Annotated in this window: 46 protein-coding genes, 2 tRNA genes, 3 pseudogenes, 1 riboswitch and 1 other annotated feature (1 of these 53 running past the window's edge); of the genes and pseudogenes, 15 read left to right on the plus strand and 36 right to left on the minus strand. The window is 33.6% G+C overall.

What is annotated here, in order from left to right:
• Window positions 1-885 (minus strand): nucleotidyltransferase domain-containing protein (locus tag CD128_RS09090; RefSeq protein WP_103329645.1); only part of this gene is annotated, 885 nt, incomplete at its 3' end.
• Between the two features lie 184 nt (window positions 886-1,069).
• Between CD128_RS09090 and CD128_RS09095 the strand changes: the two genes are divergently transcribed.
• The 3 genes from CD128_RS09095 to CD128_RS09105 are packed head-to-tail and all read left to right on the plus strand — an operon-like array spanning window position 1,070 to window position 6,879.
• On the plus strand, window positions 1,070-2,584 hold the full coding sequence (locus CD128_RS09095) for a class I SAM-dependent DNA methyltransferase (protein ID WP_083553771.1): 1,515 nt from the start codon (window positions 1,070-1,072) through the stop codon (window positions 2,582-2,584).
• The gene (locus tag CD128_RS09100) at window positions 2,574-3,776 is read left to right on the plus strand and encodes a restriction endonuclease subunit S (RefSeq protein ID WP_083553770.1); all 1,203 of its coding nucleotides are present in this window, start codon (window positions 2,574-2,576) and stop codon (window positions 3,774-3,776) included. The genes CD128_RS09095 and CD128_RS09100 overlap by 11 nt, the downstream gene beginning before the upstream one ends.
• Window positions 3,760-6,879: a type I restriction endonuclease subunit R gene (locus tag CD128_RS09105; RefSeq protein WP_103329646.1), complete on the plus strand. Its 3,120-nt coding sequence runs from the start codon at window positions 3,760-3,762 to the stop codon at window positions 6,877-6,879. Before CD128_RS09100 ends, CD128_RS09105 begins: the two co-directional genes overlap by 17 nt.
• A gap of 76 nt (window positions 6,880-6,955) precedes the next feature.
• Here the strand turns inward: CD128_RS09105 and CD128_RS09110 are convergent, their stop codons facing one another.
• The 12 genes from CD128_RS09110 to CD128_RS09170 all read right to left on the minus strand — a co-directional run bounded on the left by CD128_RS09110 (window position 6,956) and on the right by CD128_RS09170 (window position 18,298).
• The gene (locus CD128_RS09110; protein WP_031796885.1) at window positions 6,956-7,522 is read right to left on the minus strand and encodes a peptidase; all 567 of its coding nucleotides are present in this window, start codon (window positions 7,520-7,522) and stop codon (window positions 6,956-6,958) included.
• Window positions 7,523-7,704: 182 nt separating this feature from the next.
• Entirely contained in the window at window positions 7,705-7,926 is a 222-nt protein-coding gene (locus CD128_RS09115; RefSeq protein WP_002437519.1) for a hypothetical protein, read from the minus strand.
• A gap of 13 nt (window positions 7,927-7,939) precedes the next feature.
• On the minus strand, window positions 7,940-8,443 hold the full coding sequence (locus tag CD128_RS09120; RefSeq protein WP_002437518.1) for a DUF1643 domain-containing protein: 504 nt from the start codon (window positions 8,441-8,443) through the stop codon (window positions 7,940-7,942).
• 15 nt (window positions 8,444-8,458) lie between these two features.
• A complete protein-coding gene (locus CD128_RS09125; protein WP_032604337.1) occupies window positions 8,459-8,770 on the minus strand; it encodes a DUF960 family protein in 312 nt (103 codons plus the stop codon).
• A gap of 93 nt (window positions 8,771-8,863) precedes the next feature.
• A complete protein-coding gene (locus CD128_RS09135; protein WP_032604336.1) occupies window positions 8,864-9,202 on the minus strand; it encodes an SAUGI family uracil-DNA glycosylase inhibitor in 339 nt (112 codons plus the stop codon).
• 88 nt (window positions 9,203-9,290) lie between these two features.
• Entirely contained in the window at window positions 9,291-10,970 is a 1,680-nt protein-coding gene (ccrC, locus tag CD128_RS09140) for a cassette chromosome recombinase CcrC (protein ID WP_103329647.1), read from the minus strand.
• Window positions 10,971-11,195: 225 nt separating this feature from the next.
• Entirely contained in the window at window positions 11,196-12,815 is a 1,620-nt protein-coding gene (locus CD128_RS09145; protein ID WP_103329648.1) for a DUF5906 domain-containing protein, read from the minus strand.
• Complete coding sequence (locus CD128_RS09150; RefSeq protein WP_053038352.1) at window positions 12,815-13,183, minus strand: hypothetical protein; 369 nt, start codon at window positions 13,181-13,183, stop codon at window positions 12,815-12,817. The genes CD128_RS09145 and CD128_RS09150 overlap by 1 nt, the downstream gene beginning before the upstream one ends.
• Complete coding sequence (locus CD128_RS09155; RefSeq protein ID WP_053038353.1) at window positions 13,176-14,276, minus strand: DNA polymerase; 1,101 nt, start codon at window positions 14,274-14,276, stop codon at window positions 13,176-13,178. Before CD128_RS09155 ends, CD128_RS09150 begins: the two co-directional genes overlap by 8 nt.
• A gap of 225 nt (window positions 14,277-14,501) precedes the next feature.
• Window positions 14,502-15,977 carry a DUF6038 family protein gene (locus CD128_RS09160; protein WP_031864393.1) on the minus strand — a complete coding sequence of 492 codons (1,476 nt, stop codon included), beginning with the start codon at window positions 15,975-15,977 and terminating at the stop codon, window positions 14,502-14,504.
• A gap of 265 nt (window positions 15,978-16,242) precedes the next feature.
• On the minus strand, window positions 16,243-16,872 hold the full coding sequence (locus CD128_RS09165) for a hypothetical protein (RefSeq protein ID WP_031864392.1): 630 nt from the start codon (window positions 16,870-16,872) through the stop codon (window positions 16,243-16,245).
• A gap of 133 nt (window positions 16,873-17,005) precedes the next feature.
• On the minus strand, window positions 17,006-18,298 hold the full coding sequence (locus tag CD128_RS09170; protein WP_049394539.1) for an NtaA/DmoA family FMN-dependent monooxygenase: 1,293 nt from the start codon (window positions 18,296-18,298) through the stop codon (window positions 17,006-17,008).
• 254 nt (window positions 18,299-18,552) lie between these two features.
• Between CD128_RS09170 and ccrA the strand changes: the two are divergent.
• From ccrA to CD128_RS09230, 11 genes and pseudogenes are all read left to right on the plus strand, one after another.
• Window positions 18,553-19,914, plus strand: a pseudogene (gene ccrA / locus CD128_RS09175) (cassette chromosome recombinase CcrA).
• Window positions 19,911-21,599, plus strand: a complete 1,689-nt coding sequence (ccrB, locus tag CD128_RS09180) for a cassette chromosome recombinase CcrB (protein WP_075108308.1) — start codon at window positions 19,911-19,913, stop codon at window positions 21,597-21,599. The pseudogene ccrA and the gene ccrB overlap by 4 nt, the downstream one beginning before the upstream one ends.
• Before the next feature lie 229 nt (window positions 21,600-21,828).
• Window positions 21,829-22,938 (plus strand): carbohydrate kinase, encoded by a 1,110-nt coding sequence (locus CD128_RS09185; protein ID WP_048667849.1) that lies wholly within the window; start codon window positions 21,829-21,831, stop codon window positions 22,936-22,938.
• Window positions 22,922-23,833: a pseudouridine-5'-phosphate glycosidase gene (locus CD128_RS09190; RefSeq protein WP_049395052.1), complete on the plus strand. Its 912-nt coding sequence runs from the start codon at window positions 22,922-22,924 to the stop codon at window positions 23,831-23,833. Before CD128_RS09185 ends, CD128_RS09190 begins: the two co-directional genes overlap by 17 nt.
• A 10-nt stretch (window positions 23,834-23,843) precedes the next feature.
• Window positions 23,844-25,025, plus strand: coding sequence for a NupC/NupG family nucleoside CNT transporter (locus CD128_RS09195; RefSeq protein ID WP_048667851.1), 1,182 nt, complete (start codon window positions 23,844-23,846; stop codon window positions 25,023-25,025).
• Between the two features lie 560 nt (window positions 25,026-25,585).
• The gene (locus CD128_RS09200; RefSeq protein WP_049426125.1) at window positions 25,586-25,936 is read left to right on the plus strand and encodes an SAUGI family uracil-DNA glycosylase inhibitor; all 351 of its coding nucleotides are present in this window, start codon (window positions 25,586-25,588) and stop codon (window positions 25,934-25,936) included.
• An 86-nt stretch (window positions 25,937-26,022) separates the two neighbouring features.
• Window positions 26,023-26,334, plus strand: coding sequence for a DUF960 domain-containing protein (locus CD128_RS09210; protein WP_049426126.1), 312 nt, complete (start codon window positions 26,023-26,025; stop codon window positions 26,332-26,334).
• A gap of 14 nt (window positions 26,335-26,348) precedes the next feature.
• On the plus strand, window positions 26,349-26,852 hold the full coding sequence (locus CD128_RS09215) for a DUF1643 domain-containing protein (protein WP_049395114.1): 504 nt from the start codon (window positions 26,349-26,351) through the stop codon (window positions 26,850-26,852).
• A gap of 15 nt (window positions 26,853-26,867) precedes the next feature.
• Window positions 26,868-27,059, plus strand: coding sequence for a hypothetical protein (locus CD128_RS09220; RefSeq protein WP_049395113.1), 192 nt, complete (start codon window positions 26,868-26,870; stop codon window positions 27,057-27,059).
• Between the two features lie 325 nt (window positions 27,060-27,384).
• A complete protein-coding gene (locus CD128_RS09225) occupies window positions 27,385-27,882 on the plus strand; it encodes a GNAT family N-acetyltransferase (protein WP_049426128.1) in 498 nt (165 codons plus the stop codon).
• A 57-nt stretch (window positions 27,883-27,939) separates the two neighbouring features.
• Window positions 27,940-28,157: pseudogene (locus CD128_RS09230) on the plus strand (IS5/IS1182 family transposase); the annotation flags it as partial.
• A 98-nt stretch (window positions 28,158-28,255) separates the two neighbouring features.
• Here CD128_RS09230 and CD128_RS09235 read toward each other — a convergent pair.
• The 22 genes and pseudogenes from CD128_RS09235 to serS all read right to left on the minus strand — a co-directional run.
• Window positions 28,256-28,440: pseudogene (locus CD128_RS09235) on the minus strand (SDR family oxidoreductase); the annotation flags it as partial.
• Window positions 28,441-28,503: 63 nt separating this feature from the next.
• On the minus strand, window positions 28,504-29,880 hold the full coding sequence (locus tag CD128_RS09240) for an MFS transporter (RefSeq protein ID WP_103329678.1): 1,377 nt from the start codon (window positions 29,878-29,880) through the stop codon (window positions 28,504-28,506).
• Window positions 29,881-29,908: 28 nt separating this feature from the next.
• Window positions 29,909-32,926, minus strand: a complete 3,018-nt coding sequence (locus CD128_RS09245) for an NADH-dependent flavin oxidoreductase (protein WP_049394883.1) — start codon at window positions 32,924-32,926, stop codon at window positions 29,909-29,911.
• An 82-nt stretch (window positions 32,927-33,008) separates the two neighbouring features.
• A complete protein-coding gene (locus tag CD128_RS09250; RefSeq protein WP_049394886.1) occupies window positions 33,009-33,914 on the minus strand; it encodes an FAD:protein FMN transferase in 906 nt (301 codons plus the stop codon).
• A gap of 273 nt (window positions 33,915-34,187) precedes the next feature.
• The gene (locus tag CD128_RS11885; RefSeq protein ID WP_154393804.1) at window positions 34,188-34,415 is read right to left on the minus strand and encodes a hypothetical protein; all 228 of its coding nucleotides are present in this window, start codon (window positions 34,413-34,415) and stop codon (window positions 34,188-34,190) included.
• Window positions 34,416-34,591: 176 nt separating this feature from the next.
• Window positions 34,592-35,071, minus strand: a complete 480-nt coding sequence (gene rlmH, locus CD128_RS09260; protein ID WP_103329650.1) for a 23S rRNA (pseudouridine(1915)-N(3))-methyltransferase RlmH — start codon at window positions 35,069-35,071, stop codon at window positions 34,592-34,594.
• A 403-nt stretch (window positions 35,072-35,474) separates the two neighbouring features.
• On the minus strand, window positions 35,475-36,275 hold the full coding sequence (locus CD128_RS09265) for an MBL fold metallo-hydrolase (RefSeq protein WP_103297267.1): 801 nt from the start codon (window positions 36,273-36,275) through the stop codon (window positions 35,475-35,477).
• 689 nt (window positions 36,276-36,964) lie between these two features.
• The gene (locus tag CD128_RS09270; RefSeq protein ID WP_103329651.1) at window positions 36,965-37,756 is read right to left on the minus strand and encodes a two-component system regulatory protein YycI; all 792 of its coding nucleotides are present in this window, start codon (window positions 37,754-37,756) and stop codon (window positions 36,965-36,967) included.
• Window positions 37,757-39,088 (minus strand): YycH family regulatory protein, encoded by a 1,332-nt coding sequence (locus tag CD128_RS09275; RefSeq protein WP_103329652.1) that lies wholly within the window; start codon window positions 39,086-39,088, stop codon window positions 37,757-37,759.
• Entirely contained in the window at window positions 39,078-40,904 is a 1,827-nt protein-coding gene (walK, locus tag CD128_RS09280; protein WP_103329653.1) for a cell wall metabolism sensor histidine kinase WalK, read from the minus strand. Before walK ends, CD128_RS09275 begins: the two co-directional genes overlap by 11 nt.
• A 12-nt stretch (window positions 40,905-40,916) precedes the next feature.
• Entirely contained in the window at window positions 40,917-41,618 is a 702-nt protein-coding gene (yycF, locus tag CD128_RS09285; RefSeq protein WP_103297271.1) for a response regulator YycF, read from the minus strand.
• A gap of 529 nt (window positions 41,619-42,147) precedes the next feature.
• A tRNA-Asp gene (locus tag CD128_RS09290) sits at window positions 42,148-42,220 on the minus strand.
• Between the two features lie 7 nt (window positions 42,221-42,227).
• Window positions 42,228-42,302: transfer RNA gene (locus CD128_RS09295), tRNA-Glu, on the minus strand.
• Between the two features lie 300 nt (window positions 42,303-42,602).
• Complete coding sequence (locus CD128_RS09300) at window positions 42,603-43,886, minus strand: adenylosuccinate synthase (protein ID WP_103329654.1); 1,284 nt, start codon at window positions 43,884-43,886, stop codon at window positions 42,603-42,605.
• A 281-nt stretch (window positions 43,887-44,167) separates the two neighbouring features.
• Window positions 44,168-45,568, minus strand: a complete 1,401-nt coding sequence (gene dnaB / locus CD128_RS09305; protein ID WP_103329655.1) for a replicative DNA helicase — start codon at window positions 45,566-45,568, stop codon at window positions 44,168-44,170.
• 737 nt (window positions 45,569-46,305) lie between these two features.
• Window positions 46,306-46,752 (minus strand): 50S ribosomal protein L9, encoded by a 447-nt coding sequence (rplI, locus tag CD128_RS09310; protein WP_103329656.1) that lies wholly within the window; start codon window positions 46,750-46,752, stop codon window positions 46,306-46,308.
• Window positions 46,749-48,716 (minus strand): DHH family phosphoesterase, encoded by a 1,968-nt coding sequence (locus CD128_RS09315; RefSeq protein WP_103329657.1) that lies wholly within the window; start codon window positions 48,714-48,716, stop codon window positions 46,749-46,751. The genes rplI and CD128_RS09315 overlap by 4 nt, the downstream gene beginning before the upstream one ends.
• Before the next feature lie 27 nt (window positions 48,717-48,743).
• Window positions 48,744-49,670, minus strand: a complete 927-nt coding sequence (locus CD128_RS09320) for a YybS family protein (RefSeq protein WP_197730761.1) — start codon at window positions 49,668-49,670, stop codon at window positions 48,744-48,746.
• Window positions 49,671-49,746: 76 nt separating this feature from the next.
• Window positions 49,747-50,715, minus strand: coding sequence for a homoserine O-acetyltransferase MetX (metX, locus tag CD128_RS09325; protein WP_103329659.1), 969 nt, complete (start codon window positions 50,713-50,715; stop codon window positions 49,747-49,749).
• A 72-nt stretch (window positions 50,716-50,787) separates the two neighbouring features.
• Window positions 50,788-50,891, minus strand: a riboswitch (SAM riboswitch).
• A gap of 98 nt (window positions 50,892-50,989) precedes the next feature.
• Window positions 50,990-51,319, minus strand: a complete 330-nt coding sequence (locus CD128_RS09330; RefSeq protein ID WP_103329660.1) for an AzlD domain-containing protein — start codon at window positions 51,317-51,319, stop codon at window positions 50,990-50,992.
• On the minus strand, window positions 51,316-52,011 hold the full coding sequence (locus tag CD128_RS09335; RefSeq protein WP_103329661.1) for an AzlC family ABC transporter permease: 696 nt from the start codon (window positions 52,009-52,011) through the stop codon (window positions 51,316-51,318). Before CD128_RS09335 ends, CD128_RS09330 begins: the two co-directional genes overlap by 4 nt.
• A 332-nt stretch (window positions 52,012-52,343) precedes the next feature.
• Window positions 52,344-53,630, minus strand: coding sequence for a serine--tRNA ligase (gene serS, locus CD128_RS09340; RefSeq protein ID WP_103329662.1), 1,287 nt, complete (start codon window positions 53,628-53,630; stop codon window positions 52,344-52,346).
• Between the two features lie 83 nt (window positions 53,631-53,713).
• Window positions 53,714-53,913, minus strand: a binding site (T-box leader).
• Window positions 53,914-54,220: 307 nt separating this feature from the next.
• Here serS and CD128_RS09345 point away from each other — a divergent pair.
• Complete coding sequence (locus tag CD128_RS09345; protein WP_103329663.1) at window positions 54,221-55,033, plus strand: NAD(P)H-hydrate dehydratase; 813 nt, start codon at window positions 54,221-54,223, stop codon at window positions 55,031-55,033.
• Window positions 55,034-55,712: 679 nt separating this feature from the next.
• Here the strand turns inward: CD128_RS09345 and gyrA are convergent.
• Window positions 55,713-57,671, minus strand: the 3' portion of a protein-coding gene (gyrA, locus tag CD128_RS09350) for a DNA gyrase subunit A (protein WP_103329664.1). 714 nt of this gene lie beyond the right edge of the window; the window shows 1,959 of its 2,673 coding nt (coding positions 715-2,673); its start codon lies off the right edge, out of view — the gene reads right to left on this strand; it ends in the stop codon at window positions 55,713-55,715.

The raw sequence follows: 57,671 nt of genomic DNA on the forward strand, positions 1-57,671 counted from the left end.
GCATAAATATAGAATGTCATTAGGTTCTTTAAATTCACTTAATTTATCTATATTATCTATTAAAAATGCAATTAATGCATTAAATGTATCACCTAACATTTCATCATTGCTATATTTATAATCCGGTATGTTCCAAAACAAACCTTCAACTCCAAATGAAGAAGTTTGTTCCGCGTTTCTATTTTTACTATCTATTAATTGATATCTTATTTCCTTTATTATTCTAACCATCTTTTTATATTTATAATTTGTATTGTTATTTTTTATAACACTATTATTTATATGCTGTTCCGGATAATTTATAATTCGTTCACCTTTATCTGAATAAATTGTGATTCCTCCAATGAAATTATTTGGATCATCCATATAATCATTACTATAATCTCTATATCTAAAACAAGGTACACAATCTGTTTCTTTACGGTAAGTATTGCCATTGATTCTAATTGCTTTATTACCTCTTCTTACCTCACTTCTTCCAAATCTCTCAATCAAAGCTTCTTCTACTTCATCTTTAAAATGATACGGAGGCTTATTACTAGAAATAAATTTATAATTTTCTCTAGTTTTACCTTCCCTATATTTATCAAAAAACTCACTTTCTTTTACCACTGCAATATCAACGTCACTATTTTGTCTTACATTGGTATTTGTTGCATACGAACCTTTCACAAATATACTTAGTTCATAATCTTTCGATGGATTAGTCATTTTAATTTGATATGATAGCGTATCTTCATTGTTTCTATGTATACCTTTTTTTATTTCATACCCTAATGATTCCAGAGATTCTTGGATAATTCTTATTGCATTTTCACACTTTTCTTTTTCAGATTCTGACAATGGTTTAGAATATAATTTTAATTGTTCTTCAGTAAATAACAAATTTGCTCCCCCATTCATACTCAGTTTAACTACATAATAATCAATACTTTTATAATTAGCTACTTAATATTAATTAAATAATATAACAAACAATATTTTTCACAAAGAAAATCACAAGAAAAGTCATATAAAGACTTAATATTTGCTATATTTGTATAAAGGATAATATAGAGGTGTAATATAAATGGCGACAATCGGATTTGAAGAAAAATTATGGCAAGCTGCCGATAAATTAAGAGGAAGCATGGATGCTGCTGAATATAAAAATGTAGCATTAGGTTTAATATTTTTAAAATATGTATCAGATTCTTTTGAAGAAAAGTATGAAGAATTGAAGCAAGATCCTTATGCTGACGAAGAGGATCAAGATGAATATTTAGCAGAAAATATTTTCTGGGTTCCAAAAGAAGCAAGATGGCAATATATCAATGATAATGCGAAAAAACCAGAAATTGGACAAATTATTGATAAAGCCATGATTGCAATTGAAAATGAAAATGAATCACTCAAAGGTGTATTACCTAAAGAATATGCAAGACCTGCATTAGATAAAGAAAAATTAGGCGATATTATTGATTTATTTACATTTAAGGTTGGCGATACTGAAAGTCGTAAGCAAGATGTATTAGGCCGAGTGTACGAATATTTTATTGCTAAATTTGCGAGTGCCGAAGGTAAAAATGCTGGAGAATTCTATACCCCATCATCAATTGTAAAATTATTAGTTGAGATGATTGAACCTTATAAAGGACGCATTTACGATCCATGTTGTGGTTCAGGAGGCATGTTTGTACAAAGTGAACGCTTCGTTGAGAAACATCAAGGTCGATTAGACGATATTGCGATTTACGGACAAGAATCTAACCCTACGACTTGGAAATTAGCAAAAATGAACTTAGCTATCCGTGGTATTGATAATGACTTAGGTGAACGAAATGCTGATACATTCCATAACGATTTACATAAAGGATTAAAAGCAGATTACATATTAGCCAATCCGCCTTTTAACGCAAGTGATTGGGGTCAAGAACAATTACTTGATGATTATCGTTGGCAATTTGGTATTCCGCCAAAAGGTAATGCCAACTATGCATGGATTGAACATATGATTTCAAAATTAGCACCTAACGGTACAGCAGGATTTGTATTAGCTAATGGATCTATGTCTACCAGTGGTAAAGACGAATTAGAAATTCGTAAAAATCTAATTGAACAAGACTTAGTGGAATGCATTGTTACCTTACCAGGCCAACTCTTTTATTCAACACAAATACCTGTCTGTCTTTGGTTCATTAGTAATAATAAAGGCCAAAATGGTAAAAAAGAACGACGAAATGAAATTTTATTTATCGATGCTCGTGAAATCGGGCATATGGTATCTAGAACATTAAAAGAATTTTCAGATGAAGATATTCAAAAAGTAGCACAAACGTATCATGCATGGAGAGGTACAAACGATAAATCATATGAAGATATAGCTGGATTTTGTAAAGTAGCTAAGTTGGAAGAAGTTAAAAATAACGAATATATTTTAACACCTGGACGTTATGTCGGTTTAGCCGATGTTGAAGAAGATAAAGAGCCATTTGAACAAAAAATGGAACGTATTACTTCTGAATTAAGTGAACAATTTGCTAAATCAAAAGAACTCGAGGACCAAATCCGTAAATCATTGGAGGGATTAGGTTATGGAATTTAAATTAAAAGATTTAGTTAATATTAAGTATGGAAAAAATCAAAAAAATGTAAAAAATCCACGTGGTAAATATCCAATTTTAGGGACTGGGGGAATAATGGATTACGCAGACGACTTTCTGTACGATAAACCAAGTGTTTTAATTGGTCGAAAAGGGAGTATCGGCAAGGTAAAGTATATAGAAGAACCTTTTTGGACTATTGATACATTATTTTACACTATTGTTAATGAAAATCTTGTGATACCTAAATATTTATACTATAAATTAAGTCAAATAGACTTTAATTATTATAATGAAGGAACTACAATCCCTAGTTTGAGAACAGAAACGTTGTATAAAATAGATATAGATTTGCCCAAAAAAAACATACAAAAAAAAGTAGTTAATCTATTAAATACTATTGATGAAAAAATAGAAAATAATCAAAAAATCATAGCAAACCTTGAAAAACTATCACAAACATTGTTTAAACATTGGTTTGTAGATTTTGAATTTCCAGATAAAAATGGTAATCCTTATAAATCTAGCGGTGGAGAAATGGTTGATAGTGAATTAGGCGAAATACCTAAAGGATGGAGGGTCGAAACTCTAGAAAAGTTAGGTTCAATAGTTGGTGGAGGAACACCCTCTAAAAAAAATAAGGAGTATTACACGAATAACGGTATTCCTTGGATTACCCCTAAAGATTTATCGAAAAATAGAAATATATACATATCCCATGGTGAAAATGATATTAGTGAATTAGGTTTAAATAAAAGTAGTGCAAAATTATTAGAAAAAAATTCGGTATTATTCAGTTCAAGAGCGCCCATAGGTTATATTGCAATAAATAATATACCTGTAACTACTAATCAAGGATTTAAGTCCATAGTACCTAATGAAGAAATGAACCCTTATTTTATTTATTTTATCCTTAAAAATATAACTCCTTTAATAGAACAAACTGCTAGTGGTTCAACTTTTAAAGAAATATCTGCTAAAGGTTTGAAATCTATTAAAATAGTATTTCCATCGATAGAACTAATAGAACATTATGGAAACATTGTTAAAAAATATTTTGAAGAAATTAATTTTTTAGAAAATCAAAATATAAAATTAATAGAACTTCGAGATACTCTACTCCCTAAACTAATGTCTGGTGAAATAGAAATACCTGATGATATTGAGGTGAATAACGATGAACTTTCAATTTAATGAAGATGATTTAGAACAAGTCGCATTAGAATGGCTACAATCACTAGGCTATGACTATAAAAAAGGAAATGAAATGAGTATTACAGGTCTAGCGCCAGAACGTAAAAGTGATAAAGATGTTGTCCTTCATGAACGTTTAGAGAAAGCATTAAGAAAGATCAACTCAGACATCCATCCTCGTTTTATTGAAAAAGCGATACATGAACTAACTTTAGAGAAGTCGCCCAATCTTTTAGAAAATAACCTTACCTTTCATGAAAATTTGATTAATGGTATTGAAATCGAAGACTATGATGACGAAGGACAATCGGTAGTAGAAATTGTTAAAATCGTTGATTTTGAACATCCACAAAACAATGATTTTTTAGCAGTCAATCAATTCACGGTCGTTAATGGAGACTATACAAAACGTCCCGATATTGTCCTCTTTATCAATGGCTTGCCTATCGTTGTGATTGAACTTAAAAATTCAACCAATGAAACCGTAGGCGTCGAAGACGGCTATCATCAATTAGAAACATATAAAATGCGTATTCCACAATTGTTTGCATTTAATGAAGTGCTTGTTACAAGTGATGGTATTAATACTAAAGCCGGTTCACTAACTGCGAACTATGATCGTTTTATGACTTGGCGTTCTAAAGATGGAGAAACGGAATCTTCGTCAAGTTTAGCTAGCTTAGACGTACTCATTCATGGGATGTTAAATCCTGAAACACTACTTGATTTAATTCGATATTTTGTCTTATTTCAAGATGATGGTAAAGGACATATCAGTAAAATTCTAGCAGCGTATCATCAATATTATGCCGTTAATAAAGCCGTTGACAGAGCTTTATTAGCTTCATCTGGACAAGGTGATGGTAAAGGCGGCGTTATTTGGCATACTCAGGGGTCTGGTAAAAGTTTAACCATGGTCTTTTTCTCTGGAAAATTAATTCAAATGCTGAATAATCCTACCTTAGTTATCGTAACAGATCGTAATGATTTAGATAACCAACTATACAGTACGTTTGTTAAATCAAAAGGTCGATCTGGTAAAGGATTATTAAGACAAACACCAAAACAAGCTGAAACACGTAAAGAATTAAAATCGTTATTATCTGTTGAGTCGGGTGGTATTGTATTTACAACAATGCAAAAATTTGAACCTGAACAAAATGAAACGACCATGGCTGCCCTAACAGAACGTAAAAATGTGATTGTCATGGCAGATGAAGCACATCGTACACAATATGGCTTTAATGCAAAGTATGATGATAAAGGTGAAGGCATTAAATATGGTTATGCTAAATATTTAAGAGATGCTTTACCGAATGCAACATTCGTAGGATTTACAGGCACACCCGTAGCTTCAGCAGATAAAAATACGCAAATGGTTTTCGGAAACTATATCGATGTTTATGATATGACACAAGCTGTAGCTGATGGAAGTACCGTTAAAATTTACTATGAAAGTCGTGTAATTCCATTAAATCTACCTCAAAGTTTAGATTTAGATGAAGCATATAATGACATTACTGAAGATCAAGAAGAGGATGTAAAACAGCGTTTAAAATCAAAATGGTCCCGTATTGAAGCTTTAGCAGGTGCAAAACCTCGTATCGAAGCCCTAGCCAAAGATATCATCCAACACTTTGAAACACGTCAACAAGCGATGAAAGGCAAAGGAATGATTGTAACGATGAGTCGTCGAATTGCTGTTGATTTATATGATGAAATCATTCGTCTAAAACCAGAATGGCATTCAGATGATGATGATAAAGGAGTCATTAAAGTGGTAATGACGGGCTCCTCTAGTGACCCAGCCTCTTTCCAAAGACATATTGGTCCTAAAAAACGTCGTAATTTATTAGAAAAACGTATGAAAGATGTGAATGATGAATTACAACTCGTGATTGTTCGAGATATGTGGCTGACAGGGTTTGATGTTCCTTCTATGCATACGATGTATATTGATAAACCAATGAAAGGTCATAATTTAATGCAAGCGATTGCTCGAGTTAATCGAGTGTTTAAAGATAAGCCGGGTGGATTAATTGTCGATTATGTGGGTATCGCCGAAAGCTTAAAAGAAGCTCTTAAAGAATATACAGAATCTGATCAAGCTCAAACGGCAATAGATACAGATAAAGCGGTTGAATTGATGTTATTGAAGTATGATGTGATTCAAGATATGTTATATAATCTTGATTATTCTAAATTTAATTCAGAGAAAAAATCGGAACGTTATTATACAATATCGAATACGATGGATTATGTGATTGGTTTAGGTGAAGATGAACGTCAACGTTTTATTAAAACGGTCACAGAGTTAGGTAAAGCCTTTGCGCTTTGTGCGACTGAACCTACAGCCCAAGAACTCAATGATGAAATTGCCTTCTTTAAAGCGGTTAAAGCAGGACTTGTTAAATTGTTACAACCGCCAAAAGAAGGAAAAACACGTAAAACACCTGCAGAAGTTGAAGCAGAGATTAATCAACTTGTGTCACAATCTGTTGTGACTGAAGATGTCATTGATGTTTATCAAACGCTAGGTCTTGAACAACCCGATTTATCAATCCTATCTGATGATTTCTTAAAAGATGTCGAAGGATTGAAACAAAAAAATGTTGCGGTAGAATTATTAAATCGATTACTCAAAGGGCAAGTTAAATCATTAATGAAAACGAATGCGACAGTATCTAAGCGCTTCTCTGAGATGTTAGGAAATTCGATTAATAAATATAATAGTCGTTCCATTGAAACATCAAAAGTGATTGAAGAACTCATTCAACTTGCCAAAGATATTAAACAAGAACAACAACGAGGAAATGAATTAGGCCTAAATTCGGATGAGATTGCGTTTTACGATGCTTTAGTTTCACATGAAACAGCGAAAAAAGCGATGGAAGACAAAGAACTACGTGCGATTGCTCACGAGCTAACTAAAACAGTGAAAGAAAACATGAGTGTTGATTGGTCTAAACGTGATAGCGCAAAAGCTAAAATGCGTGTAGCTGTTAGACGATTGCTTAAGAAATATGGCTATCCGCCAGATTTACAAAAAATGGCTGTAGAGCAGGTCGTAGAACAAGCAGAACTTATGGCGAGTAATCAATAAAAAATAAACTAAAAGAGCATCCCTCACCGCAAAGTGAAGGATGCTCTTATATTAAAGATGACAATTCATATATACTTCATTCATTTATTTTATGACTAAAATCTTTTCTGAAAGCATCGTATGGACCTTTATAAAGAGTACTTTCTTTAGCATGTTGGACATGACGCTCTTTATCTTCATCGCTTCTATCATCAATATAATCAATAAATTCTCCTGTTCGCTTATCAATAGTGACAGCAGCTTTCATAGGATAACCTTCTGCATCTTGAGAAGTAAATTTGATAGCGTACACATTATTATCAGTTCTAGTACTATCTATACGATAGTCATTTCCTGTTCGTATAGGTGGAAACTCATCTTTTATTTTTTGAATAGCTTCATTTTCTGTTATTAGTTGCAGATCTTGTTGTGAACTTGAATTATTCTCAGTTGGTTGATTTTGTTCTGTTTGATTTATAATATTTTCTTGAGATGATTGTTTAGAAGTATCTGATTCATTCGAACTTGTATTGTTTGAATCAGTATGAGGGTTTTCTTTCTGTTTATTTTTCTCACTATTTTCCTCATCGCGCTCAATATTAATTGTACAAGCAGATAGTAAAAAAGAAGTTAAAAGTACTAAACTAATTATATATTTTTTCATAAATTAAATGTCCCTCCATTATTTTAAATTGTACAATACATTTCAAATAAAATTAAATATATATAATGGAAAATAGCAAAAAAATTAAATATATATAATGGAAAATAGCAAAAAAATTAAATAGAGAGCATCCCTCACCGCAAAGTGAAGGATGCTCTAATTTTATTAAAAGTAATATATTTTTATTTTGATAGGTAATAATTAATAATATCTTGTAAATCATTGTTAAGGACCGTTGTAATAGAGTCATCATTCATAAAATCTTCATAGATTTTATCAAGTATTTCTTCATCTTCAATCGCTGTGAAATGATGTACTAATCCTTTTACAATCGATATATAATTTTTCGATTCTAAACAATTAGCAACCGTTCGCCAATCTGATTGTTTAGTTTCATGGTTCATAGATAATCCTCCTTTATTTCAATGTCCATTTTTGACGCGCTTTAGGATTAAGCGGATGCATAATTTCATTTGTTGCTGGATTTATGAGCTTTTTTACTTTCTTTTTATGAGGTTTTAACATTTCCATCACTTGCTCAACACGTTCGACAACAACAGGTCGTTTTGCATAAGCACCATAGGCTAAAATCACTGTTTCACTTTCACTAATCGCTTTCATTAAATGAATATTTGTGTGCTCATCGTATGGCTCTTTGATATGTTTAAGATTTTCGGGTGTTTTAATATTCGAAAATAGATTTACAAGATATACAGCACCGTATCGTTCTGAATTCGCTAATTGATTGAGGATAAGAACAGTTGTGAGATCGAGTGATAATACACCATCTAAATGAGGGTACATCGTTATCACTGTACAAGCGGGTTTCTTTTCATCCCATGTTTTCTTGAGTAAATAGCGGTGTTTTTCATCCTTGCTAAATATAGCTTCTGTGCGTATGGTACTTTTAATTGTATTCATATTTGTTCCTCCTTTTTAGTATTCTTCTGGTAAAAGCATCACATAATAAAAAACGTCTACATCATCTTCACGAATGACGTAGACTTTCTTAGGTAATGCGTTTTGATTTTTTACATAGTTTGTATAGTGATATTCCAATTTGTATGTGGGTTGTTCTTGTTTATGTGTGATTGAGAGTATATTCTCATCTTCTTGCAGTTTAAAAATGTGTAGGTAATCTGTATGAGGTGATTTTTCTCTTTCTTCAACCATATGCCAAAGTAATATTTGAAATTCTAGAGATAAATGTTCACTAACACCTCTTGTAATGTATCGATTGATTTTCATACTATTCTCCTCCATTTTGTTTTTCTTTCATAATCTCAATGACTTCATTGATAACTGTGACAGATAGTTGAGCGACCTTGATCCAGTTCATAATTACTCGCCCCCTTTTTGTAACAAGTAGCGTTCATCAATAATGACTTGATGAGTGTCATTTAAAAATATAAAGTCTAAATCAAAATTATCTAAATAACCTATTGCTACTAATTCCTTATCTAAATAACATAAAAAAGGGTAAATGCTGATTTCATGTAATTCATCATTGTAATAGGTAAAAGTATTTAAAATTTTATGTTCAAGTGGACTATTTTTAATATATTTTTCAGGTAATACATCTTCAGCCACCGCATCTACGGTTTCACAAGCCCAAGTTTTTTGATAATTTAGTTTAAATCGTTCCGTAATATACGTTTTAAGTTGTTTGCTTAGCGTCATTATAATGACCTCCCTAATTAATAATGTGTACTCCATAAATAAAATATATATTTATAAAATATTTCAAAACTCCTCCACTTTTGTCACTCTAAAAAAGTGGTAAAAGTGATAAATTTTCAATCCTATTTTCATTTGCGACATTTATCACAAAATTAAATTTAGGCATAAAAAAAAACCCCCAATCTTTTTTCAAAGATTGAGGGATAAGACTTTCATCAATTTTATACCTTACAAGTTTTACTTGTTTATCTGTCGTAATTTCAATTGAATCAATTAACATTTTCATAAGTTGATTTTTAGCTTCGGGTGTAGCCTTTCTTAAGTACAGACTGAATCGTGTTATCATCAAAATGAGTCGTGCTTTTAACTTATCAAAATTGGGTATATCATCCTGTGATTGATTTGCTTGTTTTGCTTCTTTAATTTGTCGGTCTAATACTTCTAACTGTTGATTCATTTCACTTTGTTTAGCTTTTAACATTTCGCTATCCATTTCATCATCTAAGAACAATTCCAATAATCGTTCTTGTTGTGTTTTAACTTTTGCTTTTTGTTTTTCTAGACTATCAATATCATATTTTATTTCTGTTTGTTTACTATGCTTTTGTTTCAGTTCTTCTATCACACTTGACGCAATCTGCTTAATAACATTAGGTTGTGAAAGAATACGATTCAAATGAACATTGATTACGCGTTCGACGACTTCAGCATTAATCGCATTACTATGACAGGCAGAACTTCCTGAGCGGTTGAATAATGAACAAATGTAATAGCGTTTGATTGTCCGTTCTTTGGACTTTTTCGTTTTATAATACGTCCGTCGACATACCATATTATTTCCGCATTCTGGGCATTTAATAAGGCCACGTAAGTAGAAATCTCCACCAATAGGTCGACCCGGTTTAAAACTTTTAGAAGCTAGTTTCTCATGAACTTGATCAAATACATCTTCACTTATAATGGCTTCATGCTTACCTTTGACCAATATCACATCATTTTTATCACTTTTACCACTTCTTCGCTGAACAGCCCAATTTTGATGGTTATTGAATCTGACATAGCCTTTATAGACTGGATTATTCAAAATATATTTCACGCCAAACACTGAAAATGGTTTTTGATTAATGGTGCGATATCCTTTTTGATTTAGAATTGTCGTGATTGCTTTAAGTCCTTTATTGTGATTCAAATATAAATCAAAGATTTCCCGTACAATATGAGCTTCATTTTCATCAATAACTAAATCATTTTTCTGTGTCAATGGATTAAGTGATAATTTGTAGCCTAAAACACGACCTGTGATTGCCTCTCCGCTCCTTGCCTTAGCATTCATAGAAAGTTTCACATTGGAAATCAAAGTCTGGCGTTCTATAGATCCTATTAACCCAAACATTGTAACGAGTACTTCTCCAGAAGCATTGGATGTGTCAATATTCTCAGAAATCGATTTATACCCTACGTCATGCTCTTTGAATTCATGAATAATATTAAACACGTCTCTCATTGAGCGAGAAATACGATTCAATTTCCAACTTAATACCATTTCGATTTTATTATCCTTAACATCCTGTAATAGACGTTTCATTGCCGGACGACCTTCAATATTTTTACCTGAAATGCCTGAGTCAGTATATGTCTCATAGTCATAACCTGGGAAATTTTTCACAACCTCTTTGATGAGTACTTGTTCTTGCTCATGGATTGAGTACCCATGCTCCGATTGCTCTGACGTACTAACGCGTGAATAAAGTGCAATTTTACCCTTCATATCATACCGCTCCTTTTATTAGATTATTGCTACAGACTATCGGTCTTGTAACAACATATAGATAATATATATTTATAATTTCGTTTCATTTTTATCACTTTTACCACTTAATCATATGAGTACTACAGGCAAGTGCCTGTAGTACGTAATTAGCCTTAATTACCTTTATTGATACGTTCTTCTATGATAGGTACAAGCACTTCTACAAATGCTTCAATTTGTTCATTATTCATCGTCAAAGTCCTCCCAACCTAAGTTCAAATCATCTTCGTATAAGAATTCATCATCTGTTACATTCTCATTTTTATCGAATGAAATCATGTCATCTTTTTTATCAGTTTCTTTCCATCCTAAATCGACCCAATACTTATAACCATTATTTAGTCTACTTTGTACATTAAAGTTAGCTTGAACCAAATCATTAATAACTTGAGAGCTTACTTTAATTTCATCTCTAATAACCTCATTTAGCCTAGACACTTTGATACGTGACCCTGGTTTAATTGCTATAAGTTTTCGGAGTAAATTAATACATGCTTTCTGATTTGGAATACTTACGGACCTGCTAGAAACAAATTCATATCCAAAATTTAACCAATCATGAGAAATTTCAGTAACACGATCATTTTGGAGGTACTCGATATCATTTTTTACAATTTGCTTATACACATACATCAAGTAAAGAAAGATTTCTTTCTTTTCATCCTGTAACTTTTCAATTAAGTCGGGATCAGCTTTTTCAACATAATATTCACATGGAATAACAGCAATTCTACGCTCTAATGCTTTTGCGTGCTCAGATGGAAAGTTTAGTACAGCATTAGTATTAAAAATCAGTTTTAAATCTAATGTGACTTCTACTTGTGTCTGTCCCTTTCTATCAACATGGATAGGTTCAACTGAAAGTAACTTCTTAAAGTCATTTACTACCTTCTCATTGATTCTTGCCTCACCAATTTCATCACTTGCCATTAATCGTTTCCCAATTAAGCTTTCTTTATCAAAACGTCCACCAAGTTCGTTTAGCGTTTTTGATATAACGTCATTTTGATGAAAGAATGATTTCAACAACTTTATATATACTGATTTTCCATTATTAGCAGCGCCATGCAGAATCAAACCTCTTCGTAGTTTGGTATTAGCAGTAAGCAGTATTGCTGTATGCTGTATCAGAAAGTGCTTTAAATCGGTATCAAAGTTAGCAAGCTCTAGCATGTATTTACTGAAGTGGTCAGGTATATTTTCATTTATAACGTCACCTTTATCTATTTCTATATTCAAGCGTGTTTTAGGGAATATATCTATACAATTTTTAACAACTTCAAATGTATTTAGATTAAACATGTTAGGACCGCAACCAATATACTGCTTATCCTCAACAAGCTCTTCTACATCTGTTGATTTTTGTAGACCATCAACCACATTTCTTAGTGTACTTTGTGAAGGTTTGTAGTCGATAAATAGTACTTGTATCATTTTACTTACCAATCCTTGTAATTCATCTTTATTTATCTTTTGCCAACCGTTAGCTTTGAAAACAAATAATTCTGAATTAAAACGTTTAATATGAAAAACCTCTATCATCATTTCCATTAGTACTGTATCATTGGGTTTCTTCTGAATACCAAAATAGCTATAGATATTAGGTCGGTAATCCTTATCTTTAGGGATATTAATTTGTAACTTATCAATAAGTTTGCTATATATTGCTTCACCTTGTGCCGTTTCTTCTATCTCATTGCCATTACCAATACTAAGGGTTAGGATAGCAATCAGACCTTGACGGTCGATTGCCTCCTTAGCTTCACTTAATAGCTTAGATAACATTTGTAATATATGGTTCATTATAATATGCCTCCAGTTTCATTTAATGGCGCTACATCGTTTACATAATAATTACCATTATATTGACCAATATGGATTAAATGCTTACGGTCAATGTAAGGTTCATACGTTTTATGACACACGCTATAGTTGCTATGACGTTTAAGCCAATCTTTGATCGATACCTGATTAGCTCTTGCTTGTGTTGAAATATTACGATTCGCATATACAATCTGATTGTTCACTTCAATTTCATACGTGAATTGGTGCTTTACTTCACCTGAGAAATCTTTTTGAATCACAGAATGTAACGTAGCTACATATATATTATTTTCTTTAAGTGGTGTAATACTTGGAATGTGTAAGCTTTGTCCTCTATCATTATTCATGGTCTACACCTCCTACAGCTTCCACTGTCACATGTGCAAATTCACCATTGAACAACTGGTTAGCTGTACTTTTCATTAGCTGAGCAACATCACGTGCAGTTACTTCATCATCACATTCAATCATAATCGCATCGTGTATCGGCACTATAATCTTGAACGTTTTTTGATCGCACTGTGCTTTGTACACTTTTAGCAGAATGTGCTTGAAAATATAACTCGCTACAGTTTGTACGTAGATTGCCATAATACTGCTACCTTGAAATGCGCTCATATCATGTTCAATGCCGTAAGGCATAGGCATGGTTTTATGCTCTTCGATTTGTTTCTTAAGTTCGATGACTTTTGTAAATTGGCTGACCGCATCCAACCATTGCACTTCACTTACATAATGTTTCAACTTGAATTTAGGACTATTGAAGTTGCCACCAAATAGAAACGAACCAATAAATGCACGTTTAACAAATACTCGTAGCTCATATGATAAGCCTAATTCACTTAGCAATGCGTCATACAATCCGTCTTTCTGATTTAAAAAGTCAATCAGTTTTGAATCTTGAGTCATGTACGCAACAACCGAAGGTTCAAATGATTTAAAATCGACAGTATATACCTTCTTATATTTTGAAGGTAAAATCGTGCATTGGACTGCTTTAGGTAAGCCCTGAATATTAAAATTTTTAGTTGTGATTCGATGTGTTCGTGTACCAATCAACGATAATTGTGTATATAATCGATTCGTACCATTTAATGACTGATCTAATCTATCAAATAACTGTTCGATTTTATCAGAATGTTCATTGTTCTTAGCCTTTTCAAGCATTATCGCTTTGATATCGGGTAATTTATCAATATTAAGTGTAATAGGTTCTGCTTCAATTTCTTCCTTTAATGCTTCCAATTCATGATGGACTTCCACATATTGATCTAATTTAGCTTGTTCATCAGCTAAAAGTGCATTATATTGTTGGTCAAGCTGCTGACTGAATTGTTGCTGCAATTGTTGAACATCAGTTTGGTTAGATGATTTGTTCATTAACCATTGTTGTGTTTTGTCACTTTGAGTCAATGACATCAGTTTGTCTCTTGTCTCCATATAAATCTGCTCCTTTATGGCAGAAAGTTGCGCGCTAACTTTTGCTTTAATTTTTTATTTGTCTTGGCCTCGACAATGTATAATTTAGCAATATTATACTAAGGTGTAATTGAGTTATTAAAAAATCACCAAAAAAATAAACCCAACAAACGTTGATATAACAAGGTTTGTTGGGTTTGTTTTTTTATTTAAATTTATTCTTATGTTTAACTCTAAAAAACAATCTTAATCTGTTTTAGAACCAAATCTACGATTTTTAATTGCTTTTTTAAAGTCTTCTACGAAAGGTCCTACCATGAAATTATCAAAGCTGTAGCCAGACTCTTCTACCTTTGACAGTGTATTCAATGCCTGGTTTACAAAGTAGCTTCCTTGTTCTGTTATTTCGTTTCTCACTACCATTTGGGCATTTGAATAGTTTAACTTCACTTTATCGTTACTTATATATCTGTCAATTTTAATAATTGCATTATGTACATCTTCAATAGCATATCTTACGTAATCACTATTTATCTTATTAAAATATTTCGGATTAATGCTATATTTCATTAATTCACTTTCTAACCTCTCTAAGTCAAACTTAGCTTGTAAAAAGAAATCTAAATAGCTCGGCTGTTTATTTGCACTCTCTATATTAGCCTCGATAATTTTTATTTTTTTAATAATATTACTTTGGTTCATTGTATGTAACCTATTTTTTTTGTAATATAAAATCCCAAAATTTTGAGAGCTACGTCTTAATGTACTATTGTTCCAAAATTGTTGATTCTTATAAAATTCTGCTACGTCCCACTTTCTATTATTTTTAACCAATTCATGATCAATCAACTTAGATATACTTTTAATAGATTCTTTATGAATATTTTTTCTCAATTTGTTTTTCTTATCTAAACTTTCGATAAAATTACTATCAGCTCTTTGTGAACGTTTTAGCATATCTGCAATTAACCAATCAAGCTCCATATACTCTGTTTCATCATAGTCCCATACATCTTTAATTAAGCTATCTAATGGCATTTCATTTTTCTCGTATAATAGGTGGTTTAATTCGTAATCCTTTTTGGGATACTTACCTTCTTTTATTGCATTTGTGTATTCTTCTAATTCATTATTTTCTTTTATTTGGGTGTTTCTACGTTCTTTTGCCATAAATTGAAAAATCGTTTCATCTATAGATTTTAATACTTCATTTTGTAGCTCAATTCTTTTATGTATGGGCAAAGGTGTCATATATTGGTATAATTCTTGTTCCTTTTTATTAATTGATTCACCAATACTTAACCATGCTTTAGTATTTTGATATACGTCTTTCGTATGTATGTCTGCAATTAATCTTTTGTATTTAATTTCATTGATAGATTTCATTAACTGATAAGTATATTCCATGTAACTAGATGCTTTTATATTTTCAATCATCTCTTTTTTAGATTTTCCGTTTTGTTTAAAAGCTTTGGAATTTATATCCACTGGGTAATAGTCAATACTTTTTAGTAGCACCTTTATTAATTCTTTTGCGACGCCATTAAATGTGTATTGATTATTTTTATCTTGGCCTTTGTAATTGTGAAAAATTTTCATATCAATTTTAAAAAGCTTAGTAATGGTTTCCATTCTTTTTTTAAACTTATGTGGAGTGAGCTCTAATTCTATGCGAATATCTTCCTTTGAATATAATTTTTTTACTATCTCATTCGATGACATCATACTCTGCCTCCTAGTTTATGTCTAATTCTTTTTTGTTTTTCACTTATACATTCAGATATGAAATCTTCAAAATCTAATTCAGGTTATTTTGGATTTCTAACATTTTCTTCGTGTCCAATAACACTTACCAACTTTCCTAGACTACTTCTTTTCTCACTCTCATAATACTTATTATTCACGCCACATTCAGTAAAATAATTTATAATATTTTGAATATCCTTAATACTAGCTTCAATATTTAATATCTTCTTACATCCACTTATTATTCAAAATTATTTTGTATCTCGTGTTTTTTAATTACATCAGTGAGTAATGAAAAATCAAATTTTCTAATTTCCTGATTTCCATTAATTTCAGATATTTTCTCAACTAATTTCTTATCAAACAAATTACCGATAATAGTATTTACTGCTTTAATTTTACGATCATATGGTTTACTATAATAATATTTATCGGTTTCGTGTTTTATTGTTGAAAGTGGTTCTTTAATATTACCCTCATAACAAAATATGATTAAATTTATAGCATTTGAAAGCTGTAAAGCTACTTCATTATACTGTTTTCTTTGCCTATTAATATCTAAATTACCTTTATTCGCTACTTCCTGCAATTGATTACCTTCATTAATTACTTTAAACGGGTTAAACAAAGGTAATTTGTCTTGATTTGATAATTTTAGTAAGTCTTCAGCAATATGATAACCACAATTAAACGTACCTAAAACTTTTTTAGAATTACCTTTTAAGCTGTATGAAAAACAGTAATAGCTATCTGTCAGTATGCCACCTTCACCGTCTTTCTTTTGATCTTCTAATAATTTTAAATGTGATATAGGTGTCACATCATATTTCTCAAGAAATTTAAGCCTATTTTCATGACCTCTTAAATTCATACTTAAAGACCCCTTTGTTTAAATTTGATACATTATTATTAATTACTCTGATTTACACTCTTCATCTACTTACCAATTTTTTAGTTTTATTTGTGATAAGCTTCTGCGTATCGGTTAATGATGCGGTTTATTTTTAGTTTTTTATACCCAAATGATTTTTTAACAGATGACTCTCATAATCTCTTCTAAACACTCCACGTTCTTGAAGAATTGGTATCACTAAATGAATAAATTTTTCAAATGATTCTGGATACGTCGGGGCCATCAACATAAAACCATCGCACGCTTCTTTTTTAAACCATTCGATCATTTCATCCGCCACTTGTTCGGGAGTTCCTACTATTGTCTTGTGCCCTACCCAAGTACCAAAACGATCTAATAAATCTCTTAATGTAAGATGCTCAGTCTTAATGGCACGTTGTATGGCTTCATATACTGATTTTACGACCTTTTTCGATAATGTTTCATAATCTGGTAAGGACGGTATAACTTCATCTAGTTTCCATTCACTTATATCTAGACCAATAGCTTTAGATAATTGTTTCTTGCGTTTTTCAAGTGGAATCATATCATCTAATTGTTGCTTAAGTTTATAAGCATCCTCTTCATTCTCATCAACATAAACAGTGAGACCTGGTAATACAAGAGGGGGTTGACGATTTGCTTCCATGGCACGTTGATGAATGTCTTGTCTGAACTGTTGGCCATCTTGTAAATTCCATGCAATTGAAAAAATAGCATCCACGTGTCGTACTGCTAAATCACGACCTGGAATGGAAGTTCCTGCTTGAAATAAACGTGGTCGACCATATTTGGGTGTTGGAATGTTAATAGCTCCGGCAACTTGAAAATACTTTCCTTGATAATGAAGTGGATGAATATACTGATGATTTAAGCCAATTCCTGAGTTTTTGTGATTAACGATAGCCTCTACAGTAAATGATTCCCATAATTTTTTCATTACATTAATAAACTCATCTGCTCGTTCATAACGTTTTTCAAGATGTGGTAAAGCTTGCATCGAGTAGTTTTGTGCTTCTAAATCAAATTGAGATGTTACAATATTTGCCCCAATACGCCCATGAGATATTTGATGTAAACTTGAAAGCATACGTGCTGCAAGATAAGGTTCATAAAAAGAAGAAGACATGGTACCTATCAAACCAATTGAATGTGTTTCACGTGAAATGGCAGCAAGCGCCGTTAGTGGTTCAAAATAATAAGAAATATGTCCTGTTTCTTCTCCAGAAATATATTGACCATCACCTAAGAAGAATGCATCCAGTTTACCTTTTTCGGCTAATTTCGCTAACTTAATTTGAAAATCAATATCTCCAACTTCTTCAACATATGAATGTGGTAGTCTCCAAGAGGCAGGATGTAGACCTGTACTATAAGCTAAAACAGATAAATGCATGTGTTTCATTATTATTAATCCTTTCACTATAAAATAAAAATAACGTTTTAATTTATATTTATCATAAATAACTTAATGAAATTTTACAATATTTATTAAATAATTCATATTTGAAATATAAACTTATTACATCACTAACTAATTACTTTATTGAAAAATAAAATCATGATTATTAATCATTGCGGTCCAACGTGTTAGAAGCACGTTGGACCTTTATTTGAATTTACTCACAAATATATATTATCTTTTTGGAGGTGTATAACATGGAAGAAGTTATTGCTTATGTACGTCAAAGTACACTCAAACAACAAAGCTTAGCGACTCAGAAATCCCTCATTATAGACACTGCTAAGCAATATGGATGGTCCAATGTAACATTTTATGATGATAAGAAAACAGGTCGACATACAAAACATTCGGGTTATCAAAAAATGGTAGAAATGATTACATCTGGAAAATGTAAAGTATTATGTTGCTATCGCTTAAATCGGCTCCATCGTAATTTGAAAAATGCCATACAATTCTTTGAAATTTGTAAAAAGCATCACGTCACAATCATCAGTGTTAACGATGGATATTTTGATTTGTCTTAAAAGTTTGATTGCTTTCGCTTAAACATACTCATGAGTCTAGCTGAAATGGAGTCTAATAATATCAGTGAACAGACACGAAATGGGACAAGAGAAAAAGCCAAACAAGGTAAGCTAATCACAACTCATGCACCTTTTGGGTATCGTTATAGACAAGGTCATTTTGTTGTACATGAAGAAGAAGCCTATACAGTCAAAGCAGTTTATCGCTGGTACTTACACGGTCTAGGCTACAAAAAGATTTCCCAACATTTAGATAACCATCCTAAGCTTATTCCTCGTAAGCCCTATCAAGTTAGAAATATTCTCTTGAATCCTAACTATTGCGGTCGTGTCATTAATAAATATGGCACATTTAATGATATCGTTCCGCCTATTATTGATGTTGATATGTTTGAAGAAGCACAAGAGCGTCGTATTCATAAGCAACACAATCGATCCAATTCTAGAAATAAGCTAAAGCGACGAATCAAATGTCCTTACTGTCAATCAACATTAACAAACTTAACGATAAAAAAAGAGAAACACTCCCTACGTTACTATGTTTGTCCTAAGAATATGAATGAAGCCTATCATACGTGTCCATTTAAAGGTATCAATGCGCAAATGATTGAAACAGAGGTCCTCAACACTTGTAAAGCATATTGTGATAATCCGTCATTTCATGACAAATTAAATAAGACAATACTAAAAGCTCTAAAACACCAACAAATGAAACACAGACAATCACATTTAACACAAGAACAACTCATCGAAAAACTGGCACAAAATCAAATTGATATCGAAACGTTTAAACGTTTATCTGCTGGCTTTGAAAGAGAAGAACGTTACTCTAATTATTCACATAAACAAATTACCGAAACAATCCGTCATATAATCAAAGATAAATTGACATTAGAAACCATAGCACCTTTGATTAATGACATTACAATAACTCAAACTAAACAATTACAAGGTATCTACTTTAAAAATAGTCCACTCAATATCGTTGAACAATCACACTTAATAATATCTGAAAGGATGGAAGTAATATGAAACAACTTAAAAAGAAACATATTGGATTATATGCCCGTGTATCGACTGAAACTCAAAAAAATGGTTACAGTATTCAAGGTCAATTAAACCAACTTACAGAGTATTGTCAATTTCAAGGTTATGAGGTCGTTGATGAATATACCGATCGTGGTATATCGGGTAAAACAATGGAACGTCCAGAATTACAACGTATGTTAAAAGATGCAAATGACGGTAAGTTAGACTGTATTATGGTCTACAAAACCAATCGTTTAGCTAGAAATACCTCAGACTTATTAAATATTGTGGAAAAATTGTATAAAATCAATGTCGAATTTTTTAGTCTAACTGAAAAAATAGAAATTGCCAGCTCAACAGGTAAATTGATGCTCCAAATTTTAGCCAGCTTCGCAGAATTTGAAAGAAATACGATTATAGAAAACGTTTATAACGGTCAAAGACAACGAGCGATTGAAGGTTATTACCAAGGTAATTTACCTTTAGGCTATGATAAAGTACCTGACAGTAAAAAAGAGCTCATGATCAATCAACATGAAGCGAATATTGTTAAATATATTTTTGAGTCATACGCTAAAGGTCATGGTTATCGTAAGATTGCGAACGCATTGAATCATAAAGGTTATGTGACTAAGAAAGCGAAACCTTTTAGCATTTCGTCCATTACTTACATCATCTCAAACCCTTTTTACATTGGAAAGATACAGTTTGCGAAGTATAGACACTGGAGCGATAAAAAACGAAAAGGACTCAATGAAGAACCAATCATTGCAGATGGTAAGCATGCGCCTATTATTGATAAAGCTTTACGGGATAAAGTACAGTTTAAACGCCAAGAGAGTCGCAAGAAACCACAAGTTCACGGTAAAGGGACTAACCTACTGACTGGCATTGTAAAATGTCCGAAATGTGGTGCAGCAATGGCCGCAAGTAATACGACCAATACATTAAAAGATGGCACTAAGAAAAGAATCAGATATTACTCATGTAGTAATTTTAGAAACAAAGGTTCAAAAGTTTGTTCAGCCAATAGTGTTAGAGCAGATGTACTAGAAAAATATGTTATGGATCAGATATTGGAAATTATCAAAAGCAAAAAGGTATTGAAGCAATTGGTTGAAAAGGTAAATGAAAGAAGTCAAATAGACGTATCTTCTTTGAATCATGATATTGCCTATAAACAGTCACAATGTGAAGAAATAAAAGCCAAAATGCATACACTAACGAAAACTATCGAAGACTCCCCTGACTTAGATAGCGTATTGAAACCAACAATACTTAGCTACCAAGATGAATTGAATCAAATAAATAATCAAATCCATCAACTAGAACAAGATAAACAAGCGGAATCTCCACATTATGATGCAGATATGATTGCTAATGTATTACAAGCAATATTCAAAGATATAGACAAATTAGAGAAATCTCAGTTGAAATCACTATATCTAACAATCATCGATCGTATTGACATAAGAAAAGATGAGCATCATAAGAAGCAATTTTACGTTACGCTCAAACTGAATAATGAGATTATCAAACAACTATTTAATAACCATCCACTTGGGAGTGGGACAGAAATAATATTTTCTCAAAATTTATTTCGTTGTCCTACCCCAGCAAGGATGACTAGGTTTGAAAAAAGCTTGATTCAAGCGCATTTTCAAATCAGTCAGCTACTGACAAAATGATAAAATAGGCTGAGACATTTTATTTTGTCCCAGCCTCTTATTTTTGTCCCAAACACTGTATCTTATTATTTAGTAAATAAAGTGAGTATAATTATCTTTTAATAGAATAAAAAATAAAACCCTTCAAGAAAACGTTTACACAAAAATGTATATATGTTATTATCTCTTTGAATGAAACAAACAAATGTTTTGTTTGTGAACTATTGTTTCTTTAAAAGGAGGTGCTATTTTGAAAAATAAAGAGCAATTTATTTTAAACGAAATTAAAAAAAATCCTTTTATTACTCAACAAGAGTTAGCAGAACGTATTGGTTTATCAAGGCCAGCCACAGCTAATATAATATCTGGTTTAATAAAAAAGAAATATATATTAGGAAAAGCATACATTGTTAATGAGGAAGATTCCATAATCTGTATTGGAGCTGCTAATGTTGATAGAAAGTTTTATTGTGATACTGATCTACAATCTATGACTTCCAATCCAGTAAAATCAACAAAATCGATTGGAGGTGTAGCAAGAAATATTGCTGAAAACTTAGGGAGACTTGGTGAAAATGTTACATTTTTAACAGCAGCTGGAAATGATAGCGAATGGAGTTTGATTAAAAAACTATCTGAGCCTTTTATGAATACAAATTATATTCAACCTATAGAAAATGCAAGTACAGGATCATATACAGCTATTATAGATAAAAAAGGTGATATGCAGTATGGTTTTGCAGATATGAATATTTACGAGGAAATTACACCTGAATTTCTGTCAAAGCAGTCATCTATCTTATTAAAAGCTAAATGTTTAGTAATAGATTTAAATTTACCCAAAAAATCTATTGAGTACCTCACTTCATTCGCAGAAAAAAACAATATTAAGTTAGTAATTGTACCAGTATCTTCACCTAAAATGATCCATATGCCTAATTCACTACATTCAATTGATTGGTTAATTATTAATCGCGATGAAACTGAAACTTTTTTAAAAATGAAAATTGATAGTAATGATGACATGAGTATTGCTGCTGAGAAATTAATTAATCTTGGTGTGTCTAACGTCATTATTACAAATGGACTAAAACCACTCATTTTCAAAGATAATAGTTCAGAATCATTTCACTCAGTAATTTCATCTAAAAATGTAGTTGATGTAACTGGTGCTGGTGATTCATTTACTAGCGCAGTAATATATAGTTGGCTAAAAAATTATACTAATGAAGACATTATTAACTTAGCTTTGTTAAACTCGAAGAAAACTGTTGAAACTAATTACACTGTTAGACAAAATTTAGATCAAAAACAATTAGAAATTGAATTGGAGGAATTTAAAAATGAAAAAATTTCTTGAATTTTCTACAGAAGTTGAAGAAGCCAAAAAAAACAATAGTCCCATAGTAGCTTTAGAATCTACAATAATCTCTCATGGTATGCCCTACCCACAAAACATTGAAATGGCAAAAAAAGTTGAACAAATAATACGAGACAATGGCGCCACACCTGCTACTATTGCCATAATGGATGGGAAAATAAAAATTGGTTTAAACGAAAATGACTTGGAGACTCTAGCAAATAGTCCTAATGTCGCTAAAGTATCTCGTCGCGACTTAGCAGAAATAGTTGCTACTAAAAAAATTGGGGCTACAACTGTTGCTTCTACTATGATTTGTTCAGAATTAGCTGGGATACCATTTTTTGTCACTGGTGGAATTGGTGGTGTTCATAAGGGCGTAGAAACTAGTATGGATATTTCAGCAGATTTAGAAGAACTAGCGCATACAAATGTTACAGTTATATGCGCAGGAGCAAAATCTATTTTAGATTTGCCTAAAACGCTTGAATACTTAGAAACTAAAGGTGTTCCGGTAATTGGATATCAAACAACTGAACTACCTGCTTTTTTCACTAGAGAAAGCGGTTTAAAACTAAATAGTTCAGTTGAGGAACCTACAGAAATAGCTGAAATTTTCAAGACCAAAATGGAGTTAAATTTACATGGTGGAATGGTCATTGCAAATCCTGTTCCTAAAGAACATGAACTTTCTAAAGATTATATTGACACTATAATTGAAGAAGCTGTTAAAGATTCTATTGCCAATGGAATTAGTGGAAAAGACTCTACACCTTTCCTTCTTAAAACAATCGTTGAAAAAACAGATGGCAAAAGCTTAGAAACAAATATTAAGTTGGTAGAAAATAACGCTGTTTTAGGAGCTAAAATAGCTGTAGCTTTCAGCAAAATGTAGGTGCTTGACTATGTCAATAATCTTCACATTTTTAGGAATAGTTTTTGCTTTATTAGTTGCATATATTTTTAGTTTTAATAGAAAAGCTATAGATATAAAAAAACCAATGATTATGATAGTAATACAAATTGTTCTTGTTTTATTTATGATGAATACATCAATAGGTCTTAATTTATTAACCGCAATGAGTACATTTTTTGAAGGTTTAATGAATATTAGTAAAGAAGGTATTGAATTCGTTTTTGGAGATTTACAAAATAAAAACGGCTATAATTTCTTTCTAAATGTATTACTACCTTTAGTTTTTATTTCAGTTTTAATTGGTATGTTAAACTATTTTAAAATTTTACCTTTTCTAATTAAAATTATAGGTTGGATAATTAATAAAATAACTCATATGGGCCAACTTGAAAGCTATATCGCAATATCTACTTCTATGTTAGGTCAACCAGAGGTTTATTTAACAGTTAAAAATATTATTCCAAGCTTGTCAAAAGAAAAGTTATATACTATCGCTACTTCAGGTATGAGTGCTGTCAGTATGGCTATGCTAGGCTCATATATGCAAATGATCGATCCTAAATATGTAGTTACTGCAGTTGTTTTAAATATTTTCAGTGCTTTGATAATTGCTAGCGTCATTAATCCTTACAAAAATGATAATAAAGAATTAGAAGCTGAATCAGAAAAAAATATTAAAAAAACAACTTTCTTTCAAATGATTGGTGAAAGTGCTATTGATGGCTTCAGAATTGCTATTACTGTAGCAATAATGTTGTTAGCTTTTATATCTTTAATGAAAGGAATTACTATTGTATTTGATTTAGTCGGTCTAGATTTTAAAAAATTGATTGGTTACATATTTGCTCCTATCGCTTTCATTATGGGTATTCCATGGAGTGAAGCTATACGTGCTGGATCAATTATGGCAACAAAGTTAATTACAAATGAGTTCGTAGCAATGTTAGATTTTCAAAAAATTGCCTCTTCTCTATCTCCAAAGACTCAAGGTATAATATCTGTTTATCTTGTAAGCTTTGCTAACTTTGGTACTGTTGGAATTATGGTAGGAGCTATTAAAGGTATTGATAGTAAACAGGGAAATAAAGTAGCTTCTTTTGCCCTAAGATTATTATTAGGTGCAACATTAGCATCAATTATTTCAGCAAGTATTATTGGCTTAGTTTTATAAATAATAAAATTTTAAGTAAAAAGTCTTCACTAAAATTTAATAGTGAAGACTTTTTATTATAGAAAGTTCTTTATTTTCTTCTTCTGATTACTTTTTATAACTATTTATAAGAATTCTCTTTATCAATTTCAATAACACTTATCTAATATGGTAGCAAATTGCATTATCTATCTACTACTACACGAAGCTTATATTGAAATTGCTAAAGAACATCCCACGATGATTTTTTAACGGGAAATGAATGGGATTTGCTTACTCGAAGAAGCAGAAGGATTGTGCAAGCACAATCCCAAAATCCCGTTATTCTTTATAAATAAATAATATATATAAGGAAGCAGAAACCCAACCCTATCATCAATACTTATAAATAATGAGTTGATTGTTCGTCAAAATGAGTGGGATTCCGGGATTTCCTTGTTACACCAACGTTTATCACGGGTTTTTGATCGGAATTTTCTCTTATTCTTACCGGGATTCGTAATAAATGACAAATCAAATATATATTATCCCATTGATGTATATGAACTACATCACTATCACACTATCTAGGAGGCAATGATATGGAAACAATCACTCAAGAACTCAAACAATATATAACTCATCTATTCCAACTATCTAACAACGAAACATGGGAATGTGAAGCGTTAGAAGAAGCAGCAGAAAATATTCTACCGGAACGTTTTATTAATAATTCTCCACTGGCACATCTCATACTTGAAACTTATACCTACTATAATAATGAGCTACATGAGCTAAGTATCTATCCATTTCTAATGTACGCCAATAACCAACTCATCAGCATTGGTTATCTGGATCATTTTGATATGGACTTTCTATACCTCACAGATACTAAAAATACGATTATCGATGAACGTCATTTACTAAGAGAAGGAGGGAATAACCATGAATAATTGGATCAAAGTGGCATAAATATCTGTTACAGTCATTAACGAAGTGATTGACATCATGAAAGAAAAGCAAAATGGAGGAAAATAGTATGAAAATCAATCGATACATCACAAGAGGCATTAGTGAACAACTATCTCTAGACCTTCAAATCTTACTTTGGAATATGGTAAAAGAAAGAGATCAACAAGGTCATACAGATTACCTACACATTTTTAAACTACAAGAAGATAATAATATACTCTCTATTACTCATGAACAAGAACAGCCCGCATACAAATTGGAATATCACTATACAAACTATGTAAAAAATCAAAATGCAGTACCTAAGAAAGTCTACGTCATTCGTGAAGATGATGTAGACACTTTTTATTATGTGATGCTTTTACCAGAAGAATACTAAAAGGAGTGAAGATGATGAATACAATCAAAAGTACGATATACACAGAAGCGATATTTAGCGACGATGAAAAACACCGATACTTACTCAAAAAGACGTGGGATGAAAAGAAACCTGTTTGTACAGTGATAACGATGTATCCTCATTTAGATGGTGTATTATCACTCGATCTCACAACTGTTCTCATCCTCAACCAATTAGCTAATTCAGAAAGATACGGTGCTGTATATCTTGTAAATCTATTCTCTAATATTAAAAGTCCAGAAAATCTCAAACACATCAAAAATCCATACGATGAGCACACTGATATTCACTTGATGAAAGCGATTAGCGAAAGTGACACAGTGATTCTAGCTTATGGTGCTTATGCGAAGCGACCAGTTGTTGTAGAACGTGTCGAACAAGTGATGGAAATGCTAAAACCTCATAAGAAGAAAGTAAAGAAACTCATCAATCCAGTAACAAATGAAATCATGCATCCACTTAACCCTAAGGCACGTCAAAAATGGACATTGAAATAAAAGGAGGATTTATCTATGAACCATGACACTACACAGTCAGACTGGCGAACAGTTGCTAACTTCTTAGCAAAGCATAATTATGTATCAATAGTAAAAGGGCTAGTATATCATTTCACAGCAATTGAAGATGAAAAAATATTGGATAAAATCTATGAAAATTTTATGAATGACGATTGTATTACAACGGTCCTTAATAATGATTTATAGACAATTATTAACCATTATCTATCAAAATGAAAACTATATTCTAATAAAAATAAAGCATCCTTCACTTTTACGGTGAGGGATGCTCTATTTTTATTTTTTTATTTTCTTTTTGTTATCATTGATGTATTTATTATTAATATAAACAAATGTGACAGTTTTATATGTTTCATAGTAAGAGTAATAAATCAGAGATATTAGAGAATAATAAGAAAATGAGAATTAGTATGTAGTGAATTGTTAAAATAGAGTATTCACAGTGAATGATAACTTATTCGTTATTTATATTTATAATGCAAATATATAGGAAAATTTTAGGAGTGGAATTATGAAACTAAGAGCATTAGAGTATAGTGATTTACTTTTTGTTCATGAATTAAATAATGAATATTCTATTATGTCTTATTGGTTTGAAGAGCCTTATGAATCCTTAACGGAACTTCAATATTTATTTGATAAGCATTTATTAGATGAATCAGAGAGACGTTTTATTGTTGAAGATGAAAATCAAGTCATAGGAATTGTTGAATTAGTAGAAATTAATTACATCCATCGTAATTGTGAAATACAAATAATTATTAAACCTGAGTTCAGTGGTAAAGGTTATGCAAAATTCGCATTCGAAAAAGCGATAAATTATGCATTAGATATATTAAATATGCACAAAATTTATCTATATGTTGATACAGATAACAAAAAAGCTGTGCATATATACGAATCACAAGGATTTAAAACTGAAGGATTACTCAAAGAGCAATTCTACACTAAAGGTAAATATAAAGATGCCTATTTTATGTCACTATTGAAATCTGAATATATTTTATAGTATAAAAAATAACTCATATATTCATTTAGGTGGGTTCAAAACTAAATTACTAGAACGGGTTTCATTCGAATATCCATTAGAGGAATAAATAAAATTAAAAGAGAACTTGGATTTGTATTAATGGCACTCAATATAAGAAAAGTAGCAGCTCAATAATCTGAAAATAATCAAAAAATTATAAAAAAGACAATTTCTATATTATTTCAATAGAAATTGTCTTTATTGACTTATCCAGAGACTTTATGTCTCAGACTCATCATCCCACTCTCACATGAATGCATTGAGTTGACATTTTGTATAAGCACACAATCATTATATATAAATATTTAAACGCTTTTTTTATCCATTAATTATCATGACGAAGTATCCCTTTTTATCTATACACTAATCCACCATCAGTTAAAATGAATTGACCAGTAATATAGTCAGAATCATTAGAAGCTAAGAATGATACTAAGTTTGCAACAGCGGATGGTGATTGATATCTTCCAAGCGTAATTCTGAAGAAAAGGCTTCAAACGCATCTCCTATTTCAAGACTATCATCAAGTTTAACTATTTATTCATCATTCAACATACGATCAAAATTCAAGCAATGATATTTACTGCGCCAACTCTCGATTTAAGCATCTACATTCTTTCTAGGAATTAAACAATACGCGGCAATAAATGCGATAAACACTAAACCTGCCCCCACGATAAATGCGATTGTAGCTGCAAATTGTGCTGGATGATTGACGGACAATGCCGTATAGATTGTAGTTACAACAGCGATACCAAATGCTGCACCGAGTGTAGAAGTCATTTTGATAATCCCTGATGCAGTACCTGCTTTTTCTGACGGAACATTAGATACAGCTGTAGATAGCGCTGGTGTCGCAAAGAAACCTAATCCTAAACCTATAAAGATAAAGCCGATGCACGCTACAATATAATAAATCATGTTAGGCAACGAAGTGAAGGCTAAAAGTATAATACCCACTGTAATTGATATAGGACCTAGCATAAGTGGCAATTGCGGTCCTCGATTTTGCATAAAACGTTCACCTACACGTATCATTAATAAACTACACAACATATATGGAATTGTAATTAAACCTGCTTGTGCTCCTGTTAAATGTTTATCATCTTGAACATAGATATTAAATAATGCAAGTGAGCCTATATCCATATTCACCATTAAATTAGCTAATGTTGTGCCAATATAAATATTATTTGAAAATAAACTAAAATCTATGAAAGGTTCATTTTGACGTTTTTCAAATATATAGAAAGCTATTAATGTCACAATGAATATGGCAATTAATATTACAATAATAGGATTTAACCATCCAATTCTATCACCTTGGGTTATTACTATGTTAATACTTAACATCATAATGACAAAAATAATAATACCAATAATATCAAATTTTTTATTATGTGCAGATTCATCTTTAGATTCTGGTATGCCTTTAAGCAATATTAAGGCAAGAATTGAGAAAATGATTGACAACACGAAAATCCAACGCCACTCAATAAAAGTGGCTATCATTCCAGCAAATAGTGATGCTAATCCTGTTCCACCATATGAACCAAATGACCAATAACTTAGTGCCTTTTGTCTTTCTTCACCATGAAAGGATGAATTAATTAACGCAATAGTTGCTGGAAGTAGGCATGCTGCAGATAAACCTTGTAACACTCGACCTACCAATAATAAAAGTGGCGCATGAGATATAATCAGTGCAATAGACCCAAGTATACTAAGTATCAAACCTGCGTAAGTAATTTTAACTCGACCTAACTTATCAGATAAACCTCCTGCTACAACTATAAATACACCAGTTAAGAGTGATGTGAGACTGACCGCAATGTTAACAATACTCATATCTACATCATAGAAACGTTGAACATGTGGTGCGATATTCAAGAAAGACTGTGCAAACAACCAATATGTGAGAATCCCTAAAATAATCGCTACAATGAGTTGTTTTCCTTTATTAAACTGTTCACTCATCATTAAATGTCCTCCTGTTCTTCTTTATTTATTTCATTACAGCACTTTGACCAGCGATGCGACCAAAAGTGAAAATATCTGCCAGTGCATTACCACCTAGACGGTTACCCGCATGTATACCACCAGCAACTTCACCAGCTGCATACAATCCTTTAATGATATGACCTTCTACATCAACGACTTGTGCATGTATGTTGATTTTCAAACCACCCATAGTATGATGTATTGCAGGTTTTCGTGGTGTCGCATAGAATGGTGCTTTTTCGATTTTTAAATCAAATGCATTTTTATTGAAATCTTCATCATGTCCTAGTTCTACGAAAGTATTATATCTTTCAATCGTATTCACAAAAGTAGTTGCATCTATGTTTAATTTTTGAGCTAACACTTCTAAGGTATCAGCTTTTATTAAAGTGCCATCTTCTAATTCTTGATTTATTTTGTCTTCAGTCGTATTCATAGCTAGCGCTTTAATATTTGCGTCTGCAATAATATAGAAGATGCCGTCTTTTTGTTCTAATGCTGCCTTAGATAATACATCTCTACTTTCAAATTCGTTAACAAAACGATGGCCTTCCTTATTAATGAAGACGAAGTTTGAAGGTGTCACGATTAATCCTGTGAATAATGCACCTGTCTTAGGATCAGAAATCGGCATCATTTGAGAGAATCCCATACCTACGATGTCAGCGCCTGCTTGCACACCTAAACGTATACCATCACCTGTAATTGCAGGAGAATTTGTTGTTTTAATATCATCTGGAATGTTATCCCAATACGTATTATATTGTTGTATCATTTTAGTATTCGCTCCAAAACCACCTGTGGCCAACACTACGCCGTGACGAGTGTGAATCTTAACTTTAGCACCATTTGCTTTACGTGCTTCAATACCAACAACTTGATTACCTTCTTTAATTAATTTTTCTGCAGTAGTTTCTGTAAAAATACGACCATGATGCTGTTTAACGTAGTCTCCTAGATTTTCAATGTACTCTAAACCTTGTGCTTTCATTGGTTTATGACCACGACGCCATAGTGCACCAACAGGCATATCTACAAATGAACGATCAAAATGTACCCCTTTATCTTTCAACCAGTATACTGATTCCAAAACATTATCTGTGAGTGTTTTAACTAAATCATAATCACCTGAAATTTCGACATTATTACGATCTTTACGTCTTCCACCTAGATACGTTTGAATGCGATGTAATTCAACAGAATCGAAAAGATAATCATCTTTATTGCTACTTTTTTCAAGGTAATCTTTAATTTGACGCTTTAAAGTATTGAAATCTTCAAGATAAGCCTCATCTATATCCTTTTCATCATGATTTAATAACTGTATCAATGTGTCTTTTTCACCAGCGAGTGCAGGGAATGCACTTTGCCATTTAGGCTCAGCAGCATTGACTTGACCACCTGTTCGGATGGTATTGCCACCTATAGCCGCAAATTTCTCAAGCATGATGACTTCTTTTCCTTCGTCTAAAACCGTAGCAGCTGCACTTAAACCAGCACCACCTGTACCAATCACGACTACGTCAGTCGTCTCTTCAACGACCTCATCAGACCACTGAACGACTGGTTTAGGACGTGCTCGTAAAATATCTGGATCTTCGCCTGCTTGTTCAATTGCATCTGCAATGCCCTGTACGATGCCTTCACTTGTTACTGTCGCACCTGATATGACATCGACATTTAACGTTTGTCCATTGATGATATCTTGAGGTAAACGTTCAAAAACTGGGTTCGCTATACCTTCAGACTCTCCACTATCATCTACTTCAATACTTACAATTTTATCTTCCGACAATTGAACTTTCATTGGTAGATTGCCATTATGACCTTTTGCATAAACATGATACGTGCCTTTGTTAAATTTCACTTTTTTATTTTGTAGTGCTTTTAATCTTTCATATTTACGATGTTCTTCTTCTTTATCTAAAATCATGAAGTCCATCACTTTCCATAGAGGAGATGGTATGTGAAGTATTTTTTGGTCATGTATATCGACAAATTGTTCAACTTCTTCGTTTTGTGAAATTTTATCCGTCCATTGAGGTTCTACTAAATAGGCTTTCCCAACACTTAAAAGATCATAACCGAGTTCAAGGGCATGTTCTGCATCTTTTCGTTGCGCAATACTACCAACACCGATTAATGGAATTTGTGCCAATTGTGCACTTTGCATTTTATGATATTTATTAATTAAAGGTTCTGTATCTTCTTGATTCACTATGGACGTACGTTGATAACTGTTTGCTGATATATGGAAGTAATCGGGTTCATATTTTGCTAAAGTATTTAGTAAAAACATTGTATCTTCAAAACGTATGCCTGGCTCTTCAATTTCTTCAGGTGAGAATCGATATCCTATTATAAATTGAGAAGCTTCATTTTCATCAACGACATGTTGAACTTTTGTTAGTACTTCGATTGGGAATCGCGTACGTTTTTCACGACTGCCTCCCCATGTATCTTCTCTTCGATTAGAATGCGGAGAGAAAAATTGTTGTAATAAGTATGTGTTGGCACCATGAATTTCAACACCATCAAATCCTGCTTCTATAGCACGACGTGTCGCTTCTCCGAAATCTTCTATCATCTGATTGATTTGAGCATGTGTCATTTCTCTTGGTGGTACCGCATCAGGTCTTAATGCTGCAATAGGACTCGCAGATATGGGTTGTTCACCTTCATTGAACTTAGGATTCGCCATTCTTCCAGCATGATAAAGTTGTAAAATCGCTTTTGACCCCTTAGATTGAATCGCTTCTGCTAGACGTTTAAGTCCAGGTATTTTGTCATCGTTATCAATACCTATAGCTCCTGGGAAGCCTCTCCCATGGTTTTCAACAAAACAACTTTCAACAATAATTGCTGAAGCATCACCAGCCCTAAATTGATAATAATCAATCATTTCTGATGTAACACTTCCATCAAAATATCCAGCTTGGATAGTCATGGGCGCCATTAATACTCTATTTTTTAATTCGGCACCACATTTAAATTTAAAAGTATCAAATAATTCTTTACTCATAGCAATTCCTCCTAATACATTGTGATTTTTTTCACATTTATACTTAAAAATAAAATACTCTTTATGAGTATTTTTTAAAATTTTATAAATACCTTTGCATTTTTGAAGTCATTAAAACGTTTCCATCTCTTGTCACAATGATGCCTTCAACACCATCTATGAGGTTTAATAATTCAATATTTTGTTGTGATTGACCAAAACTACAAATTGTACTCCATACCTCGCCATCAATCCCATGATCAGATATGATTGTCACGCTAGCGATATCATTATCTACAGGATACCCTGTATTGGAATCCAAAATATGATGAAATAATTGATGTTCCTGTATGAAATAGCGTTCATAGATGCCTGAAGTAACAACTGATTGATGCTCTACATTTAATGTAACGAGTGATAATGCATCTTTATAAAAAGGATTGCGTATACCTACATGCCATTTTTCTAGAGTTTCCGGTTGTCTACCAATTGTTAAAACATTACCACCTAAATCGATAATGGCAGAAGCTACACCATGAGATAAAAAGTATTGCTGTAATTGATCAGCAAAATAACCTTTTACAATGGCTCCTAAATCAATCTCCATTCCTGGTCGTGTAAGAAATACTTCATGTGTCTTTGAATTTAGAACAAGATTTTCAGGATTCATACACATTAAAGCGCGTTGTATATCTTCTTCTTTAGGTTTCAATGCATCTTTGAAACCAATTTTCCATAATTTAACTAATGGCCCTATCAATATGTTCATCTTAAAATTAGAAGATAGTGTAGTTTCATAACCATAACGTATCATGTTAAACATCTCAGGATTAACCTTGACTGGTGCGATACCTGCATGTTGATTCACATTCATCAAATCTGATTTTGGATCATTAGCACTAAATTGAGATTCCCAATCATGAATTTTTAATTCAGCTTCTTGAAGTAATGTACTCGAATGTTGATGTTCAATCGATAAACGTATCACCGTCCCCATTGCTTTAACCATTAGCGTTTCCACTTTTGATTCCCCCTTTCTACGTGTATCACAACGCTAATATGTATATAAATTTTAAAAGCTATTTTAAATGAAATTATTACCTTAGTTTCTACATTCATATTAACACAATTTCAAATATTTGATTTTTACTTATTTAGATGTTCATAATTATGTCAAAAGTTAATCAAAGTATAAATTTTACTATTTTAAAAAATTCTTTATTATATATTTTTAATAAAAAAGAGTAGAACAGAAGCCGTACAGAATTCTTTATTCCATTCTTCACACAGTATTATGATCTGCAACAACAACTATTGATATTCCATTAGTATATATGCTGTATACCAAAATAAAATAAGAAAGCATTTCCTTTAGATTTTTATAGTTCTTAAAAATATCTAATTCCTTTAAATCATTTATATTAGAATACTCACTGTAAAGAATATTTTCTTTTTTAGCAATTCTAAATATTTCATCTTGGCTAATAGATAGAAATATTGTTTGTTCCATTCATCATATAATTTTAAATCATGTGATCCTAGAGTATGTATATGTAATAGTGTCTTATGGTATTCACTAAAATTTATTTTACCTTGTTCTTTCATCATCTTATAGGCTTTTTCTACTTCTATGTCTCTCATTCGACCCCTTTCAAAGATAAATTTTTCACAATCTATTTTTTAGTTTTATTTGTGGTACGCTTCGCCTCGCATTATTTTAAATGCTCGATATACTTGTTCGATTAAGACAACGCGCATCATTTGATGAGGGAAGGTCATTTTACTGAACGAAAGTGCGTAGTTGCTGCGTTTTAAGACGTCTTTATGCAAGCCGTTTGATCCTCCAATGACAAATACAAAGTCGCTTTGACCTTGTGTCATGCGTTGTTGAAGTTCTTGCGCTAATCCTTCTGATGACAACATTTTGCCTTGTATCTCTAATGTTATAACCGTTGCTTGTGGTTTAATTTTAGCTAGAAGGCGCTGTCCTTCTTTTTCTTTCACTTGTTCGATTTCTTTTTCACTCATATTTTCTGAAGCTTTCTCATCGGGTACTTCAATAATTTCAATTTTGGAATAAGCACCCAATCTTTTTTCATATTCTGCAATAGACTGTTTCCAATATTTTTCTTTTAATTTACCTACAGCTAAGATAGTTATCTTCATATAATCCTCCATAGATGTTAATAGTTATCCCACTTATCCACAAGTTATTCACTTGTTAACAGAATTCCCTCTAATTATAACAGTAATGTATATAAATTCTGTGGAAAAATTTAGAAATAGCACTAAAATATGTTATTAACACCTCAAATTTGTGGATAAGTCTGTGAATAATGTGAGTATTTCTGTGTGTATTATACACAACAGTGGATAACTTTTTCTATTTTTGGGGATAACTAGAAGTAAGTCTTAAATATTTATTCACATATTTTATCCAAATCCTACTTTTATAGGGTTCCTTATGAATATTAATGTATAGTTCAAATTATTAGATAATTACATCAAAATATAGAAAAAGACCTACTTACAATTATTAAAATTATAAGTAGGCCGTCTGTCTGAAATATTATAATGTGTAAATAGGTGTAGCTTGTGCTTTATCTGTATCACACAATAATACTTCTTTTTCTGTATCAATATCGTGTTCATTTAACACTTGCCCTACACTCATACGTGCTAACTCTTTCATATTATTATCTTGAGATAAGTGAGAAAGATAAATACGCTTCGTATTGCCTGTAATAACATCCGTCATCGCAAGTCCAGCATCCTCATTTGATACATGGCCCATATCGCTTAAAATACGTTGTTTCGTCTTCCAAGGATAACGACACATGCGTAACATATCCACATCATGATTGCTCTCAAACATAAAAGCGTCACTACCCTGAATCATACCTTTCATACGGTCAGAAACATAACCTGTGTCTGTAATCATCGTAAATTTCTTATAATTATTATGGAAAATGTAAAACTGAGGGTCAATCGCATCGTGAGATACATTAAATGACTCTATATCAAAACCTGCAATTGATTTCGTTTCATATGGATTAAAAATGAATTTTTGATCCATTGGTATTTTTCCATCTTTTTTATCGATAGCTTTCCACGTATTCTCATTCGCATAAATCGGTAAACCGTATTTACGAGCAACCACACCTAATCCTTTAATATGATCACTATGCTCATGAGTAACCAATATACCGTTTAAATCTTTCATATTTCTATCTATTTGGCTAAATAACTCTTCCATTTTCTTACCAGTGAGTCCAACATCTACTAAAAGACTGCCTTTATCACTTTCAACATAAGTGGCATTTCCCGTACTACCACTTGCTAGAACACTCATGCGTATCAAACAGCTCATCCTTTCTACTTCCGACAACCTATTCTATATGTTAGAGTGCCTTCAGTCTAAATTATCTATTCTACACTCTTTTTCCTAAAAAATGATGTTTCGAACAACTCACATCATTCGAAACATTCCAGTCCTTTAAAAATACCTTTATATTATACTATATCAACACAGAAATTAAAGTTCCAATTCCTTGTTTATGTCTTACCATCTTCACAAAACACAAAAAAGTAAGTGCATGGAACCTAAGACCCACACACTTACTTATACTTCCCACACCCCAAATCACTCCCTCTCTTAAATAAGAGAAAAGAAAGAATGAGGTTAGTTATTTATTATTGAAAAAGTTTATTAATCTTAATTTCAGTGAAAAATTCTGAAGATTATTACGTAGCGATGTTGCCCACCACTCGAAAGAACAATATCTTAGTGAACTTAAGTGCTTAGACATTTAAGTAAGTAGCTCTAAAGATGGATAACGAATGGCGTTGCGCGACGCCTGAGGGAACAGTACAAGTTGAAGACCTTAGAAATCCCCACAGATTTATCTGTGAGGAATTTCTGGCTGAAACTGTACCCTAGGCACGCGTCGCAACATAATGAGTAACATCCATCTAAGAGCAATCTAGAAAGAACATACGCAACAAAAGCACGTAATAATTCGTAAGAATTATCCTTTCATCTAACACACTAAAGTATCCCTAGTTATCAATAACCTTAGGATTCGCTGATGTCGCCTCCACATAATACGTCTTCGTATCATTTTTACCTTTATGCTTCACTTTAATCTCCCAGTTCGCTTGCAACAACTGCACATTCGTTTCCCTCACGACTGAGTAATAACCAAGTCTCGCATCCAACACTTCGTCGCCCGTTTTTAAATAACGATTAAAATACAATGTCTCAATCGCCTTACGTGGCGTAATCACCTGTTTCTTAGGATTACTATCACTCTTCGCAGGCTCAATCTTACTCATCACCGTCTGCTTATAACTCGTTGCCTTACCATCACTCACATTAAAACGTAAACGCGCTTTATTATTATTCATCAGTGGATAACCGTCATACGTCTGTTCATATGTCACCGAATCCCCTGATACACTTCCTAATTGATACGCCTTACCATTATAAATATTATCCATAATGTAATTCTTCAAATCACTTAAATTACTATCACTCACATTAACCGTACTGTTAATCTCACCAGTCAGCGTATAGCCCGCGTCATCCGCTTCCAACGACGATTTATCTTCCGCATAATTATCGAAATTCTTCGATGTCGCAGTAATCATCTGCATCTTCGTACCACTGACATCTTTATTCAACACATCTTTCGAAATCTTAATCTCTTCTTGCTGAAAATTAACCTCATTATCACTCTCTGACTCGTTAATCTGAGACTTCGTCACCTTGTTAATGTAAATCATAACTAGCAGGATGTTAACAAGAACAAATACGAAAATAAACAATGTCTTCGTTCGTTTCCAGTTCATTTATTCAAGCCTCCCATCCTCATATGCATACCAATCTCCATCATATTCAACATACCACGTTGGAATAAACTCACTATTACGTTGCACTTCAATATCATCTTTCGAAGGTTGATCATCTTCACGATAGCCGACCGTCATATTCGTTACTTTTTGGAAATCAATATCATGATTGTTAGCTAAAGCTGAACGCACAGTTTCTGCGCTATCTAAAGATTTACTTTCACCTTCTAAAGGTACGCTAGAACGTAGTAATGCGCGTTTATAATCATAAATACCTTTTTCTCCCCATGTGACTTCAATTTCATTCAACTTCTGATCATTGAATGTTGGATGTCCATTAAGGAATAACTGATACGTCAGTTCGCCTGATGAATTATCCGTACTAAATAGACGGAAATCATCGTTAAAGAAGCCACCATGGCCATTAATATATTCAAAAGTACTTGGAATCGTTGTGTCCATATCACTCAAACTTGATTCGTCTTCAGACAAGTTCTTATAGTGATATTTTTTACTCTCATCATTATAGTTTGCTACACCTGTATTGTTGTTATAGGTCGTAGCACCACTTTTTCCGCTTCGAATAATAACAGAATCATCGAATAGAATTGAATTCATTGTTTCTACAGGAATTGTGTCATATACCATACGATAAGAACGCATATGTTTAGGCTGACTTGGCGCAAAGATATGCGTTGCTTTATCGATGGTATCTTTATTTGTAATAATCTCAGAATATTTCTGCATATCCTTATTCAATTGATCCATCGTTTTAGCAAAATTCGCAGCTTTCGCATTCATCGTCACTTTCATAACTTGATGTCGGTCTTTACTTATCGCGTATAGCTCTAAATTACCCTTTGGATTCTCATCAACTAATAAACGATTAAAATTAAAATCTTTAGGCACTTTCGCAGACGTATTTAAGACTTGTCCTAAATATGTAGTTAAAGGCATGTCATAAGTAAAATCTAATACAGTAAAACGTGTATTCAACGTCGGAAGCGTTAAGTTGTAATCACGCTGTAAATGCTCAATTTTACTTACTTCATGATTCTTTAAAGCCTCTGTCACTTGAGACAATTGCGAACGTGACGGCGCCATACCTTTTACTTTATCGTCTTTCACTTCAACTATTTGGTACGGCGCAATCACATTATCAATATGCGCTGCCATTGGTTTACCAATCGATTTCACATTACTTTTTTTACTCTCTGCACTATCGATATTCGTTAAATCAGGCGTAAAATTCCATACCATATACGTTAAGACGATACTCATCATGACTAACAAAATAAGAATAATAGATTTGATGTACTCCTTACTCTTCATCCCAATCACCATCGTCTATAACTTCACATGGAAGCGTAATAAATATCGATGTACCTTGTCCTTCAACGCTGTTTGCCCAAATACGACCATTATGTGCTTCAACGATCTCTTTTGAAATCGCAAGACCTAAACCAGTACCGCCCATTTTACGTGTACGTGCTTTATCTACACGATAGAAGCGATCAAAGATTTTATCTACTTTGTTAATAGGGATACCAATACCATTATCCTTAATACGAATCGTCATACGATTATATAATGCATTCTGTTTCACGTGGAACTCGACACGTTTCTGGCCACGAGAATATTTCATCGCATTAGTAATAACATTGTCGAACACTTGCGTCATCTTATCTGGGTCAATTTCAGTGAAAATTGTATCTTGAGGAATCTCACGCACAAAAATCGTATCTTTCGCTGCCATTTCATGTCGATTAATAATTTTATTAATAAACATATTGAAGTCGACAATTTCTTTAGTGATTTGTTCAGATTCGTTATCCATTTTCGATAATTGAAGTAAGTCGTTAACCAAACGAATCATACGTTCTGTTTCTTCACGCGTCACTGATAAGAATTGCGGTGCTAAATTATCATCTTTCCACGCGCCTTCTTCTAACGCTTCAATATAACTGTTCATTGACGTTAATGGCGTACGTAATTCATGAGACACATTGGCTACGAATTCACGACGTTCACGTTCAACTTGTTGTTGCTCCGTAACATCGTGTAGCACGGCAATATAACCATTCACAAAGCCAGTCTCTTGAACGATAGTACTAAAGTTTACACGCGCAATAATACCTTCTTCTTCATTGATATCAAGTAAGAAACTATCATTATTATCTTGAATCTCTTCTAAAGAGAACTCATCTTCTATATTTAAGACATTTAACATGTAATAACCAATTAAATCTTCTCGTGCCATGCCTAACATTTTAAGCGCCATATCGTTAACGATACGGACACGTCCACGTCGGTCCGTCGCAATAATCCCGTCACTCATGTGCGTGATAACGGAATCTAGACGACGTTTCTCACTTTCCGTATTCGCTTGTGCTTCTTGAACACGTTTCGATAAGTTATTAAATGCTAAGGCAAGTTCACCAATTTCGTCATTCCCGTAAATCTTCACACGTTGCGTATAATTCCCTTTCGACATTTCGACCGTCTGGTTACGCATATCGGTAATCGGTCGCGTAATCGTTCGTGCAATGAAGAAACCTAGAATTACCGTTATGAAAAGGGAAATTGCCGTACCAATAATGAAGATTTGGTTAATATTATTCAATTGATTATATACATCATTAATATTTGATTCTATGTAAATATTACCAATCGTCTCGTTGCCGTTTTTCACAGGCAAGTTATAAATCCAAATTCGTTCTTTACCACTACCATAATCCTTTAGTACATTATGACTATTTGGTTCTCCTAGAGATAAAGCTTTTTGGACCGAATTATCATTGACCTTCTGATTAATCAAATTATGAGACGATAACTTCGCCGTCGCCATAATAATTTGATCTTTATCAATAAAACGAATTTCTTCGATTTCTTGACGATTGGCATACTCATTTAATAAACTTTGCACTTCTTTTTGTGCATTAGACGGATCATCTCTATAGATCCGTTCGATATTAACTTCAAGCTGCGTCGCATATTGTTTAATATTCTTCATGAAGTTATTCGTTAATTCTTTTTCCAAACTATTAGTGAAATACAGACCGATAATCTGCATTCCAATAATAATCAGTAACACATAGACAATAACAAGCTTTGTGTGAAGGGATTGTAACTGCTTCAGCCACTTCATAATCTTTAACCCCTAATCATGTTGTTGGAGGAAATATCCAACGCCTCTACGTGTCACAATATATTCTGGATGAGATGGATCATCTTCAATCTTCTCACGTAAACGACGAATCGTTACATCCACTGTACGCACGTCGCCGAAGTAATCATAACCCCAAACCGTTTGTAATAAATGTTCACGTGTCATCACTTGACCCATATGTTTAGATAAGTAATGGAATAATTCGAACTCACGATGCGTTAATTCGATATCTTCGCCACGTTTCTTAATAGAATACGCATCTGGATAGATGACAATATCCTTAATTGTGATTTCATTAGAAGTACTAGCCACTTCTTGAGCAGGTTGTGAATAATGACGACGTAAGTTCGCTTTCACACGCGCAATCAATTCACGCGTACTAAACGGTTTCGTTACATAGTCATCCGCACCTAATTCAAGACCCAACACTTTATCAATTTCAGAGTCTTTCGCCGTTAACATAATGATAGGCATTTCGTATTTTTTACGTACCTCACGACATACTTCCATCCCGTCGCGTCCAGGTAACATGATATCTAATAAGACGATATCTGGTTCTTCTTCATAAATTAAATCCACTGCATCATTACCATCGTAAGCGCAGTAAACATCATAACCTTCTTTTTTTAAATTAAATTCCAATATATCCGCAATCGGCTTCTCATCATCAACTACAACAACTTTTCTTGCCATATCTATAAACCTCATTTCTCAAATTGTAGTTCTATATTTCATGAAATATTTATGCTAATTAGTAAAGAATAAACAGTGATTTGATGCGTTAAATTAAGTTTATAGCGCATATTAACCTACTATATAATTTACCATTAATAGTCACTTAATTCTATTTTCATAATTAAATTTATAGAATAATATTAGTTTCAAGTTTACCACTCTAATTTAATATTACAAATATGTTGAACGCCTTTGAAATGAGACAATAATCGTAGTGACACATGATTTGAAGATTATTACAAATAGATGATAGCTATTGAAGTCATTCTACCAACGTTTATAAGATAATTTTTATTGAAATATTAAGAATATGTTGCACCGTCATACACCTGTAACGCATTGAATACAATTGAGAAAGATTTAACTTTTAGACTATGCCCGTAGTCTTATTTTTTGAAAAGGGAATATAAAGAGGACTGCCACAAGAAATGGGGATTACTAAGCAAAAAAGCATAAAAAAAATGCCTACCCTTTTGGGTAAGCAATACGGTCTCGACGGGAATCGAACCCGCGATCTCCTGCGTGACAGGCAGGCGTGTTAACCGCTACACTACGAGACCTCCAAAATGGTGACTCCTACGGGACTCGAACCCGTGTTACCGCCGTGAAAGGGCGGTGTCTTAACCGCTTGACCAAGGAGCCGTTCTTAAGCACAAGATAGATTATAGCATAGCCTATATTTTAAAGACAAGACATTTTTTACATAATTTTAATATTTTTTTAGAAATCTTAATTTTTACTGGAAAAGCCTATAATATCAAAGGTTTAAAGTTTACATATCCTTCATTTTTAACCCTTTTACACTCGGATAAAAAATAAAAAAAACAGACATTGAAAAAATCAATGCCTGCTTTTCTTCACACCTTTTGATAGACGGGTTACGATAAGCAGGTTTCTCCGCAGATACTCTCAAAACCTAAGCGCTTATCTACGCACCTTTTCTTACCATAATTGTTCTAATAAGTTTGTTTGGTCGCGGTCTGGACCTACTGAGAAGATTGAAATGCGTACGCCACATAATTCAGAAATACGTTCTAAATATTTACGTGCATTTTCAGGTAACTCTTCTAAAGTACGGCAACCTGTAATATCTTCTTTCCATCCTGGTAACTCTTCAAAGATTGGTTTACAACGACGTAATTGATCAAGGTTCGCAGGATATTCTGTAATTTCTTCTCCATCTAATTCGTATGCTGTACAAATTTTCACAGTATCTAAACCTGTAAGCACGTCGATAGAGTTAATAGATAAGTCTGTAATACCACTTACACGACGAGAGTGACGTAATACTACTGAGTCGAACCAACCTACACGACGTGGACGACCTGTCGTTGTACCGTATTCACGACCAACTTCTCTGATATGGTGACCATCTTCATCAAATAATTCAGTAGGGAATGGACCATCACCTACGCGAGATGTATAAGCTTTACATACACCAATCACTTTAGATACGAAAGTTGGGCCTACACCAGTACCAACTGTTACGTTACCTGCAACAGGGTTACTTGAAGTTACGAAAGGATATGTACCATGGTCGATATCTAACATTACACCTTGTGCACCTTCAAATAATACTTTTTCTTCAGCTACAAAAGCATCGTCCAAGATTTTAGCTGTATCAGTAACAAATTCTTTTAAACGTTGACCAGCAGCATAATATTCATCAAAGATTTCATCGAAAGTTGGACATGATTCATTAAACATGCCTTTGAAATAAGCATTTTTAATTTCAATGTTTTCTTTTAAACGTCTTTCAAATGTTTCTTTTTCCAATAAATCAGCCATACGAATACCAATACGTTGCGCTTTATCTACATAAGCTGGACCGATACCTTTTTTAGTTGTACCGATTTTGTTATCGCCACGACGACGTTCTTCGTATTCATCTTGTGCTAAGTGATAAGGAAGAATCACTTGCGCACGGTTTGAAATGCGTAAGTTTGATGTAGATACACCGCGTTCATTTAAACCGTCTAATTCTTTTAATAATGCAACTGGATCAACAACTACACCATTACCAATAACTGCTAATTTATCTTTATAAAAAATACCTGATGGCACTAAATGCAATTTGTACGTTTCTCCGCCAAATTGAATTGTGTGACCAGCGTTATTACCACCTGAAAAACGTGCAATAACATCTGCTTGTTCCGCTAAGAAATCTGTAATTTTACCTTTACCTTCGTCTCCCCATTGTGTCCCAACTACTACGATTGATGACATGTGAGCACCTCCAAAGTTTTCTCAATTAACCATTAAGTATTCTATCAATACGTACCGCATAATGCAAATAAAAATCGAACATTAAATTTTCCTCTTATCACTTCTTCTTTTGAAAATGAATTCAATCAATAAACTGTAGAAATTCCTTTAATACCAATATTTCAAAGCACATTTCCCAAAATGAAAGACACATACTTCAAAAAATGAGATTAGCTTAAAATAAAATAAAAACCGTACATTAGTTTACAAAGAATAAATAATGTACGGTAAAAATATTTTAATTACATCATATCAGCATGAGCATAATCGATGTCTGTAAATTTATTATATTGTTTCATAAAGTGGAGCTTAACCGTTCCAGTTGGGCCATTACGTTGCTTAGCAATGATAATTTCAATTTCCCCGTTATCATCATTAGATTGCGGTTCAAAATTTGTACTATCATCGTCATCCTCGCCTTCACCCCGATTATAATAATCGTCACGGTATAAGAACGCTACAATATCCGCATCTTGCTCGATAGATCCAGATTCACGAATATCACTCATCATCGGACGTTTATCCTGACGTTGTTCTACACCACGAGATAACTGACTTAAAGCAATAACCGGACATTCCAATTCACGCGCAATCGCTTTTAATGTACGTGAAATTTCCGAAACCTCTTGTTGACGGTTATCTGAAAAACGTGACCCACTACCTTGAATCAATTGTAAATAGTCAATCACAATCATATCTAAACCATGCTCTTGTTTTAAACGACGACATTTAGAACGTAAATCTGTAATTCGAATACCTGGTGTATCATCAATAAATATCTTCGTACGAGATAACTTACCAACCGCAATAGTAAAACGATTCCAGTCTTCTTCCGTCATTGTACCTGTTCTTAAACGGTTTGAATCTACATTCCCAGAACTACAAATCATACGTGTAGCTAATTGGTCCGCACCCATCTCAAGCGAGAAGATACCTACAGTAAAGTTATCCTCATGCGTCGCTACCTTTTGCGCAATATTAAGAGCGAAGGCAGTCTTACCTACCGAAGGACGCGCCGCTAAAATAATCAAATCGTTGCGGTTAAACCCTGCCGTCATTTGGTCTAAATCACGGTATCCTGTTGGAATACCAGGCGTTTGACCACTGTTTTGGTCAAGTTCCTCTGCCGTTTCATATACTTGACCTAGAACATCTCTAATGTCCTTAAAACCATCACTTTGACGGTTAGCAGATAACTCAAGTATACGTCGCTCTGCATCACTTAAAATTGCATCTAATTCTAGCTCGTTATTATAACCATCATTAGCGATACTATCTGCCGTTTGAATTAATCTACGTTTTAACGCTAAATTAGCAACGATATTTGTATAATACTGAATGTTTCGTGTCGTCGGTACATTATTAGAGAGTTCCGCTAAATATTGAGGACCACCAGCTTCACTTAATGTACCTTCTTTCGTTAATTGGTCCATTAACGTAACAACATCAATTTCGCTACTATCTTCATTCAAGTTCATCATGGCTCTGAAGATATGTTGGTGGGCGCCTCGATAAAATGACTCAGGAAGTAGGGCCTCCTGAGTCGTTCCAATTAATTGTGGATCTAAAATAATTGCACCTAAGACAGATTGTTCAGCTTCATTATTATGGGGCATTTGTTTTTGATCATACATATTATCCATCAATCATCACACCTCTAAATCAATCCATCTTAAATTTCCCAAACACAGTGCAACATTGTTCAATTAAATTTTAATTCTAAGATAAATGGTCACTTGCTTAAGTTGTTTCGCTTTCCTGTGGGAAAGGCTCAAGCCTGTAGTCATGTAAAGAAATTCTTAGATGAACATTTACTCATTCTGTTGTGATGCTTGCCTAGGGTACAGTTTCAGCCAGAAATTCCTCACAAATAAATTTGTGGGAATTTCTAAGGTCTTCAACTCGTACTGTTCCCTCAGGCGTCACACAACGTCATTCGTAGTTCATCTTTAGAATTTCTTACCTAAGTGCATAATACTTAGGTTCATTAATAATCAACATAGGAGTCTCACAACTACGCTGCGTTATTTATCTTAGAATTATTTGTTTGAGTTACTTATCTTCCCAAATTATTATAATTAGCAATTAAAATTAAAAACTTGTTTTACTCTTTCAAGTTAAATAATAACTCTGTTTTAAAATTACTATTTTGAAGAATTCCACTTAAGATAAAATAGTAAATTATTTTTTAGAAAAAGAGAAATTTTGTGGTTGGCTAACGAAGCGTAGTTGAGCGCGGGGCCCCAGCACAAAGACTTTCGTATAGAAAGTCTACAAACAAAGCAAGCTGGGGGCTAAAACTGTACCCTGGGAAAGCGTCTCAACTTAAGCGCAGTTAAAAGCCAACCAACAAAATTTCTTTCCGCTAGGAAAGGAAAACTTATTTTTCTACTGTATGAACACGAATTGTACCTTCAACCTCTTTGTCTAATTTAACAGGTACATTTGTATAACCTAACGCATGGATACCTTGAGGTAAATCCATTTTACGTTTATCAATCTTAATGTCATGTTGAGCTTTAAGTGCTTCAGCAATTTGCTTAGTACTTACAGAACCAAACAACTTACCACCTTCACCTGTTTTCGCACTTACTTCAACTTCAATCTCTTCTAATTTAGCTTTCAATGCTTTCGCATCATCAATCTCTTGTTGTCTATCCGCTTCAGCACGTTTATTTTGTTGTTCCAATTGTTTTAAATTACCTGGAGTTGCCTCAACAGCATAGTTATTTTTTAATAAAAAGTTATTAGCGTAACCTACTGGCACGTCTTTAACTTCACCTTTTTTACCTTTACCTTTAACATCTTGTGTGAATATTACTTTCATGCGTCTTCACTCCTACTCATTTGTTCAGTAATTGCTTGTTGTAAACGATTAATTGCTTCTTCAATTGTAAAGCCTTTAAGTTGTGTCGCTGCATTAGTTAAGTGACCACCGCCACCTAATGCTTCCATTGTTAATTGAACGTTAATAGAGCCTAATGAACGTGCAGAGATACCTATTAAGTCATCTTCACGTTTCGCCACAACATAAGAAGCTTCAATACCTTCTAAACTTAACAACTCATCCGCAGCTTGTGCAACTGTAACGGGATGATAAATTTTTTCGTCAGAACCATGGGCAATCGCGATGCCATTATCTTGAACTTCAACGGTTCTGATCAATTCTGAACGATTAATATACGTATCTACATCATCTTTTAAGAAATGTTGCGTCAAGATAGTATCAGCACCGTGAGCACGTAAATAACTTGCCGCATCAAACGTTCTTGAACCTGTTCGCAATGTAAAGTTACGTGTATCTACAATGATACCTGCATACATTACAGTAGATTCTAAACGTGTTAAACGTTGTTCAGTTGGTTGATATTCAAGTAACTCTGTAACAAGTTCTGCAGTTGAACTTGCGTATGGTTCCATATATACCAATAATGGGTTTGAAATAAAGCTTTCGCCACGTCTATGGTGGTCAATAACCACTTTACGATTAGCTTTATTTAGAATATTTTCATCTAAAACCATTTCAGGTTTATGCGTATCTACGACCACAATCGTTGTCTTAGATGTCATCATGTCCCAAGCTTCATCAGACGTTACGAAACGTTCTTTCAACTCAGGTTTCTTATCAATTTCATCCATCACACGACGTAACGTTGGGTCGATATCTTCTTCATTTAATACAACATAAGCTTCTAAGTTATTCATTAAGGCGAATCGCGATACCCCAATAGCGGCACCAATCGCATCTAAGTCAGGACGTTTATGTCCCATAATAATCACTTTATCGCCTTCAGTTAAGATATCTTTTAAAGCATGAGAGATAACACGCGCTCTTACACGTGTACGTTTTTCCATAGGGTCAGTCTTACCGCCGTAGAAACGTACGTTACCATTCATATTCTTAATGGCTACTTGGTCCCCACCACGGCCTAATGCTAAATCAAGACCTGATTGAGATAGTTCACCAAGGTCGATAAGGTTCTCAGTACCTTCCCCTACCCCAATACTTAGCGTTAACTGGGCACGATAACCGACACTCTTCTCACGTAACTGGCTGAGGATTTCAAAGTTAGATTCTTCAATTTCAGCTAAAATCTTTTGATTCAAGTAAGCAACAAATTGATCTGAATTATAACGTTTGAAAAAGATATTATATTCAGAAGCCCAACGACTAATTACACGTGTAACCATTGAGTTAATCTCTGAACGTTGCGTATCGTTCATATTTTGCGTAATTTCATCGTAGTTATCTAGGAAAAGGGTCGCAATAATTGGTTTCGATTCTTCATACAATTCATTCGTATGTACTTGTTCAGTAATATCAAAGAAGTATAAACAATTCTCTTCTTCAGAATGACGTACATGATAATGATATTGTCCATGTTCAATTTCAATTTCTTGAACCTTTTCAAGTTGCTTTAAAATGTTAGGAAACACTTCGTTGACTGGTTCTGAGATGACATTCGTTTCTAAGTGTTCAGACATGTACTGGTTAATCCATTCAATATGATCGTCCTCATCTAGCACAACCAAACCAATCGGCAAGCGTTTAATCGCTTTATTATTTCCTGCCGACACATGACCACTCAAATTATCCACATAATTATCCATTTTTAATAAGGCTTGTCTTACTAAGACGATACTGATGATAATCATGACTGCTAATATTGCAGCTGCAATCGTTGCGACTAATGGTTTAAAAACAAACCAGACGACAACAAGTGCTATCGCAGTAAGTACCATTAAAATGTAAGGTATCATTAATGCCTTTTTTGTGGATTGACGGTTCATTGTTCCACCTCTATTCGCTTTTTAAAGTCATTTTTTAATCATTCGTTTTAAATTAATTCCTAAATCAAGTACCCCAAGTAATGAAACAATATGTGTAAATGGCGTTATAATTGTCCCCACGACCATTAATAATATTGAAACACCGTCTGGCATACGTTTTGCTTTACCAAAGAAATGAATTAAGCTCAATCCTTGGATATACATCAATAATGATAACACAACTTCGAAATTTAATACGATGCTTTGGAAAATACTTGGTTCAGTTGCCACCATGACACAAAGCAATACAATCATATATATCCATAGTAATGAACGATTCATTTGCCAAGCAAATAGTGGTTTGAAAATGGGTGTTGCTACTTTAAATTTACGTAGAATTGGAAATGTAATAATTAGATTAATTAAAACAAAAATAAAGATTAAAAGGATAATAAAACTTGGAAGTTGAACTGACATTTGTCGGAAGCCTTCTTCTAAAATCGCTTTATAATCTGATTCTACGCCAGCAGTTACAATCGTATCATGTAACGTATCTTTAAATGGTTTAATTAACGTTGATGCGCTTGGCATTTTTTTGAAAACTTGTAATAACATAAATGCGACTAAAGTAAATATACTTAAATAAGCTGTGGCAATATATAAGATACGTTCTTTAGAGGCACGTTCTTTTAATAATTGGCCAATTACGAAACTAAGTAATAAAACTAAAATCATGGCACTTAATACAAATGTATTACCTAGTAAAGTAGTTAAGATTACGGTTACTAAAGCTCCAATCCCAAATGATGGTATTGATTTGTTCCATAGAATAACACCGGGAATGGTAGCGAATAGACATAATATTAAGCCAAGAACTGGTAATACATACGTTACTAAAGCAACAATCACAAGTGCTAACGTTCCCAGAATGGTTGCTTTAGGATGTACTTTTGAAAACACATTCGCCACTCCTATACTTTTTTTGACTATAACTTCTATTTTAACCTCTATGGAAGATTAAAACAAATAGCTCGAACCCTTCATCTTATTATTATTTACGTTTGAAATTAGTGACTTTTAAGAAGTGATAGAGATTTGGCGCCCAGTCATTAAAGTTTAATAAGAAGCCATCATGTCCAACATTATCTGGTACGAAGAAATGGCGATGATATTTGAATCTCTCCCCTACTGCTCTTACTTGATCATCTGGATAGAGTAAATCATCTGTAAAGCCCATCGTTAAGACTTTAGTATCTAAAGATTGTAATACTTCATCGACATCATCCCGACCTCGATCTAAATTATGACTGTCCAACACATTTAACATAGTTAAATAACATGCTAAATCATAACTTTCTTTAAATTTATCGCCTTGGTAGCGTTGATAAGTGACGACTTCATCTGGTGTAAAGCGTTCATCATAACTTTTAGAAGAACGATAAGTAAGAAAGCCAAGTTGGCGTGCAATACTTAAGCCTTCTTTGCCACCTAATTGAATCGCTTCGCGTGCAATCTCATTAAAGGCTCGACTATAAGAGGATGTTTTGTCAGTAGCAGCTAAGATAACTGCTTTGTCTATTTGAAATTGGTTGTTATAGAGCAATTCCATCGCTTGCATGCCACCTAAACTGCCCCCAATTAAGATATTAATTCTATTGAAGCCGAGTGCTTGGATACCCTTTTCAATGGCTTTAACAATGTCTCTTAAGGTTAATTGCTTTGGAAAATGCGGATCCGTTAACGGCGAACTTGAACCAAATGGGCTACCAATAACGTTAAATGTAAGAAATTGGTAATCATAGATAGGCATGTAGCCACCATCAATAATTTCGCGCCACCAGCCTGGTTGTTCATCTGTGCCATAGGTTAAATGATTACCTGTAAGGGCATGACAAACTACGACAAGTGGTTGACCTGAATACCCTACATGCTCGTATCGTAACTGCAAATTCTCAATCGTTTCTCCTGATTCTGTCGTAAAAAATCCTAGGTTCAATGTATCTACTGTATAATTTGTCATGCGATTACCTCCTTTAAAATAAAAATCGCTTCCTACTCTTGTTATAAGAAGTAAGAAGCGATTGTGCTTTAATACTTATCATTCGAGTAGTGTCTCGTTGGTTTTAGCACCGTACTTGAAGTTGCCGGTTGCTGAAGCTTCTTTGGGCCAAATCCCTCTGCTTCTCATAATAAGGTTTCATGTTATTTTATTTATTTACACGTTAACTTTAGTTTGAATTTATTTTATCTGATTGTCGGTATAACTTCAATCGTCAGCTGTTTGGGACTGCCTTTTAAAAGAAGAAACGTATACTGGCAATAAGTGCGATGCCTACGAGTATGGTTACTGTCAGACTGCGTGTTACGAGTGCGATGATGACGGTTGGGATGGTTACGATGATATACGGGATGTTAAGTGTGTAACCTTGAACGCCTTCTTGTTGCACGATAATGCCGTCTAGGATGAGTGCTGTGAATAATGTGATTGGAATGAATGATAACCATTCAATGACGGTTTCTGAAAGTTGTATTCGTGAAATCATCAAGAATGGCAGGATTCGAATAATTATGGTTACGAGTCCACACAAGACGATAAGGATGAACATATGCCAAGATGTTGTCATCGATCCATCACCACCCCTAATGTTGCTGCAAAGATTGATGCGATAAGAATAGCGACATAAGATGGCATAAACCAGCTTAAGATAAGCATCATCACTATTACGCATGCGATTAATACGAGATATATTTTAATCTTTGAGCCTCTTATAGTTTCAAATTGTGCCATTGCCAGGAAAATGAACATGGCAGTTATGGCGAAGTCTAGCCCAAACATCTCCGGGTTAGAAATGTATTTACCGAATACGGCTCCCGCTACGCTTGCAAGTGCCCAGAACGTATAGGCGGTAAGGTTAAGACCGTGTAACCAGCGATCGTTAATCTTCTCCCCTTTTAAGTGAGGTGTAATGGCTACACCAAATGTTTCGTCAGTCAGAATAGAAGACATGGCTAAACGATTCCAAAAGCCGTAATCTTTGTAATTTGGTGCGAGTGTCATTGATAAAAGAAAGAAACGTGAATTTACAATTAATGTCGTTAAGACAATTGCAGACATAGGTGTGCCTGTAATCACAAGTGCGCAAATGATAAATTGCGCTGCACCTGCGTAAACGAGTAAGCATAACAATAGAATTTCTAAAACACTAAAATGTTGGGAAGCCGCCACGATTCCAAATGACAATCCAATTCCGACATATCCTAATAACGTAGGAATACATTCTTTGACCCCTTGTTTAAATGTCACATGTGACGTCATTTAAGTACCCCCTTTGTTTAAATTTTGTATTAAAGAAAAAATGAATATTTAAGAATTTAAACTTAGTCTAATACACACTCTGAATAGCCGCAATAGTCTTAGACAGAAGTTTGTGTGAAGTTAGACTGAAAGACGTGTTAAAACATTGTTATAACAGTATTTAAAAATGTCAGAATTTTATTAAATCAAAATAGAGTTACCTCTGTAGAGGTAGTCTAATTTAATAGATTTTACTGCGCTACTTTATCAAGAAAAAGTGGTTTATAAACATAAAAAAGTGAGGAGTTTAAACCTCCTCACTTTTATTGATAAACTAATATTTAAATTTTAGATTAGTCGTTTACTGGACGGATTTCTGTTTTACCACCCATGAATGGTACTAATGCTTCTGGAATTGTAATTGAACCGTCTTCGTTTTGATAGTTTTCAACGATAGCTGCGAATGTACGGCCTACAGCAAGACCACTACCATTTAATGTGTGTGCTAATTCTGGTTTAGCAGAAGCGTCACGTTTGAAGCGGATGTTTGCACGACGCGCTTGGAAATCAGTACAGTTTGAGCAAGAGCTGATTTCTTTGTAGTCATTGTAACTTGGTAACCATACTTCTAAGTCGTAAGTTTTACTTGCACTGAAACCGATATCTCCAGTACATAAGATAACACGGCGATATGGTAAACCTAATTCTTCTAAGATAGCTTCAGCATTTTGAGTCATATCTTCTAAAGAATCCCAAGAATTTTCTGGTTGTTCGAAACGAACCATTTCAACTTTGTCGAATTGGTGTAAACGGATTAAACCTCTTGTATCTCTACCAGCTGAACCCGCTTCACTACGGAAACATGCAGTTTGAGCAGTGAATCTTTCAGGTAAAACGCCTGGTTGGATAATTTCATCTCTGTAGAAATTTGTTAATGGAACTTCTGCAGTTGGGATTGTGTATAATCCTTCTTTTTCAACTTTAAATAAGTCTTCTTCGAATTTAGGTAATTGACCTGTACCAAACATAGTATCTGCGTTAACTAATTGAGGTGTCATCATTTCAGTATAACCGTGTTCAGTTGTATGTTTAGTAAGCATGTAGTTCATTAATGCACGTTCTAATAACGCACCGTCTCTAGTTAAGTAAACGAAACGTGCACCTGAGATTTTTGCAGCACGCTCGAAATCAGCCATTTTTAATTCTTCAACTAAGTCCCAGTGTGCTTTAGGTTCGAAATCAAACTCACGAGGTGTACCCCATTTTTTAATTTCTACATTATCTTCATCAGAATCACCTTGTGGTACATCGTCTGCGATTAAGTTAGGGATACGAATTAAGATGTCTCTAATTTTATTATCTACTTCATTTAATTTAGCGTCGTTTTCTTTAATTTCATCGCCAAGCTCACGCATTTCTTTAATAACGTCGTCAGCATTTTCTTTGTTACGTTTCTTTTCAGCGATTTCATCACTTACTTTGTTACGACGTGCTTTCATTTCTTCAGTTTTACCGATTAATTCACGTCGTTGGTTATCTAATTCTAATACTTCATCAACAACCTTTGGATCGTCTCCACGTAATTCAATTTTGCTCTTAACTTTGTCAGTTTCATCTCTAAATTGTCTGATATCTAACATTTAACATTCATCCTTCCCATTTTTTGAAAAATTATTAAGAATGGTCGCTACTTTTAAATAAATAAAAAAAGACCACATCCCTCACAAGGGACGTGGTCTACGCGTTGCCACCCTATTTAACAATTTAACACATAGATTATGTACTAAATTGCACTTTACTAAAATAACGGTTATTACCGATTGCTCACAACTGTAGGTAGATTCGCATAATCATTAATTACTTGTTCACACTCAACACAAGCTCTCTGAAATTAACGTATTATGTTACTTGGCCTACGAACAATAACTTATTAAGTTATTTTTAATATAGCAAAGTCTTTTAGAATTTTCAAGCAATTGCTAATGTTAAATTTTTTAGTTAGGTAAACGCTATCATTTTCAATAATTGAGACTTTCAAATATTTATCAGAAATAGTGTTGACGAAAGTCTCTAGCAGGTATAGTATTTTCTATTGTATTTAAAGCTCATAAATGTCTGACCTTTCGCTACGAATTTAAGTTCAGACTTTGAAAATATAGGCAATCATAGAGGACTGGACGTGAAGAAGGTATATTTTGTCCTAACCTCATAGATAGGGAGGGTTTTGTTCATGGAAACATTAACTACTGTTAATATTCCAAAACGTAAAGATGAAACACATAAAGCCGATTACGGTAAAATCTTGTTAATCGGTGGTAGTGCGAATTTAGGTGGCGCTATTATGTTAGCTGCTCGTGCTTGCGTATTCAGTGGCAGTGGTTTAATTACAGTCGCTACACATCCAAATAACCACGCAGCTATCCATTCACGTTGCCCAGAAGCAATGGTAACAGATATTAATGATACTAAAATGTTAACAAAGCTCATTGAAAACACAGACAGTATCTTAATTGGTCCAGGACTTGGTGTAGATTTCAAAGGAAATAATGCCATTACATTCTTACTTCAAAACATTCAACCTCACCAAAACTTAATTGTTGATGGTGATGCAATTACAATATTTAGTAAATTGAAACCAGACATTCCAACATGTCGCGTTATCTTTACACCACATCAAAAAGAATGGGAACGTTTAAGTGGCATTCCTATTGAAGAACAAACGTATGAACGTAATAGAGAAGCTGTAGATAAATTAGGCGCTACAGTGGTCTTGAAAAAACATGGTACTGAAATCTACTTTAAAGATGACGATTATAAACTTGCGATTGGTACACCAGCCATGGCAACAGGCGGTATGGGCGATACACTTGCAGGTATGATTACAAGCTTTGTAGGTCAATTCGATAGCTTAAAAGACGCAGTAACAAGTGCAACTTATACACACAGTTATATTGGTGAAAAACTCTCAGAAAAAATGTACGTTGTACCGCCTTCACGTTTAATTAATGAAATCCCTTACGTAATGAAAGAATTAGAAAACTAATACTTGAAATAAAAACGCTCTGACATTCTCATTAAAAGAAAATCAGAGCGTTTATTTTATATGGAACTAGAAATGGTAAATCTGTATGCTTATACACACGTAAGTGAGTAGTTCTAAGATGAATAACGAATGACGTTGCGCGACTCTTGACGATTTTTATATTGAACACAAATGGGCGTGCACTTGCGTAAGGCGTTCTAAGATAGATAACGAAACGTAGTTACGTAGACTCCTAGGGGAGCATTGCCGTTAATGAACCTAAGTGCAATAGCACTTAGGTAAGTAGCTCTAAAGATGGATAATGAATGGTGTTGCGCGACTCTTGGCGATTTTTATATTGAACACAAGTGGGCGTGCACTTGCGTAAGGCGTTCTAAGATAGATAACGAAACGTAGTTGAGTGACGCCTGAGGGAGCAGGATGAGTGTCGAGACCAAGGCTCGACCCAGCCCCCTAGGCAAGCATCTCAACTTAAGTGAGTGAACATCTATCTAAGAACGCCTTTACAATACTACAGGCTTGAGCCTTTCCCGCAAGAAAGCGTCGCAACAAAATGAGTGGCATCCATCTAAGAGCTACTCCCCAGGAAAGCGACACAACTTAAACGAGTAAACATCTATCTTAGAACTATTAAAAAATAAGACTACCTTCACGAGAGGGTAGTCTTATTTTCGTATTATTATTCGTTATCACTATCGTTTTCTGAACCATTTTCAATATCTTCATTCACACGATCCATGAAGTCTTGTCTAAGCTCAACGCGTTCATTACTATCATCTTCTGTTGTTTCCGTATGAAGCGCATTACCTGGCGTAGCATCATCTACAACATGCTCACTTGGACTTTCTGTACTTTCCGCATTAGGTGTACCTTCTTGTGCTTGAGCCGCTTCTGTTGAATCTTCATCTTCTGCTTTATCTTGAACCTTAGCTACCGTAGAAACAGATTGATCCTCGCCTAATTTCATTAGACGCACACCTTGTGTTGAACGACCAGTTTGTGAAATATCCTCTACTTGTAAGCGAATAATGACGCCACCATTTGTAACCATCATTAAATCTTCATCGCCAGTCACTGTAGTGATACATACAATATTACCGTTACGCTCTGTGATAGTAGCCGTTTTAACACCTTTACCACCACGATTAGATAAACGATATTCACTTACTGGCGTACGTTTACCATAACCATTTTCAGTAACAACTAAAACTTCATCTTCACTGTCTGCATGCGCGACGTCTAAACCAACTACAACGTCGTCTTCACGTAATGAGATACCTCTTACACCTGCTGCTGTACGGCCTAATGGACGTAAACTATTCTCAGAGAAGCGGATAAGTGATGCGTGAGATGTACCAATTAAGATGTCTTGATTGCCATCAGTTAAGCGGACCGCAATCAGTTCGTCATCTTCTTTGAAACCAATCGCAATCTTACCGTTCTTGTTAATATGTGAGAAGTTGCTTAACGCAGAACGTTTCACAATACCTTTCTTAGTCGCAAATACTAAGAAACTACTCTCGTCTTCAAGATCCCTTACGGCAATCATTGTACTAATGGCTTCGTCATTCTCAAGTTCAATCGCATTGATTACTGGAATACCTTTAGATTGACGAGAAAGTTCTGGCACTTCATAACCTTTAAGTTTATAAACGCGACCTTTATTCGTGAAGAATAGTACGTTGTCATGCGTGCTTAGTGTAACTAATTGGCTGACAAAGTCTTCTTCAAGCGTATTCATGCCTTGCACGCCACGGCCACCTCTGTTTTGAGAACGGTATGTTGAAACAGGTAGACGTTTAATATAGTTATTATGACTTAATGTAATGACGATTTGTTCTTCTGGAATTAAGTCTTCATCCTCTAAATCGTCTAAGCCGCCTAATTGAATTTCTGTACGACGTTCATCACCGAAACGCTCTTTGATTTCAGTTAACTCATCGCGGACTAATTGAAGTAATACTTCTTCATCTGCTAGAATTTCTTCTAATTCTGCAATGTAATTTAATAACTCATTATATTCTGATTCAATCTTATCGCGTTCTAAACCTGTTAAACGTCTTAAACGCATATCAAGAATAGCTTGGGCTTGGCGTTCAGAAAGCTTAAAGCGTTCTTGTAACGTTTCCATAGCGATTTTATCTGTATCAGATTCACGAATGATAGAAATGATTTGATCGATATGGTCTAACGCAATACGTAAACCTTCTAAGATATGTGCACGATCTTTCGCTTTCTTCAAGTTATATTCAGTACGACGACGTACAACAATTTTTTGGTGTTCTAAGTATTCAACTAACGCTTCTTTTAAGTTAATTAATTTAGGACGACCATGTACAAGGGCAATCATATTCACACCGAATGATGTTTGTAATGGTGTCTGTTTGTATAAATTATTAAGAATAACATTCGCATTAGCGTCTTTACGTACATCTATTACAATTCTTACGCCTGTACGTAAACTTGTCTCATCACGTAAGTCTGTAATACCTTCGATTTTTTTATCACGTACAAGTTCTGCAATTTTTTCAATCATACGTGCTTTATTCACTTGATATGGAATTTCGGTGACTACGATACGTTGACGTCCGCCGCCACGTTCTTCGATTTCTGCACGTGCGCGCATTTGAACTGAACC

Source organism: Staphylococcus croceilyticus, assembly GCF_002902575.1.
GTDB classification, from domain to species: domain Bacteria; phylum Bacillota; class Bacilli; order Staphylococcales; family Staphylococcaceae; genus Staphylococcus; species Staphylococcus croceilyticus.

Excerpts from the sequence above, each read along its gene's own strand:
- serS (WP_103329662.1), bottom strand. The coding sequence starts at position 53,630 with ATGTTAGATATCAGACAATTTAGAGATGAAACTGACAAAGTTAAGAGC.
- CD128_RS09250 (WP_049394886.1), bottom strand. The coding sequence starts at position 33,914 with ATGGTTAAAGCAATGGGGACGGTGATACGTTTATCGATTGAACATCAA.
- CD128_RS09300 (WP_103329654.1), bottom strand. The coding sequence starts at position 43,886 with ATGTCATCAATCGTAGTAGTTGGGACACAATGGGGAGACGAAGGTAAA.
- CD128_RS11885 (WP_154393804.1), bottom strand. The coding sequence starts at position 34,415 with ATGGAACAAACAATATTTCTATCTATTAGCCAAGATGAAATATTTAGA.
- CD128_RS09100 (WP_083553770.1), top strand. The coding sequence starts at position 2,574 with ATGGAATTTAAATTAAAAGATTTAGTTAATATTAAGTATGGAAAAAAT.
- CD128_RS09220 (WP_049395113.1), top strand. The coding sequence starts at position 26,868 with ATGAACCATGACACTACACAGTCAGACTGGCGAACAGTTGCTAACTTC.
- CD128_RS09155 (WP_053038353.1), bottom strand. The coding sequence starts at position 14,276 with ATGGAGACAAGAGACAAACTGATGTCATTGACTCAAAGTGACAAAACA.
- CD128_RS09265 (WP_103297267.1), bottom strand. The coding sequence starts at position 36,275 with ATGAGCTGTTTGATACGCATGAGTGTTCTAGCAAGTGGTAGTACGGGA.
- CD128_RS09215 (WP_049395114.1), top strand. The coding sequence starts at position 26,349 with ATGAATACAATCAAAAGTACGATATACACAGAAGCGATATTTAGCGAC.
- ccrB (WP_075108308.1), top strand. The coding sequence starts at position 19,911 with ATGAAACAACTTAAAAAGAAACATATTGGATTATATGCCCGTGTATCG.
- CD128_RS09240 (WP_103329678.1), bottom strand. The coding sequence starts at position 29,880 with ATGAGTGAACAGTTTAATAAAGGAAAACAACTCATTGTAGCGATTATT.
- CD128_RS09225 (WP_049426128.1), top strand. The coding sequence starts at position 27,385 with ATGAAACTAAGAGCATTAGAGTATAGTGATTTACTTTTTGTTCATGAA.
- CD128_RS09195 (WP_048667851.1), top strand. The coding sequence starts at position 23,844 with ATGTCAATAATCTTCACATTTTTAGGAATAGTTTTTGCTTTATTAGTT.
- CD128_RS09345 (WP_103329663.1), top strand. The coding sequence starts at position 54,221 with ATGGAAACATTAACTACTGTTAATATTCCAAAACGTAAAGATGAAACA.
- rlmH (WP_103329650.1), bottom strand. The coding sequence starts at position 35,071 with ATGAAGATAACTATCTTAGCTGTAGGTAAATTAAAAGAAAAATATTGG.
- CD128_RS09135 (WP_032604336.1), bottom strand. The coding sequence starts at position 9,202 with ATGACGCTAAGCAAACAACTTAAAACGTATATTACGGAACGATTTAAA.
- rplI (WP_103329656.1), bottom strand. The coding sequence starts at position 46,752 with ATGAAAGTAATATTCACACAAGATGTTAAAGGTAAAGGTAAAAAAGGT.
- CD128_RS09210 (WP_049426126.1), top strand. The coding sequence starts at position 26,023 with ATGAAAATCAATCGATACATCACAAGAGGCATTAGTGAACAACTATCT.
- CD128_RS09120 (WP_002437518.1), bottom strand. The coding sequence starts at position 8,443 with ATGAATACAATTAAAAGTACCATACGCACAGAAGCTATATTTAGCAAG.
- CD128_RS09275 (WP_103329652.1), bottom strand. The coding sequence starts at position 39,088 with ATGAAGAGTAAGGAGTACATCAAATCTATTATTCTTATTTTGTTAGTC.
- CD128_RS09270 (WP_103329651.1), bottom strand. The coding sequence starts at position 37,756 with ATGAACTGGAAACGAACGAAGACATTGTTTATTTTCGTATTTGTTCTT.
- CD128_RS09330 (WP_103329660.1), bottom strand. The coding sequence starts at position 51,319 with ATGACAACATCTTGGCATATGTTCATCCTTATCGTCTTGTGTGGACTC.
- CD128_RS09150 (WP_053038352.1), bottom strand. The coding sequence starts at position 13,183 with ATGAATAATGATAGAGGACAAAGCTTACACATTCCAAGTATTACACCA.
- CD128_RS09125 (WP_032604337.1), bottom strand. The coding sequence starts at position 8,770 with ATGAAAATCAATCGATACATTACAAGAGGTGTTAGTGAACATTTATCT.
- CD128_RS09335 (WP_103329661.1), bottom strand. The coding sequence starts at position 52,011 with ATGACGTCACATGTGACATTTAAACAAGGGGTCAAAGAATGTATTCCT.
- dnaB (WP_103329655.1), bottom strand. The coding sequence starts at position 45,568 with ATGGATAATATGTATGATCAAAAACAAATGCCCCATAATAATGAAGCT.
- CD128_RS09105 (WP_103329646.1), top strand. The coding sequence starts at position 3,760 with ATGAACTTTCAATTTAATGAAGATGATTTAGAACAAGTCGCATTAGAA.
- yycF (WP_103297271.1), bottom strand. The coding sequence starts at position 41,618 with ATGGCAAGAAAAGTTGTTGTAGTTGATGATGAGAAGCCGATTGCGGAT.
- CD128_RS09115 (WP_002437519.1), bottom strand. The coding sequence starts at position 7,926 with ATGAACCATGAAACTAAACAATCAGATTGGCGAACGGTTGCTAATTGT.
- CD128_RS09170 (WP_049394539.1), bottom strand. The coding sequence starts at position 18,298 with ATGAAACACATGCATTTATCTGTTTTAGCTTATAGTACAGGTCTACAT.
- CD128_RS09315 (WP_103329657.1), bottom strand. The coding sequence starts at position 48,716 with ATGAACCGTCAATCCACAAAAAAGGCATTAATGATACCTTACATTTTA.
- walK (WP_103329653.1), bottom strand. The coding sequence starts at position 40,904 with ATGAAGTGGCTGAAGCAGTTACAATCCCTTCACACAAAGCTTGTTATT.
- CD128_RS09165 (WP_031864392.1), bottom strand. The coding sequence starts at position 16,872 with ATGAATTTAAGAGGTCATGAAAATAGGCTTAAATTTCTTGAGAAATAT.
- CD128_RS09095 (WP_083553771.1), top strand. The coding sequence starts at position 1,070 with ATGGCGACAATCGGATTTGAAGAAAAATTATGGCAAGCTGCCGATAAA.
- CD128_RS09145 (WP_103329648.1), bottom strand. The coding sequence starts at position 12,815 with ATGAACCATATATTACAAATGTTATCTAAGCTATTAAGTGAAGCTAAG.
- CD128_RS09110 (WP_031796885.1), bottom strand. The coding sequence starts at position 7,522 with ATGAAAAAATATATAATTAGTTTAGTACTTTTAACTTCTTTTTTACTA.
- CD128_RS09245 (WP_049394883.1), bottom strand. The coding sequence starts at position 32,926 with ATGAGTAAAGAATTATTTGATACTTTTAAATTTAAATGTGGTGCCGAA.
- metX (WP_103329659.1), bottom strand. The coding sequence starts at position 50,715 with ATGACAAATTATACAGTAGATACATTGAACCTAGGATTTTTTACGACA.
- CD128_RS09190 (WP_049395052.1), top strand. The coding sequence starts at position 22,922 with ATGAAAAAATTTCTTGAATTTTCTACAGAAGTTGAAGAAGCCAAAAAA.
- ccrC (WP_103329647.1), bottom strand. The coding sequence starts at position 10,970 with ATGAAGGGTAAAATTGCACTTTATTCACGCGTTAGTACGTCAGAGCAA.
- CD128_RS09160 (WP_031864393.1), bottom strand. The coding sequence starts at position 15,977 with ATGTCATCGAATGAGATAGTAAAAAAATTATATTCAAAGGAAGATATT.
- CD128_RS09200 (WP_049426125.1), top strand. The coding sequence starts at position 25,586 with ATGGAAACAATCACTCAAGAACTCAAACAATATATAACTCATCTATTC.